Raw genomic sequence first — 57,671 nt, forward strand, 5'->3', positions numbered from 1 at the left:
TCTTTAGGTTGTTTTTCAACTCCGAACCCATTTGACCATAATCATACACGGCACTTAGGCCGTCGTAAATTTCACTCGAAGGGAATACAAACCCGTATTCCTTCGCATGTGATATAATATTCTTGAAAAAGTCGTCTGTTTGCTTACTCATAATCGCAAATATAGATAAAAGAACTTAATCCTTACCCACTAAATCCCGAATCTGCTGCGAAGCATTTTTATTATCTACTTTCTTAATGATATGTTGGATGACACCTTGCTCGTCAATCACAAAAGTAGTACGTGCTGTTCCCATATATTTTCGACCATACATATTTTTCTCTACCCATACACCGTAATCATTTACGATTTTCTGATCTTCGTCAGCTAGCAAATGGAAAGGTAAGTCGAACTTGCTGATAAACTTTTGATGCGATTGTTCGCTGTCAATGCTAACGCCTATTACTTCAAACCCATCGTTAACCAGCGATTGATAATTATCCCGGAAATTACAAGCTTCGGTGGTACATCCGGGCGTGTTGTCTTTTGGGTAAAAATACAGGATAACCTTCTTGCCCTTGAAATCGGATAATTTAATGGTTTCTCCAGATTGGTTCTTTGCGATGATTTCTGGCGCTTTATCGCCTATTTGTGGTGTTGCCATAATAGTTTATCTAATAAATTTTGCTTCGTATACCTGTTCGTTATCTTTCCAGTCCGTCACAACCAATTTAAAGGTATGTTGTCCTTTGGGAAGAGAAGGATCAAAGGTATGCCATAAATGTCTGTTTTTGGGATCATATTCCATCAGTACCCACTTGCCATCTATATATCCGTTAAAAGACTGTATACCCGAAAAGTTGTCCCGAATGGTAAAATCAATTTTAGCTTGTGCACTTACATTTTTTCCGTTGCTCAAATTGCGGGGTGTGATGGTGGGGGCAATTGTATCTACGGCAACGTAGAAACTCCCCAGGTTTCGTGTGTTGACCGTTACCCAGCCGTCTTCAAACTTACCGCCTTCCGACCCATTTTCGACAGAGGCCAGAAGTGCCTTGTTTTCTAAATGCGTCGGTAAGCTGGTTGGCTTAATACGCAAATTATACGTGCTAAATAATGGCGTCAAGTTGTTATGTATGCGGTGGATCAACGAATATCCACCAGTAGGTTGAGGTGCTGTAGCATATTCGAAATCCAAATTTCCATATAGAACACCTTTCGGTATGTTTATCTGGATGTCATCTTTTTCAAAAGCATTCTCTTTGTTATATATAAATAGCTGAACACCCAAGCGTTTTTTTGTGATATTGTTTGCTGATGCCCCGTTTTGTAGTTTAAAGTTCAATTCACTACAATTCCCTGCAATATCTTTTACAACATACTTCGCATCGTATACTTTGTCGTCGGGTAGCGATATAATACCGTCGTTTTTTAATACATTGAATATTTCAATAGGGTTCCCCGGATCTTTGAAGCTTTTTTGAACTTTTGCTTTTGTTTTGCGCCAATGCGGGTAATCAATATAAGCATGTATACCACGAGAGGTATTAAAGTCAAGCTCTTCAAATACAACGGTAGAAATAGCTTTTCCGTCGATAAAAAGTTCGATGGAGTAAACGCCATTCTGAAAACCTCCCGCGCGATGTCTATCTATGCTGTTAATGCCCAATCCGAATTTTCCGCTCACTTTAATAGGCGTATTTTGTGCTAATGTATATACGCCATTTCGGATCGCTTTTATTTGCATAGCCCGTCGTGGTGTATGTTCGTTAAACAAATCATCGTTTAGGTCGTAAACCATGATGTTGTTGATGGTAGGAAGAAAACGGTCGTTGAAACGTAAGCCGAACAACTGTGGGTTAAGCGGACGCTGTGTTTTGGTTTCCCGAATTTCGAAATGAAGATGGGGACCGCCCGACGCACCCGTATTTCCTGCGTTTCCGATGTGTTGTCCTTTTGTGAGTTTAACTGCACCTGGCTCTACAGCAACGTCGACATCGAAGCGTTGTTGCTTATATTGCTCGGCTCGGATAATATTTGTCAGTGCATCGTTGAATCTGTCCATGTGTAGATACACTGTTGTATATCCGTTTGGATGATCGATATAGACGGAGTTTCCGCCCCCACCAATCTGTACACGTACACGGGACACTTGGCCCTCTGCCGCTGCATGCAACGGCAAGCCGATGCGTTGTTGGGTACGGTAGTCATCGCCTGCATGGAAATGTGTCGAGCGAAGTTCGCCGAAGGTACCCGATGCATCCATAGCTATATTGAGCGGGTTACGGAAATATCCCTGCGGGTAATCACGGGAGGTAATGATGTCTTTTTGTTGTGCCTGTACTTGCGTGCTGCTTATGGCAAATCCCAGGCAGATATATAATAATCTGTATTTTTTTATCATATCGGAATCTCTATTTTATCTGGCACCTGAACACAGAGCTATCCTGTATAAAACCTTCAAATTTGTCGCCTACGGCGATGGGACCGACACCCGCGGGTGTTCCTGTATAGATAAGGTCTCCTTTGCGTAGTGTAATATATGTTGAAATGAACACAATCAAGCTATCGATATCGAAAATCATATCTTTTGTATTTCCGGATTGTACGATTTCATCGTTTTTCTTTAAAGAGAAAGCTATATTCTTTAGGTCAGGGAATTCTTCTTTTGGAAAAAGCGGACTGATGACTGCCGAGTGATCAAATGATTTTGCCAACTCCCATGGCAACCCTTTTTCTTTATGGGTAGATTGGATGTCACGGGCAGTGAAGTCAATGCCTAAACCTATAGCATCAATATATTTGTGTGCAAACTTAGGCGACACGTGCTTTCCCTCGTTGCAGATGCGGAACACCAGTTCGACTTCGTAGTGCACGTCCTGAGAGAACTCGGGGTAGTAAAAATCTTTATTGTCCTTTAACAATGCTGTATCCGGTTTCATAAAGATAACCGGGCTGTCGGGTATGGGGTTATTTAACTCTTTCGCGTGATCGATATAATTTCTGCCTACGGCGATGATTTTCATGTATATATTATCGTGTTTGATAACAAACCTAAATAAATTCATTTTTATATGCAATTTAATTGCGGATAATATAAAATGAATTTATTTTGCTCTCCTCTGCCATCAAGGGCTATTTTATAGAGGAAATATAAGAAAATTGTTATAGGGGACAAGCTACCTTCAGCGTTGTCTGCTTGTATATTCTTTATCTATTTATAGGGATTTAACAGGGGGTTAGTAGGGGTATAATAGGGGTTTAACATAGGTATTATCCCTATTATTACCCTATAAATTCCCTATAGAATTGTATTTAAGAGATAATGTGTGTATATTGAGAGCTGAAGGTGTTCAATAATAATAAATAATAGTTGCTAATTATGGCTATACAGAAAGACGGGCCAAACGGGGCTTATATTGGAAAAGTAGGAAGTGTTTACGGTTATGTACTCAATGGTCAGAACATTATCCGGGGAAAGCGGAAACCATCTACGAAAAAGCCAACGGAGGCCATGTTATTAAATCGGGCAAAGATGAAGGTTGCCAGTAGTTTTTCTACCCTGCTGGTTCCTTGCTTACGTTACGGATACAGAGAACTAGCTCCCAAAGGTAGCCGGATAGGCGCCGTACAATTAGCACAATCACATATTTTCAAAGAATGTTTGGAGATTGATGAGGGAGGTAAACCATTCGTCAACCCGGAAAAAGTACGCGTGTTTCGCGGAAACTTGAATCCGCCGACGGACTGCCTGGTTTGGCGGGAAGATGATAGGTTACATTTAAAATGGAGCTATGAAGCCGAGCGAGGTAGTGAAACCTACAGAATTAATATTTTGATTTACGACATTGACCATGAATTCCGATTCCATGTTGCGGAGGAGGATGTACATAAAGGTGAGTACAGTATGTCATGTACGTTATTAGCATATAGAAAGGGGCCGCTACAGGTGTATATGGGGGTTGTTGATGTGTATACGGAGGAGTTGTCGGACTCGGTGTATGTTGGGTTAGTTGAGTAGAATAGCAATTTCCCCTAAAAAAATAAGCCCTTTTCGAAATTGAAAAAGGCTTATTTAAATTGATACGATTTGTTAAATTTTTATACTTCTACAGCGACATCCATTTTAAAATCGTCATCTTTTAAGTGTACAATTTCCATGGCTTTCTCGTAGTTTGTGGATTTCTTCGAAAAGAAATCGTGTTGTGTGGTTTCTGTATTTAATCCATTTAGTACAATCGGATTCACTTGTTTAACTTCAAAAATAGGATCGAAACCTAAATTCATCAATGCTTTATTTCCGTTGTAGCGTACATACTCTTTTACTTCTGCAGTTAAGCCCACAACGGTGTACAATTCTTCGGTATACTTAATCTCGTTTTCATATAGATCGTTCAACAAATTCAAGAAACGTGCTTTCACTTCTTCTTTGTTTGGAAGCTTCGCAAATACTTCCTGTGCAATTAAGCCGACGAACACACCATGGATAGACTCATCTGCAATGATCTTCTTGATGATATCTGCTGAAGCAACCATTTGTCCCTGACCACATAACCAAAGAGGCAAGAAGAACCCTGAATAGAATAAGAAAGATTCTAATAGTACCGATGCCCCAAGCGCCATAAAGAGCTCTTCATCCGACACTTTTTCTTTATCGATAACCCGGTAATATTTATCGATAGTTGCAGCTTTGTATTGCAGGAACTTGTTCTCCTTCACCCAACCAAATACATCGTTGATTTCATTTGTCGTTGATACGGTTGTGAAAATAGTGGAATATGATTTTGCATGTATGGCTTCCATCATACACATATAGGACAATACCGCTTTATTCTGCAAAGAGTCGATATGATCAATGATTTTGGGCATACCCGTGTGGCTTTGGAGCGTATCTAATAACGTAAGCCCGCCTAATGCTTTCTTATAGCATTCTTTCATGTCCCAACTTAATCCTTTCCAGCTGTCGATATCTTTGGAAGGGATATATTCCGTATCGATCCAGAATTGTTTGATATTCTGTTCCCAAAACATTAATACATAATCGTTTTCAGGCGTGTTCCAGTTTACCGCTTTATATTGTTTCATTGTATGTCTATTTTTATTGTTTAAGCTGAACAGGAAATACATTCCTCTACCGTTGATTTACGTGTCCGCGTATAGTACAGCGATTTCAAACCAAGTTTATGCCCATAGATGTAGTATTTTGCTAAATCTCGTGTGGTGTCCTTGGAATTGGTATGGAGAATCGTGGATACACCCTGGTCGATATGACGTTGAATGACCGAGATCAACTTCAATACCTTGAATTGATCCATATCGTATGCCGACTTGAAATAGAAATAGTTGTCGTTTGTCAGGTAAGGCATGGGGTAATAAGTGGTACTGTCTCCATATTCCCGTACTTCAATGATATCTACGACAGGCATAACGGATGCTGTTGCATTCATGATATAGGAAGTAGATTGATTTGGTGCGATAGCCATACGGTACGCATGATAAATACCATGTTCTTGTATCTGCGTTTTTAAGTTTTCCCAATCTTGTCTTGTTGGCACATGAATACCATCAAATAACTCTTTAACCTTATCCGTAGTTGGTACATAATCTTGCGACGTATATTTATCGAAATAGGTGCCATCTGCGTAAGCTGATTTCTCAAAGCCTACAAATGTCTTACCACGCTCTTTGGCAATTTCCATTGACGCTTCCAACGAGTAGTAATTCATCATCATGAAGAACGTATTGGCAAAGTCTAAAGCTTCGGTGGATTCATACATAATAAAGCTTTTTGCCAGATAGCCGTGTAGGTTCATGGCACCTAGTCCTACAGAATGCAATTCTCTGTTGGCTTTCGCGATGGATGGAACCATTTCGATATCGGTTACGTCGGTCACGACCGTCAGGGCACGTGTAGCGGTTTTCACGGCTTCTTTGATGCGCTTGTTATCCATTACGGTTGCGATATTGAGTGATCCGAGGTTACAGGATATACCATAGCGGATAGTATCCTCTTTACCATAGATCTCGATATCCGAAACTTCGGAAACCTGCATGATTTCGGTACACAAGTTAGAGAATTTTACTTGGCCTAAGCCGTTTAACGCATGTGCTCTATTCGCGTTTTCTTTGAAGAAAATATAAGGGTATCCAGACTCCTTCTGGATCTGCGCAATACGTACTAATAAGTGGCGTGCATTGACTTTTTTCTTTTTGACGTTTGGATTGGTGATCAACTCATCATACATCTTGTCCATATCCATGTCGTCCAGATATTTGCCATATTCCTGCATCACGGTATGCGGATAAATAAGGTAGCATGGTTCGTCTTTTTCCGCCATCTCCATAAATTTATCCGGAACAATGATACCGATAGAAAGGGATTTGATACGCACTTTCTCATCGACATTGATTTTTTTACAATCAAGGAATTCTTCGATATCGGCATGGAAGATGTTGAGGTATACTGCTCCCGCACCTGGGCGTTGACCCAGTTGGTTGGCATAGGAGAATGTATCTTCCATGATTTTCATAATAGGAAGGACACCCCCAGCACGGCCATCCACACCTTTGATAGCTTCTCCGCGCGCCCGGATCTTGGAAATGTTAAAGGAAACACCACCACCGATAGAAGATAGTTTCATGGCGGAGTCGACAGCATAGCCGATACCGTTTAGGTTGTCACCAATCTCATCTAAGAAACAAGATACCAATTCGCCGGAGCGTTTTTTTCCGGCGTTCAAGAATGTCGGGGTAGCAGGCTGATATTCTTGATTGATCATGATTTCGGCATACTCGATAGCTTTTTGTATACCTTCTTCTCGAGCAAGGAAAAGTGACACGGCCACCACGCGGTCTTCATAGCGCTCCAAGAATTTTTCTCCAGAGTCATCCCGTAATGCGTAGCTCTGGAAGAACTTAAATGCGGCCATGAACGATTGAAAACGAAATTTCTTGGCATGGACGTAATTGTACACTTGTTCCATTTCTTCGAAGGTGAACCATTCGTAGAAATTGATATAATAATTATGCTCAATTAAGTAATCAATCTTTTCTTTCAACGTATAAAAGAAGACGGTGTTCTTGTTTACGTGTTCCAAGAAATAGGCACGTACGGCTTCTTTATCTTTATGCAAGCTGTACTCCTCATCATGCTTAATCATGATTTCATTATTAAGCAATATCCAATTTTTTGCTACCTCGTTTGCTATCATTGTATTGGTGTTTTATAATTTCAATAAATTGATTGATATCTTCCATGGTGCCAGAGAGCTCGAATTTCATGGCGAGTGGAATATCGTAATCTTCTGATACCTTGTCGGCTGCTAGCCCAAAGTTTCTTCCCCAGTTTCTATTGCCACTGGAGGTCACGGAAAAAATTTTTTCGGCGTGGTTATCCATAAACATCTTCGTTTTGTCCGGCATGCTTCCTATCTTGGTCGTATAGGTGATCAAGTGTCCGGATGCTTGAATCTCCAGATTCTCTTCAATCTTATGCGCTTGCCATCCTGTGATCTGGATAACTTTATTGATAAAGCGCTGGACATTTCCTGTTCTTGAATCGTAATATAGATGAACCATATCTCGCTCCGTTAAGGGTGAAATAATTAAAGGGCTATAGACGCCAACTCCTCGGGTTTGAAACCGATGATGCGTTGCTGTACTTCTTCGTTGTCTAGTACAAGAACCGTTGGAACCGTTCTGATTTTAAACTTAGCAGCTAAATCAGGTTGGTCGAACGGGTTGATAGTTTCGTATGAAATCCCTCTATTGTCTAAGAAGGCGGACACTTGTGCGCATGGCGCACAGTCATTTTTTTCGAATTTAATGATTCTTGCCATGTTGTTGTAAGTTTAAATTTGCGGAGATGTTAACCATCTCCAAGAAGTTAAAACACGAGACTTGAGGCGGGTCTGCATCTCAAGCATAACAAATATCCAACATTTTAATTCCGGGCGGTAATGATACTTTTCCACATGGTTGACAAACGGATAGAATAAACCGCGTTCTATGCTTGTTTTTTTGTATAAAATATTGATTTATAGAATCGGGCGTAAATGTTGATAACTTTAAAATCAACTTTGCAGACGAAAATTTACACAAATTTTCGATAAAAATTATATAGTTAATGTAACTATAAAACTGACTAAATTCTGACGTGTTTTTCGTCTTCTCTGAAACTGAATTAGTTGACAAAATCACCTATCTTATATTTCAAAAATAACTATTATCTTAGTGACCGATAAATAGACAGTTAATGAACCTACATAAATATTTACTATTCCTCTGTTTGGGGCTTTTATTCGCCTGTAAAAAGGAGATAAAGAATCCACCAACTCCTATAACGGAAGAACCGACAGAGCAGGAGCGTCTAAGAGCTAGCATCTATGACTATTTTAATAAGTATTCGTTGTGGACGGAGCAAATTCCTGATCTCGATGAGGAAGGACAGCTGGACTTTGTGAAGGGATATTCTTCCAACACAGCATTGTTGAGCGCTTTGAAGAATATGACACCTCAGTATTCTTTTAAACCTTATCAGACATTAAATATTACTGTTGGAAATCGCTATGATCGTTATTCTTTTTTAGAGGAATCTGAGACGGAGGGCACCATAAACCGTGCCGATGGTTTTCGGATGGATACGAATGATGGTTATGGTCTCAGTTTTGGATGGGGTATACTTACTGCTAACGCGACAATAGCTTACCCTGTTATTTATTTTGTAGAAGGAGGGTCTCCTGCACAAAAAGGAGGCGTAAAACGAGGATCTATTGTTTATGCCATTAATGGTGACGAGGATATTACAGTTCGATATAATGGTAGTAGTCTGAATCAAACTGATGTGCGAAACTTTACGACAAAACTAGAAGCTGCATTGGAAGCAAACTCATTAGATCTAGAAGTAGAAACAGCGGAAGGGGAGGAGAAAAAATATACGCTAGGATATCAAGATGCCTATGACATTGATCCTGTTATTTTAGATTCGGTTTATACTTACCCGGATAAAAATATTGGTTATCTGGCGTATTCGTCTTTTGAAGAAGTGTGGCCTAAGACACACCAAAATTATGAAAAGCTGGAGGATATATTTGATTCTTTTAAGGATGCCCATGTTAAAGATCTTATTTTGGACTTACGATATAATACCGGTGGCTATGTAAGTACTGCCGAATATCTGGCGAATAAAATGGTTAAGGCAACAGATCATGGTAAATTAATGTTCAAATATGTGGTGAACAATTATTTAGCGACATCTCCCCAACATAAAGCCGGTTTCGAGGACGTTTACTTTGAGAACAATAATAACCAACTGGCATTGGAGAACGTTTATGTTCTGGCGACGGAGCAAACAGCGTCGGCTTCTGAACTGCTGATCAGCTCGCTTAAACCCTACCTTAATGTGACCATTATTGCCGAAACAGATAGAACGTATGGAAAACCGGTAGGTTTCTTTCCCGAGGAGATAACGGATGATGTTACTTTGTGGGTTACTTCTTTCAAGACTATTAATGCGGATGGATATACGGATTATTGGAATGGGATGGATGTTGATGAGGATAATATAGATGATTATATCTTCAAAGATTTTGGTGATGCTACCGAGAACATGATTGCCAAAGCATTGGGTTTGGCGGGTATCCCTGCGCCAAGCATGCGCGCCTCTTCTCAAAAAAGTAGTTCTGCCCAACGTGGAGTGAAGGTAGGCCTCATCAACCAACCGAGAGAACGGAATATGCTGAAGACAAAGGATTAGTAGAAGTAGAAAGTGAAATTGGAAATCATAGAGACGTAAGATCTTACGTCTCTACAAAAAATATCTAAACCAAATATTCAAACAACGTCTGATCCTTATTGACTTCAATGAAATCGAACTTATAGGATTTCATCCTTTCGATAAAAGAGATATAATCTTTCGGGTCATTTAGTTCGATACCAATCAATGCCGGACCTCTTTCGCGTTCTGTTTTCTTAATATATTCGAATCGGGTAATATCGTCCTTTGGACCGAGTACTTCCGTTACAAGTAAACGTAAGGCACCTGGACGTTGCGGGAAGCGAACAATAAAGTAATGCTTAAAACCTTCATAGAGCAACGACATTTCTTTAATTTCGCTCATGCGGTCAATGTCGTTATTACCTCCGGAGACGATACAAACGACTTTTTTACCTTTTATTTCTTCTTTGTGAAAATCTAAAGCAGCGATAGACAATGCTCCTGCGGGTTCCGCTACAATAGCGTCTTTATTGTAAAGCTGTAAAATGGTCGTGCAGATTTTACCTTCAGGTATTGGCTTCACGCTATCGAGTAGTTTACTGCTAATTTCGTACGTTAAAGCACCTATTTTTTTCACAGCAGCACCGTCTACAAACTTATTAATATGTTCCAGTTCTATCGGACCATTATTCCGTATGGCGGCAATCATGGATGGCGCTCCTTCCGGTTCTACACCGTATAGTTTTACGTGCGGAGCATATTTTTTCATGTGGTAGCTCAACCCCGACGACAGTCCGCCACCCCCAATAGGGATAATAACGGCGTCTACATTCGGAAGATCTTCCAATATCTCCACGGCGACCGTACCTTGCCCCTCGATGATTTTTTCGTCATCAAAAGGAGGAATGAACGTCATATTGTGTTCTTTCGTGTATTCCAACGCTGCTTTCTGACAATCATCGAAGGTGTCGCCGGTTAATACGATCTCAATGTTGCCATTGCCCCACATTTCGGTTTGTGTAATTTTTTGACGTGGTGTAGGACCTGGCATGAAAATAACACCCTTAATATCTAGTTTTTTACAAGAAAGCGCAACACCTTGCGCGTGGTTGCCCGCACTGGCACAGGTAACGCCGCGGCGTTTTTCTTCTTCGGTGAGACTGACAATTTTATTATACGCACCACGTAGCTTATACGAACGGACGACCTGCAGGTCTTCCCGTTTTAAGTAGACCTCCGCATCATATTTTTCGGAAAGGTGTATGTTATATTGCAAAGGTGTGCGGTTCACAACACCTTTTATGCGTTCCGCCGCTTGCAATGAATCTATGTTTAAGGTCATATTGTTTAAGAATAACTGCCCCAAAAAGCGTCTTTAACGAGTGAAATATCTTTTTTGCCGTTACGGCTATAAATAGAAACAATATCAAATCTGATATCGCCCTGATGGTTGATTCGTTTTAGAAAAACACCGGCTGCTTTAATAAGGTTTTTCTGCTTTTTTACATCAACAAACTGAAAGGGTTCGCCATATGCTGTTGAACTACGACTTTTTACTTCTACAAAAGCCAAGATATCCCCCTCTTTAGCAATGATATCTATTTCCCACCATTTATATCGCCAATTTAATTGTAGAATTTGGTAGCCTTGAGCACGCAGGAATTCTTGTGCTTCCCATTCCCCCTGCTTCCCAAATTCTAAATGTTTGGCCATGTTTTATTTCAACAAAGTATGCAGATCCTCGTCGTTGATGTCTTTTTTTGCATCTGCCATAACGAGGAACTTTTCATAGATTACCGCCAGGTTATCTTTGTCTAGCTGGTAACCCAGACGTTCCAAATGGTGTCTTAATGCATGACGGCCAGAACGAGCAGTCAAGATAATATCAGCTTCTATTAAACCGACATCTTCCGGACGAATAATTTCGTAATTTTCACGATGCTTTAAAAAGCCATCTTGATGTATCCCGGAACTATGTGCAAAGGCATTCTTCCCAACAATAGCCTTGTTTGGTTGCACGGGCATGCGCATCATGGAACTCACTTTACGTGAAATGTGCGTGAACATTTTGCTGTTAATGTTAGAAGTTAAGCCCGGGAATTGACTTGCATGTACTTGCATAATCATGGCAACTTCTTCCAGTGAGGTATTTCCTGCACGTTCACCGATACCATTAATCGTACATTCAACTTGACGAGCTCCGTTTTGAACGGCGGCAATGGAATTGGCTGTCGCTAATCCTAAATCATTGTGGCAATGCGCGGAGATGATAGCCTCATCGATGTTACTTACATTTTCTTTTAAGTACTTGATTTTGGCGCCGTATTGATCTGGCAAGCAATAGCCGTTGGTATCGGGGATATTGACAACGGTGGCTCCCGCTGCAATGACAGCCTCTATCATGCGGGCTAAATAGGCTAAATCTGCCCGACCGGCATCTTCTGCATAAAATTCGACATCTTCTACATAGGATTTAGCATGCTTTACCGCAGCGACGGCACGTTCCAGAATTTCCTCGCGTGTGGAATTGAATTTGTATTGTATATGCATATCCGACGAGCCGATTCCGGTGTGTATACGTGGACGTTTGGCATATTTTAACGCGTCGGCAGCAACATCGATATCGTTTTTATTCGCACGTGTTAACGCACAGATAATAACTTCTTTTGTGGCTTTTGATAGCTCAACAACGGATAGGAAATCACCAGGACTTGAGACAGGAAATCCGGCTTCAATAATATCAACGCCCAATAACTCTAAATCTTTAGCGATTTCTATTTTTTCTGGTGTAGTCAATTGACACCCTGGAACCTGTTCGCCATCGCGGAGCGTTGTATCAAAAATATATAAGTGATTCGGATCGTGTAACATAGTCTTATAATTATCTTATAAATTTAAAAATCTTTTTCCTTATCTCAAACATTCCAATACTTTGGCTCCCATCTCGTTCGTGCCCAATATATGCGTAGCAGGTGTTTCTGCATTGGCGATATCACCTGTTCTCCAACCTGCTTTTAGGGTGTCTGCGACCGCTTCGGTTACGGTTTTGGCTTCTTCCTGTAGACCGAACGCAATATCGAGCATTAAGGCTGCTGATAAGATAGATGCCAACGGGTTGGCTTTGTTCTGTCCTGCAATATCATGTGCAGAGCCGTGAATAGGTTCGAAAAAACCCGTTCCGTCACCAATAGATGCCGAGGCCAACATACCCATAGAACCGGCAATCTGAGAAGCTTCGTCTGTCAGGATATCCCCAAACAGATTGGCTGTTAATACCACATCGAATTTTTTAGGATTCTTCACCAGTTGCATCGCTGCATTGTCGATAAACATATGTTCCGTTTCCACATCCGGATATTCGCGTGCTATTTCCTGGACCACATCACGCCACAAACGGGAAGTCTCCAACACGTTTGCTTTATCGACGGAGCATAATTTTTTGTTACGGGTACGAGCCGCATCGTAAGCTTTACGTGCGATGCGCTCTACTTCGTAGCGGTGGTAGTTCATCAAATCTGAAGCAAAGGTGTTGTCGTCACTACGTGTTTTTTCTCCAAAATACACGTCCCCAGTTAACTCGCGGAAAAAGAGAATATCTGTTCCTTGTAGGATCTCTGGTTTTAGACTAGATGCCTCCAACAATTCATCAAATAATAATATAGGACGGAGGTTGGCGTACAGACCCAACTCTTTGCGTATCTTCAATAAACCTTGTTCGGGCCTTACTTTCGCAGATGGATCGTTGTCGTATTTTGCATGTCCGATAGCACCGAATAAGATAGCGTCTGCTGTTTTGGCTTTTTCTAGGGTTTCATCGGGCAGCGGATTGCCGGTTGCTTCGATAGCCGTATGTCCCATAATAGCTTCATCGAAGCTAAATTCGTGACCATACTTCGCTGCAATTGTTTCTAATACTTGTTTTCCCCATGTCGTTACTTCTTGTCCGATACCATCTCCGGGGATGATTAAAATATTTTTGTTCATTTGTATATAATTATTTTGCCAAAATAAATTTATGTTCGATGCAAGACGGCAATTGCGATTCATAATGACCGACGTAAATTAGCGTATTGCCATGTGCACACAGTTCGTCTACCACTGCATTGAAATGTATGGTTTGTGCGACATCCAACCCCTGACAAGGCTCGTCTAGTATCAGCAGTGGCGGATTTTTGATAATGGTTCTAGCCAAAAGAGCCAAACGCTGTTTTCCTAACGGGAGCGTATGAAGCAATTGGTCTTTATAGGGTAACAAATCAAAAAAATCCAATAGCTGCTCCATACGTTTTTTTTCTTCGTACTTCACATCCATAAACCAACCGATACTATCATAAAAACCCGATGCTACCGTATGCCATACGGTAGCATTGCGGTCAAAATACCAATGCATCTCTGGTGAGATAATACCCACCTTTTCCTTAATATCCCAAATGCTCTCACCTGAGCCGCGTTTAGTTCCAAACAGCCAAATATCTGACGAATAGGCTTGGGGATGATCACCATTCAATAAGCTTAATAAAGTGGATTTCCCCGAACCATTGGGACCTTGCAATAACCACTTTTCACCTGCCTTTACCCTCCAACTTACATTTTTTAACACGACTTTGTCACCATAGCGAACGGATACATTTTTCAGTTCAACCATGGTTTGGCTAGTGGTTTGTGGCTCCTGTTGTAAAAAATAGGGAAGAGGTTTTTTTTCGCGAACATCATCTCTTGAAAAATCCTTCGCCTGCTCCACCACGCTGAGTTGACCGTTTTCGATTTCTGCAAAACGATTGATGCAAGAGGGGAGTTGTACATCGTTCGTGATTAAGATCAACGTTGTTCCCCTACGAGCAATTTCATTGAAAATATCCAAGAGGTTAGCTCTGGATTGTTTGTCGAGTCCTGTAAAGGGTTCGTCAATGATTAAAAGTTGTGGATTAAGCCAAAGTGCCTGTACCAATTGCAGTTTTTTATGCTCGCCACTAGACAGTTCGATTAGCTGTGTATCTTTACAGTTTTCGAAACCCAATGCATGCAAGATAGGCTCAGCATCCGCGTAACGGAGGTCGTTTTTCTGACCAAAGTGGATGAGATCAGCATAAACCGTAAGGGTGTCGTTTTTTTGGAATTTATTATAGCGTTGTTGATAATAAAAGTTACGGTCTCCCTCCAAGTTCGTGAACTGATACCAGTTGGAAACGTAATAAGCACGTGGCGGGCATGTGCTATGTTCATCAAAATGAAAGGTAATCTCTCCTGTTGCTTTTTCTTCTCCTACGATCGCTTTCGCTAAAGAAGTTTTCCCTGTTCCACTTTTTCCACCGATAACCCAATTTTCGCCTGGATATACAGCCCAATTGAAATCTGACAATACCGCCTGACCGGCGTATTGGACATTCAAATGGGCTATATGGACGACAGGATTATGGTGAGTCATCATATTAACGATAAAATGAAAAAGGTCTTATTCTTTCAAATTCTTCGATTTCTGCTGTATGGCTCAAGATGTAGTCGATATCATCATAGCCATTGATTAAACAAGATTTTTTGTACGGGTTGATTTCAAATTCAAAACTAGCTCCCGTGGCGTTAATTATTACGGTTTGCGCCTCTAAGTTTACGGTCAATTCCGAATGGTGATCCGCAAAAACGGCATCGAATATTTTCTCTAAAAATTCATCGGGAACCGTAATGGGCAATACACCATTGTTTAGCGCATTGCCTTTGAAAATATCGGCAAAGAACGAACTGATGACAACATCAAAGCCATAATCCTGGATAGCCCATGCGGCATGTTCGCGGGAAGAACCACAACCAAAGTTTTTGCCGGCTACCAATATTTTTCCGTTGTATGTCGGATTGTTCATCACGAAATCCGCTTTCGGGTTCCCGTCACTATCATAGCGCCAGTCGCGGAATAAATTGTCACCAAATCCTTCTCTTGTCGTTGCTTTCAAAAAGCGTGCAGGGATAATCTGATCAGTGTCGATATTTTCGATGGGTAGTGGTACTACCGTGGATGTTAATTTTTCAAATTTCTTCATTTCAGCCTTCTTAAATTAATTCTCGAATGTCCACAATCTTACCGCTGACAGCAGTAGCAGCAGCTGTCAAGGGGCTGGCAAGCATGGTGCGTGCATTCGGACCCTGCCGGCCTTCAAAATTTCTGTTAGAAGTCGAAACACAATATTTTCCTGCCGGGATTTTATCCTCATTCATACCCAAACAAGCCGAACAACCTGGTTCGCGAAGCACAAAACCTGCTTCCTCAAATATTTTGTCTATACCTTCTTCTTTTGCTTGTGCTTCTACCTGTTTAGAGCCCGGAACAATCCATACCTCTACATGATCTGCTTTTTTCTTGCCTTGTACAAAAGAAGCAACAGCCCGTAAATCCTCAATACGGGAGTTGGTACAGGAGCCGATAAAAACATAGTCTACAGGATGCCCTAATAATGTCTCATTATCACGGAAGCCCATATAATCCAAGGCTTTTTTATAGGACGGGCGTTCTGATTCGGGTTGATCGGTAGTTGCCGGAATGGCATCCGAAATACCAATTCCCATTCCCGGGTTTGTTCCGTAGGTAATCATAGGCTGAATGTCGGCGGCATCAAATTCCAATACCACATCGAATGGTGCGTCTTCATCAGAATACAAAGTTTGCCAATAGGAAAGGGCCTTATCCCAGTCTTCCCCTTTAGGAGCAAACTCCCGACCATGAACATAGTCGAATGTGGTTTGATCCGGAGCGATAAGTCCACCGCGGGCACCCATTTCTATACTCATGTTGCAGACAGTCATCCGACCTTCCATACTTAACGAGCGAATAGCTGAACCGGCAAATTCCACGAAATATCCTGTACCGCCGGCAGCAGTTGTTTTGGAGATGATATATAAGACAATATCCTTCGCACCAACGCCTTTTGCCAACTCACCGTTAACTTCGATTTTCATCGTTTTTGGCTTTTGCTGCAATAAACATTGCGTAGCAAATACCTGCTCTACCTGCGACGTTCCGATTCCGAATGCAATGGCACCAAAAGCCCCGTGTGTAGAAGTATGGCTGTCTCCACATACCATTGTTTTCCCCGGTTGGGTAATGCCCAGTTCCGGACCGATAACGTGCACGATACCTTGATAAGGATGCCCCAAGCCATATAATTCGACACCAAACTCCTTACAGTTCTTGGTCAACATATCCACTTGATAGCGTGAAAGTTCTTCCTGGATTGGAAGATGTTGATTAAGCGTAGGTACGTTATGGTCGGCAGTGGCCACCGTTTGACTCGGACGAAAAACGGGTATTCCTCGTTTCCGCAATCCGTCGAACGCTTGAGGCGACGTTACCTCATGAATCAAATGCGTATCTATATACAAAATATCTGGGAAGCCCTCTTGGCGCTTGACAACGTGCGCATCCCAAATCTTCTCTACTAATGTTTTTCCCATTTCTCTCTTTTTTTGTGATATAGTTACAAAGTTACGAGATAGACCTCTATTCCCGTAACCTTGTAACCCTTTGTCACCTTATAACGCTCTTAAACAGTTTTGATAGCCTTCATCGCTGTCATCGCTTTACGTAATCTAACGCCGACGGTTTCTACAGGATGGTTACGTAAGATCTCGTTAACTTGTACGAGCTGAACATTATCTACAGAGCCGTCTTTACCCTCGTTGAAGTTTTTGCCGACTAAATCCGTGTCTACTTTTTTCATGAAATCAGCCAATAGTGGTTTACATGCCTGATCGAATAAGTAACAGCCATATTCAGCCGTGTCTGAAATGACGCGGTTCATTTCGAATAATTTTTTACGAGCGATCGTGTTTGCAATCAAAGGCGTTTCATGTAATGATTCGTAGTATGCTGATTCCGGCTTAATACCTGCTTCCACCATGGTTTCAAATGCTAATTCTACACCTGCTCTCACGAAAGCAACCATTAATAAATAATTGTCAAAGTATTCCTGTTCGTTAATTTTTACATCACCGGCAGGCGTTTTTTCAAAAGCAGTTTCACCTGTTTCTGCTCTCCACTTTAATAGATTAGCATCTCCGTTTGCCCAATCTTCCATCATGGTTTTACTAAATTCGCCCGACATGATATCGTCTTGGTGTTTTTGGAATAAAGGGCGCATAATGTCTTTTAGTTCTTCCGATATTTGGAAAGCTTTAATTTTTGCAGGGTTTGACAAACGATCCAGCATACCACTTACGCCACCATGTTTTAAAGCTTCTGTGATGACTTCCACACCGTATTGTACTAGTTTGGAAGCGTAACCCGGATCAATGCCTTTCTCCACCATTTTATCAAAAGATAGAATGGAGCCGGTTTGCAACAAACCACAAAGGATCGTCTGTTCGCCCATCAAGTCAGACTTAACTTCGGCTACGAATGAAGACTTTAACACACCTGCGCGGTGTCCACCTGTACCTACACAATATGCTTTTGCATAAGGCCATCCTTTACCTTCCGGATCATTTTCTGGATGTACCGCGATTAAAGTAGGGACACCGAAACCTCTTAAATATTCGGCACGGACTTCAGAACCCGGACATTTAGGTGCTACCATAAGAACGGTAATGTCTTGACGTATCTGCATACCTTCTTCTACGATATTAAAACCGTGTGAATAGGATAGCGCAGCTCCTTGTTTCATCAATGGCTGAACAGCATTGATAACCGATGTATGTTGTTTGTCAGGTGTTAGGTTGATCACTAAATCTGCCGTTGGAATCAATTCTTCGTACGTTCCTACGTTGAAGTTATTGTCTGTGGCATTTTTCCAAGAATCTCTTTTTTGTTCAATAGCTTCTTTACGTAATGCATACGAAACGTCCAATCCGCTATCTCTAAGGTTTAAGCCTTGGTTCAAGCCTTGCGCACCACACCCTACGATTACGATTTTTTTACCTTTTAAAGCGTTAACACCATCTGAAAATTCATTTGAATCCATAAATTCAGCGTGCCCCAATTGGTTTAATTGATCTCTAAGAGGTAATGTGTTGAAATAATTTGCCATTGTTTTGTTATTATAATACGTTGTTTTTGATTGATTTATTTTTTAATTGCTCTCCGTTGGGCTATCGCATAACCGAAATGCGTGTTATCATGGCCTACCGTTGTGACCAAAAGCTCTTCTATACTGTTTATGAGCACGCCGAAAGTGGAAGTGTCAAAAGGAGCGATTTTTTCGAATGTTCCTTTCTGATAATCTTCCTGTATTTTTTGAATAGTAGAAATAGCAAGCTGCTTGAGTTCGGCTACTTCTTCCGCCGAGACAAAGTATTCCGGTTTTGAACCTTTTTTATATGCTTCGATATGCTTGACGAAAGATATATCGGAAGTGATGCCTGTCCGTACATAGCATAGCGTTTGTGTACTCACGACGATGTGCCCGAAGTTCCAGATGATATTGTTGTTAAAACCTTCGGGAATTTGGTTAAGTTCGTCTAAAGTGAGGTCATCCAATAAGCGGATAAAGGCGTTACGGCTATCTATTATAAATTTGAATGTTTCTGTCATTTTTCTTTTCCATTTCTACATAGTAAACACTTTCTCCTGCTGATCGAGATATTCATTTTCCACGATTTCTGGAGCGGGTTCTTCACGTTCAAACTGTTTTATTTTTGTGTGGAAGCCGGCGCTGTCTTTGATGATGGCAATACGGGCACCGCGAACGAATTCGATGAGACCATATTCTCCCAGAGCCGCTGTCAGACGGTCAATTTCTTCCCGACGGCCGGCCGTTTCAAATACGGTATAATCATGCCGGATAACTACAGCAGAGGCGCCGTACTCTCGAAGCAAACGCTCCACAGGGGCTTTTTCTGCAATAATTTCTGTCGGAACTTTGTAAAGGGCTTGTTCTTGCCAAATTAATTCTTCGTCCGTATTGTAATAAGCTTTTAAAACCTCCACCTGCTTTTCAATTTGCCGGCAAAGTTTACGTACCACATCTTCACTCTCGTTAATTAAAATCGTGAAGCGGTGGATACCTTCTACCTCTGATGGCGAGGTGTTCAAGCTTTCTACATTGATTTTTCTTCTGGAAAAGATACCGGAGATACGTCCTATCATACCGATAGAATTCTCTGTGTATAACGTGATAGTATATTCTTGTTTTTCCATTATTTGCATTTTTACTTTAAACGTATTTCCGATACTGATGCGCCTTGTGGGACCATAGGGAAAACATTGTTTTCCTTGCCGACCATAATCTCCAATAAATAAGATCCATCATGATCGAGCATAGCCTTCAATGCTGCGTGTAGATCTTTCCGTTCGGAAATTTTGTTCCCTTCAATATGATAACCTTTTGCCACGGTCACAAAATCCGGACTCGTTATATTGACAAAAGAGTAACGTTTATCGTTAAATAACTGCTGCCATTGGCGTACCATACCTAGAAACTCGTTGTTGAGGATGAGAATTTTGACTTTCGCGCCGAATTGCATGATCGTTCCCAGTTCTTGGATCGTCATCTGGATGCCTCCATCGCCAATGATAGCAACGACATCACGCTCTGGGGTTCCATACCATGCGCCAATAGCTGCAGGTAATCCAAAGCCCATCGTACCCAATCCTCCAGAAGTAACATTCGACTTCGATTTATTAAATCTTGCATAGCGGCAAGTAACCATTTGATGCTGCCCCACATCTGTTACGATAACGGCATCGCCCCCGGTCAATTCATTTAAAACCTTAATCACTTCCCCCATCGTCATGATATCCGATGTCGGGTTCAATTCATCCTGGATGACTTCCTTAACTTCCTTTTTCTCTAATTCGCGGAATTCCGCTAGCCACGCGCTGTGATCACGTTGTTGGAGCAGTTCCGTTAGCATAGGTAGCGTCTCTTTACAATCGCCCCATACAGGTACGGTCGTAGCGACATTTTTGTCGATTTCGGCCGGATCAATATCCAGGTGAATGACTTTTGCTTGCTTGGCATATTTATCCAATCGGCCGGTTACGCGATCGTCAAAGCGCATTCCTACGGCGATCAATACATCACATTCATTGGTCATGACATTGGGCGCATAATTCCCGTGCATACCGAGCATACCAACATGCAATGGATGATCCGTTTCCAATGCACTCAATCCCATGACGGTCGTTGCTGCCGGAAAACCGCCTTTTTCAATGAAGTCTTTGAGATCCTGTTCTGCCTTACCCAAAATGATACCTTGTCCGAACAATACGAACGGTTTCTTCGCTTGATTAATGAGTTCGGCAGCCTTTTCTACATATTCCTTACGCACAATTGGTTTGGGTCTGTAGCTACGAACATGGTCACATTTTTCATAGCCTTTATAATCAAACAGTTGTATTTGTGCGTTTTTAGTAATATCAATTAAAACGGGGCCAGGACGTCCGGTTCGTGCTATATAGAATGCTTTTGCCAATACACTCGGGATCTCCGTAGCATCGGTAACTTGATAGTTCCATTTGGTAACCGGTGTTGTGATATTGATGACGTCCGTTTCCTGGAAAGCATCTGTTCCTAATAACGAAGCAAACACTTGTCCCGTAATACATACGATTGGATTACTGTCGATCATGGCGTCAGCTAATCCAGTCACCAGATTGGTTGCTCCCGGACCACTTGTCGCAAATGCGACACCGACACGTCCAGACGTCCGGGCATAGCCTTGTGCTGCATGGACTCCGCCTTGTTCATGACGGACCAAGATATGGTTTAATCTGTCATTATAATCGTATAAAGCATCGTATATAGGCATAATTGCCCCCCCTGGATAACCAAATAGGGTATCTACTCCTTCTTGAATCAAAGCTTCCAATACGGCCTGTGACCCGCTGATTTGGGTCGTTGTCGCTTTGGACTCTTGTGGCTTTGATCGTGTTTTTTCCAGTGTACTCATTTTTTTACTATTAGAAATATTTGTATCACTACTTTTTATAAATCTGTCACGCAACCTTGTGAAGCATTGGCAACTGTTTTTGCGTATTTATACAATACACCTTTGTTTACTTTTAATGCCGGTTGCTTCCATTTCGCCCTGCGAGAAGTAATCTCTTCATCCGACAGTTTTACATTAATGGTATTGTTTACTGCATCGATTTCAATGATGTCATCGTCCTGGACGAGGCCGATAAGGCCACCTTCGTATGCTTCAGGCGTGATGTGGCCTACGACGAATCCGTGCGTTCCACCGGAGAAACGACCATCGGTAATTAATGCAACAGATTTCCCGAGACCTGCTCCGATAATCAGAGAGGTTGGTTTCAGCATTTCCGGCATACCGGGTGCACCCTTCGGTCCTTCGTTTTTGATGACGATAACATCGCCGGGTTTAACGCGTCCCGAAGCAACGCCTTTTGCCAAATCCTGTTCTCCGTCAAACACCCGAGCTGGGCCATTAAATTTTTCTCCTTCCTTACCAGAAATTTTGGCTACAGAACCTTGTTCTGCCAAGTTTCCGTATAGAATTTGTAAATGGCCTGTTTTTTTAATAGGATTATCCAATGGCTGCACAATATCCTGGTCATAGTCCATAATAGATTTAACATCCGCTAAGTTCTCTGCGATGGTCTTTCCAGTAACGGTTAAACAGTCGCCATGTAATAGACCTTCATCCAATAGATATTTCATGACGGCGGGCGTGCCACCGTATTGTTGTAAATCTTGCATCAAGAATTTGCCCGATGGCTTGAAGTCTGCTAATACAGGCGTTTCATCAGACATGCGTTGGAAATCATCTGCTGTGATATCAACATCTACTGCTTTACCTATCGCTATAAAGTGCAATACTGCATTTGTCGATCCACCCAAAACAACAATCAGACGCATCGCATTTTCGAAAGCTTTGCGCGTCATAATATCGGAGGGTTTGATATCTCTTTCCAAAAGCGTATGCATATATTTTCCCACTTCCAAACATTCTTTCTTTTTCTCTTCCGATACGGCAGGGTTAGAAGAGGAATAGGGTAGGCTCATCCCCAAAGCCTCAATAGCGGATGCCATGGTATTGGCGGTGTACATCCCCCCACATGCACCTGCGCCAGGGCAAGTGTGACGAATAACACCGTCGTAATCCTCATCCGAAATCGTGCCTGCGATTTTTTTGCCCAAAGCTTCGAAAGCGGATACAATATTTAATTCTTCACCTTTATAATAGCCCGGCGCAATCGTGCCTCCGTATACCATAATAGCGGGGCGGTTTAATCTACCCATCGCCATAATGGCGCCCGGCATGTTCTTGTCGCACCCTGGGATAGCGACCACGCCATCATAATATTGACCACCACAGATGGTTTCGATACTGTCTGCAATGACGTCACGTGATACTAACGAATAGCGCATTCCGTCTGTACCGTTGCTCATACCATCGCTTACGCCGATTGTTCCAAATGTAAGCCCGACCAAATCACTGCCCCAAATACCTTGTTTTACCAATTGGGCTAAATCATTCAAGTGCATGTTGCAGGTATTCCCATCATACCCCATACTGGCAATACCGACTTGCGCTTTGTCCATATCAGCGTCCGTAAGCCCAATCCCGTACAGCATAGCTTTTGCTGCAGGTTGTGTTTCATCTTGTGTAAAGATGCGACTGTACTTGTTCATTACACTTTTCGTGTCAGATGATGACTTCATAATTCTCTTCTTCTAAAACTAATTTTTTATATTTCCTTTGAATGGATGCACCGATAGTGTGTTCCCAGTCTTCTTTGTAAATAACGCCGTCTACCTCTTTGATGCCGATGATTTCGGCTGCGGTACCACATAAAAAAGCACTGTCCGCTCCGTGAACGTCTTCGATAGTCAGCTTTTTCTCTATCACATCAATATTCAACTCCTTGCATAGTTCAATGACGGTTTGTCTGGTGATACCCGGAAAAACATGATCCAATGGAGGGGTATATAATTTAAAGTCCTTTTCAATAAAGAGGTTTTCACTGGAGGCCTGTGCGATATACCCATCCTGGCTCAACATGAGCGCTTCATCAAATCCTTGTTTGATGGCATCACTGGAAGCGAGGATAGCATTGATGTATTGCCCTGAGACTTTTGCCTCTATCCGAAATGACTTCGGATTGGGGCGCTGAATCATAGAAGTGCATACGCGGAGAAGGTTTTGCCCTAGATATGGTCCCCATTCCCATGCCGCAATCATAATGTGGGCATCTTTTGCCGAAGTGAGGTGCATATTTGAACCGGAAAACACTAGCGGACGTATATATGCCGCCCGAAGGTTGTTGGTTTCCAATAATGCGTATGTTTTCTCTATTAATGTTTGATTATTCCACTGATAGGGAAGGTTAATAGCTTCACATGAACGTTGTAAACGCTTGAAATGTTCTTCTGCCTTGAAGATTCTCGTGCCATGATGCGTACTGTAAGCTCTCAGCCCTTCGAAAGCCCCATACCCATAATGCAACGATTGGCCGAACAGATCTACTCCGGCATCTGTGGCCTTTACAAAATCTTCGTCCAAATAAATGTAAGTGTCTTGATTATAATACTGCATAGTGTCTCCCTCAATTTCACTATGGTCAAGTTAGCGCTATTAAAAATTCTTTACAATAGCAAAACAAAGTATTTTTAAAAAGTTTATTATTTTAATTTATCTATTTTTATGGAATATTATTTTGATATATTGTTTTATATTAATTTTAAATTTTGAGGTTCATAGACTAAAATTAAAATCGGTATAGTGTTTCAAAATGTTGTCTTTACCAAAAAAGACCAAAATTCTGCTTAAAATGGTAAAAAAGGGTATGAGAGTTGAAAAAAATAGCCCACAGTTTTTAAACCGTGGGCTACATAAATTAAATGTATTTTTAAACTATTATTCTTCCACGATTCCTTCTGCTAAAACAGTAATGTTATTGTCTTTAGCTTCTACAACCCCACCTTTAATGACGAAAACGGTCTGGCCTTGTGCATCTCGAATAATAACTTTTCCATCTTCTAAAGTAGATACGATAGGAGCGTGATCCTGCAAAATTTGAAAAGACCCGGCGCTACCAGGTACCGTTACAGCTGTAGCGTCGCCCTCGTATGCTAATTTATCTGGAGTAATAATCGTTAATCTCATCTTAAACAGCCTCCGCTAACAATTTTTTGCCTTTTTCGATAGCTTCTTCAATGTTACCTACCAAGTTGAATGCAGCTTCTGGATACTCATCTACTTCACCATCAATAATCATATTGAAACCTTTGATCGTATCTTTGATGTCAACAAGTACACCTTTTAAACCGGTAAATTGTTCTGCTACGTGGAATGGCTGTGATAAGAAACGTTGTACACGACGTGCGCGGTGAACGGTCAACTTATCTTCTTCTGATAATTCATCCATACCCAAGATAGCGATGATATCTTGAAGTTCTTTATAACGTTGCAAAATTTCTTTTACGCGTTGTGCCGTGTTATAATGTTCGTCACCCAATACTGCTGGCGTCAAGATGCGAGAAGTTGAATCCAAGGGGTCAACCGCAGGGTAAATACCTAATTCAGCAATTTTACGCGACAATACTGTTGTTGCGTCCAAGTGGGCAAAAGTTGTCGCTGGCGCAGGGTCAGTTAAGTCATCGGCAGGTACGTATACCGCTTGTACTGATGTAATAGACCCGTTTTTAGTAGAGGTAATACGCTCTTGCATTAAACCCATTTCTGTTGCTAAGGTTGGTTGATAACCCACAGCAGATGGCATACGTCCCAAAAGAGCTGATACTTCCGAACCTGCTTGCGTAAAACGGAAGATGTTGTCGATAAAGAAAAGTACGTCACGTCCTTGACCCTGTCCATCTCCGTCGCGGAAGTATTCCGCTACGGTGAGTCCCGATAATGCTACACGAGCACGTGCCCCAGGAGGCTCATTCATCTGACCGAAAACGAATGTACATTTTGAATCTTTAAGCAATTCTTGGTCCACTTTGTCCAAAGGCCATTCGCCCTTTTCCATGCCTTCCATGAAGTGCTCACCATATTTGATAATGCCTGATTCAAGCATTTCCCGCAATAGGTCATTTCCTTCACGCGTACGTTCTCCAACACCTGCAAATACGGAAAGACCACCGTGCCCTTTGGCGATGTTGTTGATCAATTCTTGGATCAATACCGTTTTTCCTACCCCGGCACCACCAAATAATCCAATTTTACCGCCTTTTGCATAAGGTTCTAGCAAGTCGATAACTTTGATACCTGTAAACAATATTTCTGATTCGGTCGATAATTCGTCGAATCGAGGTGGTTCCGCGTGGATAGGGCGTCCGTTTGTTGTGTCCAAATCTTGGATACCATCGATCGCTCCTCCAACGACGTTGAATACACGACCTTTGATTTCTTCGCCAACAGGCATTTTAATCGGAGCACCAGTGTCGAACACTTTCATTCCGCGAACCAAACCTTCGGTTGCATCCATGGCGATAGTACGAACACGATCCTCACCTAAGTGTTGTTGAACTTCCAAAACGATGCGTTGGCCATTGTCTTTCTCAATATACAAGGCGTCGTAAATCTTCGGAAGATTGTCATTGTCGGCGAAGTTGACGTCAACTACTGGGCCGATAATCTGCGCTATTTTACCAATATTGGGCATATTATAGGGACTAAATAATTATTAATCAATTTACAGCAAATGATTTTATACATCCGCATTTTGGAATGCAAAAATAAGCTATATCTTATTAAAAGCAAAACGCTTATTGATAATATTTTATTTTTCTTTTTTTCTCTCAAAAAAAGAAACAAAAAAAGTCGTCGCTTAAAAATTTGATGCGTCCCTCTACCCCGCACCTTTCCCGCATCGAGAATAGTTTTGAAAGGATAGGGTAATACTAAGCATGAGTTTCTACAGATTTCAAAATTTTTGATGCGACCTATAAAGTTAAGGAGAGATAGTGCAATGGTGTATAGTTCAATTGTATTGAGCGGTTAAGCGAGTTGAATATCTTCCGTATATTCATTGCCAAATCGGTCAGTGACGACAATCTTCACTGTTTTAGCATCGGTTTGGGTGTAAAACAAATGATCTGTCCGTCCAGGTTCAACCCAGGCTCTGCGTTCTTTTGGTCGTTCTTTTCCTTTATAAAGGGAAACAGCCAGTTCATCGAAACCTTTGGTTTGCTCTAAGTCACCTTTGGCAACACCGTCGGCAAACCAAATCACTTTCCACGCAGGATCATAATTCCATACATTCACCATGATGCGGTTCATGCCTCCACTGAGTTTTTGGACGCTGCTACGGAATTGGTAATTGCGATCTTTACCGATGGATTTATAAAACCAGTTTACCGATGTTCCATCCACTTCAAAGACCCCATAACCGCGGGGGGTGCCGTCTGTGCAAACCGGTCCTGTCCACCAGGCACCGCAAAGTGTCGCATGGGTATGCTCATATATATTTCCGTTAACATGGTTCGTGTTTCGGTGGGTATGACCGGAAAGAACATGAATCTGTTGAAAGTCCTCAAAAAGAGCATACAGTTCATCACGGTTTTTTACGCTATTGTAGATCGGAATATGCACGCTAATGATTAACACGTGGTCTTTAGGGACGTGCTGCAGATCTTTTTTCAGCCAGGAAAGTTGTTCGGCACTGATGTGACCGTCGTATTGCTTGATGCGGGTGTAACGAATGGTGTCTAATACCACGTAATGTACTTTCCCTCGGTTAAACGAATAATAGGAGGGGCCAAAATGCGCTTTAAATAGTGCTGCGTCATCGGATTCATTAGCGGTCACTTCCTGTTTATCGTGGTTTCCGATCGTCTGAAAGAAGGGGATGCCTACCTTGCCTATCGTTTCTTTGTAATCTTGCCACAACTTTGGTGTGTCCCAAATGGAATCTCCCAAACTGATGCCGTGAAACTTTTCCTTGGGCATGGATGCGAGAAATTGTGCTATGTCCGGAAGCGATTCTTGCCGAAGCTGCCGAACGTCTTCCTTATCCCGTATCTGTGGGTCGCCTAAGGCGAGGAAATAGTGGTGATGATCGTTATAGGTCGTTTTTTCCAACTCAAAATTATACGCCCCACTGTCTGGTAAACGGTAAATAGCCGCGAAACCATGCACGTTTTTTATGTTATAGCCTGATGGATTCGATAAGAAAATATGCTTCGCATTGTGGTGCAGCTGTAAGGTGTATCTTCCCCTTCTGTCGCTTACGGCCACATTGTATCCGTCGGATACAATCGCATTAGCAATATTTTTTCGGCGTGCCCTGATCCGCCCCTTGATTAACTTTCCGCTGTCTTGTGGCGATACAACGGCGAAAGCTTTACCCGAAAGATAAAGTCCGCCAATGAGTAATCCGGATGATTTTAAGAAACTTCTTCTATTCATATTCAGTTAATTTATACTTGTGCTATCTGTGGATCTGTATATCCCAAATGGTTTGTTTCAACTCGTCCGGCGTAGGCCCAAAGAAAATCTGGATAGCCGTTTAAGGTTATTTCAAGGTCATACCAATGTTGACTGGCTTGTAAATCGACGAGTTCTACGTGTCGCTTTCCAGCAGCCACATGTATCTCTCTTATTTCTTGCCCATAGCCTTTGTCCCGTATATATAGCTGTATTGTTTCGTGTGACGTGTTTTCGAGCAATAACTGAATCTTTCCTGTGAAGTTTTTGTCCTGTCGTTCATATCTCAAAGATGGCCATACGGGAACGGACTTATGTTTGTTTTTAAAACGTCGGAAAAAACCATTAGGACCATGTACGTGTAGATCAATTCCTTGGCTTGGGGTATAGGTAAACCTATCGGAGAGGGTGTCACCAGCCTTGACGGCATATTGGCGTATGGTTCCATCCACATATACTGTAAAAGGCGCGCCGGAACTTCTGTCACCAAAAATAGCGTTGTCGACATGCAAGCCCAGGTCAAATGCTTCTCCTGCTATTTTTCCCTCGACGTATAATTCATAAGGTAAAGGGCATGAAGGACGTATTCCGTTCTCTTGTTTGGGCATGAGCGCGACATGATGTGGATGCGCTTTACCTGTTGTTAAATCCGATGCTGTAAGCTGTCCAAAGGTCGGTAGTGCCTTATGTTGTGTTTGGTGGATGTTTTCTAAATAGGAATCGCGGTTTAGGAATGGAAGTTTATCGTTTGCTTTCTCTTGATTGACGCTGCTAAATATAGATGTCAGATCACCACAAATCGTCCGCCGCCAATCGCTGATTTGGTTTGATGCGATAGCACGGTTAAATTTATGGCTCAGGAATTTTTCCAGAAACTGTAAAGTGGACGTATGGTCGAATACCTGTGAACAAACTTTACCTCCTTTGCTCCATGGCGATGCGACTATCAGGGGAACCCGATAGCCTAACCCGATTGGACCTGTGCGGGCTGTTTTTTTACTCCTGCCTTCTGCGAGTTCTTGTTCTGCTGTGATATACTCTATAGCCGGATCTATCCCTGCAGAGCATTTTCCGCTATTGGCCACATAAGGGTTTGGGGGTGTAAAGGGAGGGATATGATCAAAGTAGCCATCATTCTCATCGTATGTCAAAATGAAGATGGTTTTTTGCCAAACCTTGGGGTTTTGGGTGAGGATATCGATAATTTCCGAGATATACCAGGATCCATACCAAGGTGAACTGGGATGGTCCGAATAACGCTGTGCTGGTATTAACCAGGATACCGTAGGTAATTCTCCCCGTTGCACATCTTGCCGAAATTGGTGAAGTATATCGCCTTTTGGAATATCCATTTCCTGTTTTTTGCCTTTATGATCCGTATATTGGAGTTTGTCGAGACGACGATAATCTGGATCATTTTTATTGGTGATAAAAGCCTTTTGATAAAGGTTTTTCTCTCGTTGAGGAAGTTTGTCGAAGTTGGATTGAGACCAGGTTTTTAGCTCTTGTTCGGCATTTTTTAAGACCTTTTTTTTCTGGTCTAGGGCATGCTGCACTTTACTATATTGTTTATCTTCGCGCGGTATTTTTTGTAGCTTTTTTTCAAGATCGGCAATTTCCTTTGGCAATTTATTAGCTTGTATGCTTAGATTTTTGACATAGCGATCGGAAAACTGAACATTGTATTTCTGAAATCGTTCGAGTGGATTACAGCTAAAACTAGCAAGCCAAGAGCGTTCTTCTCCACTAAAACCGCCGCCGCAGCTCACGTCGTTTTGATAAATTTTCCATGGGATTCCGGCATCTTCAAGTAGTTCGGGGAACGTTGGCCATTTTCCCGCGCCAAAAGGTAATTCGTTCCGCATTTCGGCTTTGGCATTTTTGTGCTGTTCTGTTCTTACCGTGCCGGTCCAAAAGAAAAACCGATTGGGCCAGGTACTGGTCATTGCTGAACAAAAATGTTGATCACAAATCGTAAATGCATCGGCCAGCGCATAGTTGAATGGAATATCCTGCCTATTGTAATACCCCATTGTCAGCGGCATATTGGAATAATCTTTTCCCACTCGTTTGGCTTCGATCCAACCGTCGTAATGGCCTGCATTAAAGGCATCTACTTGGCTATGTCTGGAATGAGGTACCGCACCCATCCACGTCGATTTGGAATCCATTAGATTTAGCCGAAATGGAGCATAGGTATTGCCTTGTTTATCGGGTTGGAACCAAACCGGATTTCCATTGGGAAGTCGTATATACCTAGGGTCGTTAAAACCCCTTACGCCTTGTAGTGCACCAAATCCATGATCAAAGGATCGATTTTCTTGCATCAAGATAACGACATGTTCCGCATCCATAAATGTACTTCCAGGTATCGGTTCAATGGCTAGGGCCCGCTGTATTGCAGCTGGAATAGTGTGTTCGATTCCCGCCATTCCTGTAAGCAATAATGCCTTTTTTAGAAAATCTCTTCGTTGATTGTTCATCGTATTTCGGTTTAATTTCTTGTTTGCCCTGTATTATATATTATACCAGCCCGTTTTGCTAATATCAGAAAGTATTTCGTTTTTTTTCGTTTTATAACGGTTTTTTTACGTTATAAGGTTTTGTGCAGCAGAGAACATAAAAAAATAGAGGCGTTAAAACCAACGCCTCTATTTTTATGATTACAATGTGCTATTTTATTTTTCCCACCAGACTCTAGATAATGGAGAATCTCCATGCTCTAGTTTATCGGATGCGATTCGGTAATTTTCCGGATTGGTTATCGATAACCTGTCGTGGTACATAAACCGTTTTGGCATTTCGCCACCGTGGAGCATATACTCTGTTTTTGGAAGAACAGGGTATCCTGTTCTACGGTGCTCAAACCACTGTTGGTAATCACACATGTACAATGCAAGATATTTTTGATTCATGATCCGCTCCAACGTTCCGTTAAAAGATGTTAACGGATTTTCAAAGTAAGCTTCACCAGGAGACGGTATGCCAATCCATTGGGTAATGCCTGCTATGGTTCCTTTTTTATAGGCTTCTTCGGCGTTATTCAAATCTCCGAAGTGAAGATATACTTCACTTTTGATAAATTCGACTTCGGCATAAGGCATGATAATTTCATGGACAACCGTTCCGAGTGATTCCGGTATCATCAGATCCGGGTTGGGGATGCTGGGGGTGAATGGAAAAGTGGCTGCCGGGGCGTGGGCTGCCGGAATGCCTTTATACCCAAGATCTTCTTTTTCAGGGACAGAAAGCGCCCTACTCATAAAGAAAGGTCGTCTCGGGTCTTCGTAATCATTCAGCATGTTTACAAAAAACTCAGCTTTTGTAATCGTAAGCGTATAATCCTGTCGTCTGTTCCAAGCATAATTAAAAGGACTCAGACCACTAATCTTTAGTATGGCGGCGTCAGCATTGCTTTCGAAAACAGGGTATTTGTCTGGAGCTTCGATAATTTCCTTTAATCGATCGTAGCTGTTCATTTCTGTTCTTTTACTTGTGCGTAAAAGTAAGCGCATCAATAAGGAGTTATTGAACTTTCTCCATTTTTCTTTTGTAGTAATATTCTCATTGTTGTCTCCGCTGTTACCAAACAATATGTCGTTATTCGACATTTCACTCTCGGTAGTGGCGTAAATATCGTTAGCCTCTTCCAAGCCATCAATGAGTGCTCGGTATATCGTTTCTTGTTCATCAAATATTGGGGTAGAGATTCCATCATCCAATTGGATGGCTTCGCTGAAAGGAACATCCCCAAAAGCATCCGTGAGCATGCCTATACTGTAAGCTTGAAGTGTTTTGGCAACGGCGAGGTATACCGGTTGGTCGGTATTAATGGCAGCCTCTTCCATTTCTCTGATGCTGCGGAGCCAAGTGTATCCCTTGTTCCATGTGCCGTTTCCCGCTGTCGGTGTAATATCGTAGCGGTGGACTCCTGTTGCGGTTGCCGGGTAGGGGAAGCCAACCTGCATAAGCTGCCAGGTGAAGTCGTAGTTCCGGTTACTGCTGAACGTACCCATATCGTAAAGTAATGGGTTCATTAAGGCGTTTGGCACAACGACATCTATATTGTTGGGGTCTACATTCATGTCTTCAAAGTGGCTACAAGAGGACATCATAAATACGGTACTTAGGGTTGCCGGAAGAATATAGGTGTTAAAAATACTTTTCATGATCTTTTTGTTAAATGCTATGCCTTTATATGTTATAGCGTTAAATTCAGATTAAAACCAAATGTACGGGGTGTCGGAAGCTGTCCCATTTCCACTCCGGGCATAATAGTGGCCCCGTTAAGCGCAGCAGTCTCCGGATCAAATATAGGGAACTTCGATATCAGCAAAAGATCCCGACCGTAAAGCGCAACAGATAACCCTGACAAACGCATGCGCTCGGTAACTTCGCGCGGAAAAGTATACTGGAGACGAACCTCACGTAGCTTTAGATACGAAGCGTCCAAGCTATTGGTTTCTATATTGGCTCTACGGTAATAGTCTCCATAATAGGACTGTACCGGAACCTGAGTGGTATTGGGCGAGTAGCTGCCATCCGCATTTTGGATAACACCATCGCCTATTATATATCCTTCATCACGACCTGGTAACGTATGTTTTAGCTTTCCCTGTTCTGTCATTTTATGGTGTGTCTGCGAGTATACGATACCGCCATATTGCCCGTCAACTAAAACGCTAAGCATGTAGTTTTTGTAACGAAACTCGTTATGAAAGCCACCGCGCCATGCTGGATAGGCGTTCCCGATATATTTCATCGGAGATCTAACAGAATGCCCAGATGAGGCATCAAAAATAACTTGACCATCTTCATTTCTGACCAAACCAGCACCCCAAATGTCGCCGGTTGTACCTCCTTCGACCGCGACTATAGATGCGGTTCCGCTCGTCATAATAATCTGTTGCTGGCCTTCGATTTCATCACTTAGTTCTAATATCTTGTTGTTGTTCTTTGCCCAAGTAATAGTCGGTGTCCAGCTGAAATCACCGCGCACGGGATGACCAGTTAGCATAATTTCAACTCCGTCATTCCGGATCTTTCCGCCGTTTATAAAAGCGTAGCTATAGCCAGTAGTGATATCTACAGGCACGCGTAATACTTGATTGTTTGTCGTGTTATAATAATAATTCACGTCTGCCGTCAAGCGGTTGTTGAACAGAGAAAAGTTGATTCCCGATTCAAAAGAGTTGGAAGTTTCTGGTTTTAGCTCGGCGTTATTTCTCGTACTCGGAGGCGTAACCGATCCGGGGAATACACTTTGCGTATATACTTTGTAAAGTTGATATGGATCGGTGTCATTTCCTACTTGCGCATAAGACAGTCGGAGTTTTGCGAAAGACACCGCTTTGGGCAACGTGAAAATATCGGACAAAATAAAGCTTGAACTAATAGAGGGATAAAAATAGGAATTGTTGCCTTTGGGAAGGGTAGACGTCCAGTCGTTTCTGGCGGTAAGGTCAACAAATATCTTGTCGTCGAAAGAGAAGTTGGCTAATCCATATAGACCGTTCACTTGCTTTTCCAGTTTGTTGTGTTGCACATATAAATTGTTTAATGCATTGGAGAGCTTGAATATGTTCGGCAACATTAATCCGTCTGCCGTAACACTTTTCGAGCGGCCTTCTTCTTTCCTTATATTTCCTCCGGCACCAAGTGTCATCTTAATCCTGTCGCTCAGTTGCTCGTTGTAATTGACTAAGAAGTCGGTATTATGTTCCATCCACATCGCATCTTGTTCTTTATACATACCTTGTGGATATTGCGCCGTACTCCACGGGCGTTTATTATCCCGGAAGTCCTGTCGGTAGTTCAGCCCTGAGCGGATCATGGCATCCCATTTGTCATTGAATTGATAATTCAATTGCACGTTCCCCTCAATATTATGGTTTTTTAAACCGTTGGTCATCTCATTGGCAATAATGAAAGGGTTATCGATAAAAGAACTAAACGGATGTATCTGCTGGATATATTCCTGTCCGGCCTGCCATCTTGGGCGGTAAACATCGAGATCGATATTTGGGTTTTGGAAGATCATAAAATAGGAAATCGACTGGTTATTATACCCTGTTGCCGGTAGGTTGTCACTGGTTTTATTCGTGTACGATATTCTGGAAGAGACGGAGAGTTTATCGGTTACTTCAAACCGGTTGTTGGCAGATACAACGATACGTTCAAAACCTGTATTCGGCATAATCCACTCATTTTTTGTGTGTCCTAAAGAGAATCTTCCGGTATATTTATCTGTCCCGGCCTCTATAGCGAGACTGTTCATGAAAGTAGAACCCGTTCGCCAAAAATCCTTGACGTTGTTTTTGTATGGAACCCACGGAAGTCGGGTAGCCGACTGTTCGCCGGTTGCCGGATCGTATTGAAAATAGGATTGCCCGGCAAACTTTGGACCGAACGCACTTGATGTCGCACCGTTGTGGGTTCCGTCCTCTGAGTCCTGGTATGAATAATACAGCTCGCCGTCCGCATTTCGCTGATTGGCACCCTGTCCATATTCATGCTGGAAATCTGGCCAACGTAAAACGTCGTTAATGCTGCTGTTTGAGTTGAAACTGATGCCCAGTCCCTTTTTTGTTGTTCCGGATTTAGTCGTTACAATCAATGCTCCATTGGCGGCACGGCTTCCGTATAATGCAGTTGCAGCGGCTCCTTTTAGTACCGAGATGGATTCGATATCATCGGGGTTTAAGTCGCTTAGGCCATTGCCGAAATCAATGGGAACGTCGGCACCGCCTACACCATACGCGTCGTTTACGCCCGAACTCAATTTTCCGTTAACCATGGGGATACCGTCGATGACGATCATCGCCTCGTTATTCCCCGATAGCGAACGGTCGCCTCTCAAGTTAATGCGCGTAGAATTTATCGGACCTGAACTTGCCTGGGTCAGGTTCAAACCTGCTACTTTTCCTTTCAATCCGTCGCTCCAATTGTTACTGACAGCATTCGTCAATTCATCTCCTTTGACCGTCGATATGGCATATCCTAAGCCTTTGGCTTCTCTTTCAATTCCGAGTGCTGTTACGACAACTTCTTCTACTTCTCGCGAACTGGTGGCTAACTGTATCGTACGTGTCCCTCCATTATTAATCTGTTCGGTGTGCGCATTATACCCAATTAATGCGAAAGTAACATTCGCCCCCCGGCTTACTTGAATAGAAAAAGCACCCGATTCGTTGGTTGCGCCTAATGATTTTCCTTGGCTGGAAATAGTTACCCCCGATAAGGGCAAGTTAGTTTCTTGGTCGCGAACCGTTCCCTGAACTGTCATTTGTTCCTGGTTTTGTTGGCTGATGTGCGTTCGTTCAGTATTATTTGCTTCCGCTGATACAAACGGAGCGAATAATAGGAACGCAGATAGCTGTAGCATACAACCTCTCTTGGAAATTATATGAAAGCGTTTTCCTCTTTCGTAGCGTAAAGTCCTCATCATATTGTTGTTTTAATAATTTATCTTGATCAGCGTATTAAATATTTTTGTTTACCGCGTTTATTATCGTTGTTTATTGTATATCAATATTTAGCTAGAAAAATAGGTAGCTCCTCGTACAATATTAAAAACAAAAAGTTGTTTACACAAACAAAACGTAAATAAATAACAGAAAATCGCATCAAAACGAAAGTTTTTGATGGTATTGCGAAACAATAAAGTAACATAGTTTGCCAAAGTGTGTTATAACGCTGTTGCAATACTAGGAATGACGTGTTAGGGTAATGTTAAGGAAAGGTTATTAAAATATAAAAAGTCGAGCCACTCCTTTAGGAGTGGCTCGACTAGGGAAAAACGACTTGAAATATGGTTTTTTTTACGAACCCCGCTTCATCTGCTCGTCGAGCAACTGACGTTTTAGCTGCTGCTCTTTTTCCAGTGATTTCTTGCGTAATGCTTGCAGTTCTTCCTGCAATTGCTCTGAAGTTTTCTTATGCTCGTTTGTGTCCACTTTTGCTTTTCTGAAGGAAGCTAATGTTACTAAGAATGCCAAAACGAAGACGATAATAATGCTCCACACCATGGTGTGATAGGATCCTTTTGAAAAATCAATACCGAGAAAAGAAATGCTATTCGTTTTATGTTGTTCAGCTTGCAATGCGGCATCCAATGTGGTGACGGAATCTTGGAGGGCACTGATGGTACCTGTCGATGACGAAGAATTTGCCTTGAGTGAGGCAATCTCTTTTTGGTAGCGGGAGATAGAATCCAATACATTTGCCCTTACAATGTCCAGGTTTGTTCTCCGAATGAGTTTAAAATCAACATTCTGCGACCGGGACATATTGCTGAGATTGTTGAATTGTTCATTCAACGTTCCCTCTTGGATAGCAAATGGCAACATCCGTTTATTTTGTCCGAAAAGAGTGGTTGAAGATACGATAAAAGCGAAAAACAAGAGTTTTTTAAACATAATTTTTGAAATAACTAAAAATATATTGCTTCCTTTAATGGAAAGCTAAAGTTGGAAAATAAATAAGGGATTTGCAAAAAAAATAAACAATTATACTTCAGGAAAAGATTAATATTAACGTATTTACTGTAGTATGTTCGCTTCTTTTATCTGTAACGTTCATGTTGTGATAGGTTTAGATGATAACATTGTGTAATAATAAGATAATTATACAGAGGAAAAATAGCGATTTTAATTGTTGTTTTGAATAACCAATATAAACGTGCGTTAGCGTTTAGGGTTTTAAGGGAAAAGAAGAAGATGAAAGTTTTTTTTACGTATATTTTAGTGTTTTGCTTATATGGATTGGCAGGTCTGGCGGATTTAATTGCTGGGCCTGTCCGTATCCTCTATGCGGAAGATGCTGTGGCGAATGAACAACGTCTACAGTATGCGGTCGATAAAATGGTAGCAGCGACAGGACAGCCATCATCGGTGTTCCGTTTTGCAAAAACGCCATTGAAAAAAGATGATCTTGTACTGGGTGTACTAGGGACAACAGAACGTTGGGAAAAGTTTGTGCCTGCAACGCTGTTAGAAAGCCTAAAAAGCCAAGAATCATTCCTTATATATAGAAAAGATAATAAATCACCGTTGATTATTGTTGGAAAAGACGAAACGGGGCTGCTATATGGATGTGAAGAAGCATCAAAGAAAGCGTTTTACGATAATAATCCGGTTTCCTATACCGATGCGCCGGAGATGGTGCTTCGTGGTACGGCTATCGGTTTGCAGAAAACGGAATATCTACCAGGCCGTGATGTATACGAATATCCTTATACCGAAGACTTGTTTCCATGGTTCTATGATAAAGAACTTTGGATACAATATTTAGATATGATGCTCGAAAACCGATACAATAGTTTGTATCTATGGAACGGACATCCCTTTTCCTCTCTGGTGAAACTAAAGGATTATCCTTACGCCTTGGAGGTTGATGATGCAACGTTTGCAAAGAATGAAGAAATCTACCGTTTCTTAACCGAAGAAGCAAATAAACGTGGGATTTGGGTTATTCAAATGTTTTACAATATTCTATTGCCCAAGCCTTTTGCGGATAAGCATGGTCTGAAAACCCAAGAAAGAAACCGGATCATCACACCACTGATCGAGGATTATACCCGTAAATCCATTGCCGCATTTGTGGAGAAATATCCCAATGTGGGCTTGTTGGTCACACTGGGAGAAGCGATGGAAGGTGTAGGGCAGGACGACATTGACTGGTTTACAAAAACGATAATTCCGGGTGTAAAAGATGGTCTGCGTGCTATAAACAGTGCTTTAGAACCGCCTATTATCTTAAGAGCGCATGATACAGACGCACCCGCGGTGATGGAAGCTGCATTGCCGATCTATAAGAACTTATATACGGCGGCTAAATTTAACGGAGAGGCACTGACCACGTACGAAACGCGTGGGAAATGGGCTGAATTACATCAGACCCTAGGAAGTATCGGTACCGTGCATATACAGAACGTACATATTCTGGCGAATCTCGAGCCGTTTCGTTATGCCGCACCCGATTTTATACAGAAATCGGTGAAATCGATGCATGATATCCATTTTTCTAATGGTCTTCATCTATATCCGCAGGCTTCCTATTGGGATTGGCCTTACACAGCAGACAAGACGGAGAGACGCTTGCTGCAAGTGGAACGCGATTGGATGTGGTACAAAGCTTGGGCACGCTACGCATGGAAAGCTAACCGTTCGGAAAGCGAAGAAAAAGCTTACTGGGCGTCTACGTTGAGTGGATATTATGGTCTCTCCGAGGCGGAAGCCGCAAATTTGCTAATAGCATTAGACGAAGTCGGCGAAATATCGCCTAAAATACTTCGGCGTTTCGGTATTACCGACGGTAATCGGCAGACGTCCTCCTTAGGGATGCTGATGACACAATTGATCAATCCGTATCGCTACGGTCTCTTTACCTTACTTTACGAATCAGAAGCACCCGAAGGCGAAATGATTATCGACTATGCCGAAAAGCAATTTAAAGGCGAGCAGCACATCGGCGAAACACCTATGCGTGTTGCTGACGAGATTGTTGCACATGCCGCCAAAGCGGTACAGGCCATACAAGGCATACAGCAGGCCGCCAATAAAAATAAAGAGGAGTTTCAGCGTTTGTTAAATGATGTTTACATCCATCAAGCAATGGCCGAACATTACAGCTTCAAAGTAAAAGCGGCGATTCAATTATTGGAATACAAGTATACGGAGAATGTGGAGTCACTTCGGAAAGCGTTGCCCGACTTCGAAAGAAGTGTCGATGCCTATAAAAAGTTGACGGATTTGACGGCGGATACCTATTTGTATGCGAATAGCATGCAAACCAAGCAACGGAAAATTCCGATGCGGGGTGTAGATGCTACCTTTAAACACTGGACAGAAATGTTGCCTGTCTTTGAAACCGAACTGAAAAATTTTCAACAGGCGATCGATTCGATAGCATTAGCAGCAGGTAAACCCAAAAAAGAACGTAAATTACTTCGGGAGAAGGAAGTTCATGTAAAAGCAGATGTGCAATATGCCGAATTAAAGAAAGGTGCCAAATTGCATTTGGATCAAGAACTAGTGGTAACACACTTGGCAAACGAGCTGGAAGGGATGAAAGCTGTGATGATTAATTCGGAAGAGCAGAAGCTGCATGGTACCATATTGCCGTTTGAAAGTGATCAAAATGTGAAAGTTTTGGTGGGATATTTTAATAATACAGACAAAGTATTTGCTCCTAAACCTGTATTGGAGATAGATGCGTCTGCGAATGATTATGGGCAGGCGGAAGCGAAAGTGCGAAACGCCTTGCGCATACAATATATGCCCATGTTGGATATCCATACCTATTCCTTTCCTAAAGGGAAGAATGAACTGAAAATACCAAAAGGAGAGGCATTGATTCTGGGTTTTATAGCAGATGACGAGCTTCAGCACGCTTATAACGCCGATGTAGACAACCAGGGTGACGATATGGACGACCTTTTTGGTTATTATGAGGAAACTAAACTGTAATTAAATAGCGATGAAAAGAAATATACTTGCAGGTATGCTGCTGTTCCTCTTGCCGGGCGCGCTCGCGGCTCAGGAAGATTTGAATTTGAAGCTCGATACCTATGTCCATAAATTTAATAGCCAGGATAACGAAGCGGTTATCAATAAGATTGATAACAAAAGCTCTGCGGCATGGATGAAAGAAAACATTCCATTATTTGCTTGTCCAGACAGTGCTATCGAAGAGACATATTATTTCCGGTGGTGGTCTTTTAGAAAGCACATCAAGGAAACCCCAGACGGAACGATAGTAACGGAGTTCATCGAACCGGTATCCCACGCTGGAAAATACAATTCCATCAGTTGTGCACTAGGACATCATATATACGAGGGCAGATGGCTGCGGAACAGCGATTTTCTGAAAGAGTATGCTGACTTTTTTATCTACCATGCGGATGAAGGAGAGAAAAGACCGCGGTTCCACCAATTTAGTTCTTGGGTGCCCGATGCGCTATTGGCGTATTATATGGTAGATAATGACAGGGAATATTTGACGAGCCGGTTGAACGATTTAGATAAAGACTATCGTAAATGGGAAGAGGAGCGACAGTTGGATAACGGACTGTTTTGGCAGCATGATGTGAAAGATGGTATGGAAGAATCCGTGTCCGGCGGGCGTCATGTAGAAAACATGCGACCTACCATTAACAGTTATATGTATGCCAATGCGCGCGCCTTGTCCACTATTGCCCAAATGGCAGGCAATGATAGCCTGGCACGAAACTACGATGTAAAAGCCGAGCGCATGCAGACACTTTTGTTGGATTCCCTGTGGGATGAGAAAGATAGCTTTTTTAAGACCCGGTTAGCATCAGGCGAGCTACATGCGGCGAGGGAGGCAATAGGCTTTATTCCTTGGGGTTTTCATGCGGTACCCGATCAACGCTCGTACGCAGAAGCTTGGACGCAAGTGATCGATACGGCCGGATTCAAGGCGCCTTGGGGATTGACAACCGCAGAACGCAGGGAACCTACTTTCCGGACACGTGGAACCGGCCATAGTTGTGAATGGGATGGTGCGATATGGCCATTCGCCAGTAGTCAGACCCTACGGGGTATGGCGAACTTTCTCGCCGATTACAAACATCAAAATGCCATCACGAAGGCTGATTTTTATGAAGCAGTACAGCAGTACGCTGCATCGCATGTGATGGATGGCAAAGCATACATCGGCGAATATCAAGATGAAGTTACCGGATTTTGGCTGAAAGGAGACAACCCGCGTAGTAAATTCTATAACCATTCCACGTTTGCTGATGTTATTATTCAAGATCTCGTTGGCTTTAAGCCACAACTTGACAACAGTTTTGAATTAAAACCTCTTATCCCACAAGAACAATGGGCTTTTTTTACCTTGCAGGGCGTGCCTTATAAAAATAAAACCGTCGATATCTATTGGGATGTCGATGGAACGAAATATGGCAAAGGGAAAGGTCTGACCGTATTTGCAGACGGCCAGCGTGTCGCACAATCTAAAAAATTAAAATCGATAAAAGTTAAGTTGAAATGATAAAGAAAGGAATTATTGTATTATGGCTGTTTGTAGCGGCAATGGGAATATCGGCACAAGCGCAACAGTTTTATAACGTATTGGATTACGGCGGGAGTAACGACAGTACAGGATTGAATACGGATGCGATTGGCAAAGCCATTGATGCCGCCGCAAGTAGGGGGGGCGGGACCGTTTACTTCCCTGCGGGAAAGTATATTACTGGACCGATACATTTTAAAAGCAACATCACCCTTTTTATCGACGCCGGTGCGGAGTTGCATTTCAGTGACGACTTTGATCATTATTTACCCATGGTGGAATCGCGCTGGGAAGGTACGGAAGTAACCAACTTCTCTCCGTTGATTTATGGAACAGATCTTGAAAACATTGCTATTGTCGGTCGTGGACTGATTGATGGACATGGAAAAAAATGGTGGGGATATTCGGAGGTGACCATCCGCGAGCAAAAAGAAGGCGAACAAACAAAATGGCAAAAGGAATTCAAACGGTTGAACAAAGACGTGCTAGCTCCCGATCTACCGGGTTGGGTTGAGCGCGGTTTCTTGCGCCCGCCTTTCATCCAGTTTCTGCGGTGCAAAAACGTGCAAATTAAGGATATAAAAATACAAAACTCTCCTTTCTGGACCGTGAATCCACAGTATTGTGATAACATAACCATAGATGGGGTTACCTTAGAAAACCCGCCTTCGCCAAATACGGACGGTATTAATCCGGAATCCTGTCGCAATGTGCATATTGCCAACTGTCATATTTCGGTAGGAGACGATTGTATTACCATCAAATCTGGGAAAGATCGTTCCGGCCGTAAGGTCAATGTTCCTGCAGAGAACTATACCATTACGAATTGTACGATGTTAAGTGGACACGGTGGTGTCGTAATTGGAAGTGAAATGTCAGGCGGGGTGAAGAATATCGTCATTTCCAATTGTATCTTCGACGGAACTGACCGGGGCATCCGCTTAAAAACAGCTCGAGGCCGTGGTGGTGTTGTCGAAAATATTCGTGTAAGCAATATCGTGATGCGTAATATTCGCGATCAAGCGATTGTAATGGATACACAATATGCGAAAACAGATCCAGAACCAGTTAGTGAACGCACGCCTCAATTCAAGAATATTCACATCAGCAATATGAGTGGAACCACCAACCGGGTGAGCCGAATACGGGGACTCGACGAGATGCCTATAGAAAATATTAGCTTTAACAACATCAGTATGCAGGCGAAGTCCGGCTTTGAAATAGAAAATGCGAAGAAGATATTGTTTAACAATGTGCAGGTGGATGTGGAAAATGAACCATTCATTCAGGCAAAGAATGTTGAGGTGTTGAATCTAACTGGGATCCAAAACAATACGCCAAAGAAAGACCGTCCGATGTTAGTGTTTGAGGGTGTATCCGATGCCAATATCCAGCAGAATTTTCCTAGTGCCGGTACAAATACCTTTTTGGAACTTATAGGAGATGATAATAAAGACATCTTTATACACAGCAATAATCTTAAAAATGTGCAACAGACTGTAACAGGTAATACGGCATCCGCTGTCGTAACCAACAACGTTGACGTACAAAAGAAATAGTACTATGCGCTTAACGTTTTTCTTTCTTTCTCTTTATATAACAGGTGCCGTAGCGGTGCAGGGGCAGAACAGACTTTGGTATGATGAGCCTGCTCGCGAATGGGAAGAAGCCTTACCTATTGGGAACGGCAAAATGGGCGCCATGATTTTCGGTGGTGATACGGTGGAAGAGGTGCAATTTAATGAAGAAACACTTTGGACAGGTGAGCCGCGGAATTATAATAAGAAAGGGGCGTACCGGTATCTGGATACCATCCGGCTCCTGTTAGAACAAGGAAAGCAAGGCGAAGCGGAAGAACTCGCGATGAACGAGTTTATGGGTATGAAGAGCGAGACCGAAGACAACGGCCCTTGGTTGGAACGTGTAGCTGCGGAGCGAAAGAAAAAGGATGGCGCATATACATACGATTTTGATGATGCCAGTTGGTCTAAAATTCCGGTGCCCTCGTACGAAGGCTGGGAAGAAGTGGGTTTGGAAGGAGTGGACGGAGCTGCTTGGTTTCGGACCACTTTCGAGCTCACGAGCGAAGACCTAAAAAGTGATTGGGAACTCGATCTAAACCGGGTTCGGCAGTATGATTATACCTATGTCAATGGTCACTTGGTCGGTCATGAACAGGGAGACGGGACAAAGCGTTTGTACACCGTTCCAAAAGAAACCCTTCGGGAAGGAACAAATGTAATCGCTGTGCAGGTGATTAACCTAGCAGGAAAAGGCGGGATTTCCGGATACAAAGATACAAGCATCCCGATTGGCCTTAAGAATCCCGCAGGGAAGTTTATCTCCATTGTGGGCGAATGGAAGTACTGGATGCAAGATTCGGACGCGCCCAAAGTAGGGGCATTCCAAGCGTCCTATCAGCCATTTGGAAGTTTGAAGTTCCGATTTCCAGCCGGAGATACCCAAGAATATGAGCGCAGTTTAGATTTAGAGACGGGTTTAGCCGAAGTACAATATAAAAGGGCAGGCGTACAGTTTACGCGGACTTATTTCGCCAGTTATCCCGATAATATGATCGGTATCCGCCTAACGGCCGATAAACCCGGGCAGATTTCTTTTGGTTTGGCGATGGAAACAAAACATGAAAAACATCGTATCTGGAAGGTGGATGAACAAACACTGGCCATGACCATTCATGTCAAAGGAGGTGCGTTGGAAGGGACATCGTTTCTAACCGTCAAGTTGGACGGTGGGACGATTGAAGAAAAAGACGGCCAAATGCACGTACAAGGGGCCAACACGGCCGATGTATATCTGACGGGTGCGACCAATTACCGAGACTATAAAACACTTGCTCCGGAGTATATCGCCCCGGCTCAAGCACATCATCACCAGATAAAGCAAAAGACCTTTTCAAAGTTGCTCGAAGCCCATCAGCAAGATTATAGTAAGTTGTTTAGCCGGTTCAGCATAGACTTAGGTGGAGAGGCGCAATGCAGTGTCCCGACCGATGAAAGGCTGAGGCGTTTTGAATCGGCAGCAGATCCTGACTTGATAGCCCTGTATATACAATTTGGACGATATCTACAGATTGCAAGCGCACGCGAGGGCACGCATCCGGCGAATCTCCAAGGCATATGGAACCCTTGGTTAGAACCATCTTGGGGAAGTAAATACACGACCAATATCAATCTCGAGATGAATTACTGGGCGACCGAAATGCTCAACTTACCGGAGTTGCACCATTCGCTGTTTCAGATGATTCGAGAGTTGAGTGAGGCCGGGACCGAAACAGCGCGTGAATATTACGATGCTCGCGGCTGGGTGTTGCACCACAATACGGATGTTTGGCGTGGAACAGCTCCAATCAATAATTCCAATCACGGGATATGGCCGACGGGCGGCGCTTGGTTGGTCACCCATCTTTGGGAGCATTACCTGTTTAATCAAGACCCTAACATTATTGCGGAGTATTATGATGTCATCAAGGGCGCGACGCTTTTCTTTAAAGATGTCTTGGTAAAGGATGAGCAAACAGGCTGGTTGGTCAGTACGCCTTCTAACTCCCCGGAATATGGTGGATTGGTGAAAGGGCCAACCATGGATCATCAAATTATACGAGCGCTGTTTGGCGTCTTTTCGGAATCAGCGAAGCTGCTCGGAAAAGATACGGCACTACGCGACTCGATACAAACGATGTTACCGCAGATTGCACCGAATCAAATCGGTCAATATGGGCAGCTGCAAGAATGGATGGAAGATATCGATGATCCCGAGAATAAGCATCGACATGTGTCACATTTGTGGGGCTTACATCCAGGGAACGAAATTAACACGGACGATGCCCCAGAGTTAGTAGAAGCCGCCAAGCAGTCCTTGTTGATGCGCGGTGATGATGGTACAGGATGGAGTTTAGCCTGGAAAATAAATTTCTGGGCCCGGTTGAAGGATGCACAACATACGTATACCATGATTAAAATGTTGTTGCGTCCGGCAGGTAAAGCCGGAGGGTCCTACCCGAACCTGTTCGATGCGCATCCGCCGTTTCAGATCGATGGGAATTTCGGAGGCGCAGCCGGGATAGGAGAAATGTTGTTGCAAAGCCATACCAGTTTTGTTGATATTCTGCCTGCACTACCCGAAGAGCTTTCTAAAGGGAAGGTTCGCGGTTTTAAAGCACGCGGTAACTTTGAGATTGATCTGACTTGGGAAAATCATCAGTTAACCAAAGTTTCCGTACTATCGCGCGCAGGTAAACCTCTTAAACTTAGATACAACGGACAAGTTGTGGAGATTCCTACCAAAAAGAATAAAACGTACACTTTCGATACAGCACTTAACCTCTTAAAATAAAATAATGCGTAAAATCGTTTCCGGTATTTCTTTTTTCCTTATTTTTTTTACTACTGTTTTTGCACAAGAACCACGTCAGACGTTAGCTCTCGATGAAGGCTGGCAAACGATCATGGATGAGCGTGACTCTTCCCGTTACCAAGGTTTTGAGCAAGCATCTTTTGTAGAAGCAGGAGATTGGAAATCGGTAGATGTTCCACATAACTGGGATCAATACGGCGGATATCGGCGCTTACTTCGCGGAAACCAATTCGGACACGCGTGGTATCGTAAAGAATTTACTGTTGAGCAGAAACCAGAGGGAAAACGTTTTTATGTTTTTTTTGAAGGTGTAGGATCGTATGCTACGGTGTGGCTGAATGGACAGCAAGTAGGGTACCATGCTGGAGGCCGCACAACTTTTACGTTGGATGTAACGGATGCGATTTATGCGGATGGACGCCCCAATCTATTGGCCGTACGTGCCGATCACCCTACATTGATTCGGGATTTACCGTGGGTAGATGGTGGAGGCTCGGCCGAACGAGGGTTTTCCGAAGGCTCGCAGCCGATGGGAATTTTTCGACCAGTCAGCCTCATCGTCAAAAATGAGGTGAACATTGCCCCTTTCGGTGTACATTATTGGAATGATGAAACGGCGGATGAAACCGGCGCGGACATCCAGCAGACGGTAGAGATACAAAACGCCTCAGCTAAAGCTCGCCGACTAACGATCGTGACACATATACGCGATGCAAACGGTAAAAAAGTGCAGAGCAGCAAAGACATGCAGCAGATAGATCCACAGACTACCAACACCTTTAAATTGTCGGCTCTGCATGTTGCCAAGCCAATTTTATGGAGCACTGAGCATCCGTATTTGTATACTATCGAGACCATTGTTCAAGAAGGAAGACGGGTTCTCGACCGGGTGGAAACGCGTTATGGGATACGCTCGATACGATGGCCGAAAGGCTTGAAACCCATAGGGACCAATCAGCTACTTGTAAACGGGAAGCCGGTGTTTATCCACGGGATTGCGGAATATGAGCATAAATTGGGCGGTTCGCACGCCTTTACCGCTGAAGAAATCGCTGCGCGTGTCCGCGATATGAAAGCGCTGGGCTTTAATTCTTTCCGGGATGCACACCAACCGCATAACCTCCGTTATCAGCAGTTTTGGGATCAAAATGGCATCTTGCTTTGGACGCAGATGGCGGCTCATATCTGGTTCGACAACGAAGCGTTTCGGACGAATTTCAAAAACCTCTTGCGCGATTGGGTAAAAGAACGGAGAAATAGTCCCTCTGTTTTCCTTTGGGGTATCGAAAACGAAAGCACGTTACCGGAAGATTTTGCCAGAGAATGTATGGAGATCATCCGTTCACTTGACCCTACAGCCTCTATTCAACGTTTGGTGACCACCTGTAATGGCGGAGACGGTACGGATTGGGATGTGCCGCAAAACTGGACAGGAACTTATGGAGGAGATCACCACACCTACGGAGAAGATTTAAAACGCCAACTCTTGATAGGAGAATATGGTGCATGGCGTACCTTGGAGTTGCACACCGAGCCTCCCTATCTCCCAAATCATCCGGTCTATAGTGAAGCACGTTTCACCGAGATTCTCGAGACGAAATTACGCTTAGCCGACTCTGTAAAAGATGAAGCGATCGGACATTACCAGTGGCTGTGGAACTCCCACGATAATCCGGGGCGAATTCAAGGAGGCGAGGGTCTTCGTGATCTGGATAAAATTGGTCCGGTTAATTATAAAGGGTTGCTGACGCCTTGGGGTGAACCTACGGATGCCTATTATATGTACCGGGCGCATTATAGCGATAAAAAGAACGATCCCATGGTACACATCGCATCCCATACTTGGCCTAACCGCTGGTTGGAACCGGGGGTGAAAGATGCGATTCGTATCTTCTCCAACTGTGAAGAAGTGGAGCTCTTCAATGATCTGGAAAATGTTTCCTTAGGCGTGCAAAAGTACCCGGGATTCGGCAGGCCATTTGAGTTTAATGGCGTCGATGTTCAATATAATGTACTTTACGCAGAAGGAAGGAACGGTGGCAAGACAGTGGTTCGGGATACCATTATCCTGTTCAACATGCCGCAGAGCCCGAATTTTGAAAAGATGCGTGACGTATCATCGACTTTATTGAAAGGAGATGCGGATGCCCATTACCTGTATCGCGTGAACAGTGGCGGGCCGGCCTATACCGATGTATTTGATCAGGATTGGCTTGCAGATCAGCTCTACACAATGGAAGCAGGCTGGGGATCGATATCCTGGGCGGATAACTTTGATGATATCTCCTCGACTTTCGCTAGCCAAAGACGCATCTTCGACCCCATTAAAGGGGTAGCTGATTGGTCTTTGTTCCAAACGTTTCGGTATGGTCTGGATCAACTGGCTTATCGTTTTGACGTACCCGACGGAACGTATCATGTGGAACTTTATTTTGCGGAACCTTGGGTTGGTGGGGCCGGACTGAAAGACGGTACCGCGATGCGTCTTTTTGATGTAGCGATCAATGGTATTGTACAAGAAAAGGATCTCGATATATGGAAAGAAGTAGGACACGACAGTGCGTTAAAACGTGTCTATGAAGTAAAGGTACAAGGTGGACAATTGAAGGTTCATTTTCCGCATGTCGCAGCTGGACAGGCCGTTATTCAGGCGATTGCGATCGCTTCTTCGGGTGAAGCACAGTCCGAAAACGAGAAGAAATTCACCCACTTTAATGTAGAGGTTGAAGCTGGGACAAGTCCGGAAATAGAACGTTGGATGGATATCGGGCAGACCTACGACACGGTGCAGCAGCTGTCTTTTCACAAATTGCCGGGCTACCTTTATGGAGCAGACTATTTCGCAAGAAGCGGGAGTAGAGAAGATTTGTCCCTAGCTTTCCGTCACTCTACGAATTTCTATCTTCTAACAAATGAAGAGCCAGCAGGTTACGAATTTATGGGAGACTCTGTCATGAATAATAAAGGAACCCATTACCAGATATACCGTAAAGTATTAGATGCAGGTGAGATTGTACAGGTGCCCAAAGAGACCGTGGCGGACTTGGTGGTGTTCCAGCAACAGAGCGGCTTGCAGCCCGCGTTCGATTTGAAGGAATCGGTTAGTTACAAGGCAAATGAAGCGTCAAACTACGAGAATATGCGAAAAATAAACTTCCAAAAAAACGATCGCTTGCAGTATACCGACAATGATGGCTGGATGGAGTTTGAAATAAAAGTAGGCGTCGCAGATGTATACGCTTTGATGTTAAAATACCATAACGCGTCCCAGGAAACACGAGAAGCGACTATTGAACTGCTTACGATGGACGATGTCGTATTGAAACCGGCACAAAAAGTACGCTTAGAACCTACACGAGAAGGTAAATGGAATTATATCGATACCGATACGGGAACAATGATTAATGCCGGAACATATCGTGTTCGGGTAACGTCAATTGACGCGAAGGGTATTTATATTGATACGGTTGACATAAAGTAGTTTTTATTATACTTTTTTACGGGGAAAAAGTACGAATCAGTTCCTGTTAAGATACCTCTTCTTATACTCTAATGGAGTCAATCCCATCACCTTTTTGAAATGGCGATAAAAGTTCGATACGTTGTTAAAACCACATTCGAAGCAGATTACCTCCGTTGGCATCTTGTTTTCCACCAATAGCCGGCAGGCATGGCTGATGCGGATTTCGACTAAGAAATCATAATATGTCTTCCGGGTCATCATTTTAAAATATCGGCAAAAAGACGTGATACTGAGATTGGCGATATTGGCGACTTCCTCTAAAGTGATATCGTTTTTGTAGTGTGTATGGGTATAGTTGAAGATATTGTTCAAGCGAATGTTATCAGCCTCGTTGGACTGATGGAATGTTGTTTGGGTTTTGACGATAGCTTCACATTCGTCGCTTTCTGCCAATGTTTTTATGATGTGTAATAGCGATATTACCTTGCCTAGACCTGTTTCGTTCACACAATCGTGCATCAAGTCAGCAACCCTCCGTTTGGTTTCACCTTTAACGATTAACCCGCTTTTAGCCCGTTCAAACAACTTAGGTATCAGATACGATTCTGGTAGTTGGAGTAATGTTTTACCTAAACAGTCGGGGAGAAATTGTAATACGATAGCTTCAATATTATAGTCGGGATTGTTTTGGAAATACTCATCTTTACAACGCCAAGCGTGCGACAACTTTTCGCCTACTAAAATAATTTCGTCCGCCGCAAATTGACTGATATTATCCCCTATAAAACGAATGCCCTCACCACGGATGGTGTAGTGTAGCTCCAGTTCAGCATGATAGTGCCATACATTCCCGAAATTGGGCATGATGTCATGACGAGCAGAAAATGAGCTTTCTAATTCTGCCGGAAGTTTCCGATATAAAGGTTTCATATTATTGACCCAATAATTTATAACGTTAACATATAAATTATGTACGATTATCGTTTCACTTTTCGAATATAGTGTTTTTGTTTCTTTTTTTATGACAATATGCTATAATGAAAAGAGATTGTTACAAGCCGTTTCATTTTATATCCAGTTTGAGCATACTGACAATAACTATTTTTTTTGAATTGATTCACAGGAAAATACGGAAACCTAAATCAGTGTTATTTGCAACTTCAAGATGTTGTATCATGTGAAATTTGATGGCGACGACAAAATTGCTGTTGAAAGATCAAAGCTTACTGATAAAATAGACATGATAATATATTATAGTAATTGGATAAATTAACACATTATTAACAGTGCAATATTATGTTATTTTGATCTTGCGAATAGTTGTACTTTCAGCATTTGCGAAATAAATTAATGTTAATCAATTGTTTTTTAGGTTTTTGTTGATGGGGGACGTGACAATTGAGGACATCTGTTCGATATCTTCTGTTGCTCAATGAAATTTTTCATTTATGTACGTTTTTAACAACTGATTTATCAATAAAATGTTAAAAAATAATATAATCATTTGGATATATGAAAGTTAAGATGAAATGGTTTGCAGGGATACTATTTCTATTTTTCGTCGGAAAAGGATTCGCACAAACGGAAGAAGAAAAATATCTTCAGGTCATTACAGAACGTTCGGATAAGATTGTAGCGACGTTAGGTATCACCGATTCGGCAAAATATGATCAGGTGCGCGACGTATTGGTTACGCAATACGCTACTTTAAATACGCACCATGAGAATCGGGCGGCAGAGATTAAAAACCTCAAAGACAAATTTGGCGGGCAGAAAGAAGTGCTCGAAGAGAAGCGGACACAATACGAGGCTAGAGAAGATGCCAAGCTTCGGAAGATACATACGACTTTCGTGGAAGCGTTAGCTAATTATTTACAGCCTGAACAAATAGAGAAAGTCAAAGACGGGATGACTTATGGCGTACTACCGTTGACATACGGCGCCTACCAGGACATGATACCAACGCTCACGGACGAACAGAAAGCTAAAATTCTTGCCTATCTCACGGAGGCACGTGAACTAGCCATGGATGCCCCAGGATCGAGAGAAAAACACGGTGTCTTTGGGAAATATAAAGGACGTATCAATAACTATCTTTCTGCGGAAGGGTACAACCTAAAAGAAGAAGGCGATAGATGGGAAGAGCGCCGGGCGCAAAAGAAAACAAGCGCTAATACAGTATCAAATTAAGAGAGAAATAACACGTAGACAGAATCAGATAAACCATGAAGAGTCAATTTTTATTACTTTGCCCTTTACTTGCTATAGCCCCGTTACAAATGGTGATAGCAGCAGAATCATTTCATGATGTAACAGTGCATTCGGAGCTATTTGTGAACGTGACGGGAAAGGTACTGGATCTAGAAGGAAATCCGGTGATAGGAGCTACCGTAACGATAAAAGGAACAACAACGGGAACCAAAACGGACGTAGACGGTGTATTTAGAATTAACTTACCACAGGGTGATGAGGTATTAGTTATCAGTTATGTGGGGTTTAAAACGCAAGAGTTCCCGGTGAATAATCAAACGAATCTAGAGATAACATTAGAAGCTGCTGATGCCTTGGATGAGGTGGTGGTGGTTGGATATGGTACACAGAAGAAAGAACACCTAACAGGAGCGATTCAAACGATCAAATCAGAAGAGATTGAAGATCTGCCATCGACAAATATTGGTGCGGCATTGTCTGGACGCCTGCTGGGCGTCGATGTTAGCGGGGGTATCAGCCGTCCCGGTGTACCTGCCACTATCAATATTCGGGGAGCATCTACCGTGTCCAAAGATGGAGGAACGGATCAACCATTGTACGTGATTGATGGCGTTATTCAGGTTACCTCACAGGGAACGCCGGACAACAGCTTATTTAATACCTTGGTACCCTCTGAAATCGAGTCATTAACGTTTGTTAAAGATGCCGCTGCTGCAGTTTATGGTTCGAGAGGAGCAAACGGAGTTGTTATTGTGACCACAAAGCGAGGGAAATCTGGAGAGCCTAGAATTAGTTATTCCGGTTCAATAGCGTTCAACGATGAGGCCTATCGCCCGAAGATGATGAGCGCTTATGAGTTTGGGCGGTATATGAATATTATGAACGGTCCATACGGCGAAGGTGCTCCACTGGAGGAGAATAGTTACTTCTCCGACGATGAGCTGGAACACTTTAAGACCATTAACCACGATTGGCTGGAAGCAGCCTGGAAGCCTTCATACCTTACCCAACACTCCTTGAATGCGAGCGGAGGAACGGATAAAGCAACCTATTTTGCCAATGTTTCTTATCTGGAGCAAAACGGAAATCTCGCCACGGTAGACTATTCTCGGTGGAATTTCCGTGCTGGTTCTGATGTGCAGGTCTCGCAGCGCCTTAAAGCCGGTATACAGGTTTCCGGAAACTATGAGAATAACATCAAGACCTTCAACAAGATTTCAGGAGAAAACGACAATAACGACTATAAGACACTAATCACTACACCGCGCTATGTGCCGATGTATGTAAATGGATATCCCGTTCGAGGTCCGGGCGCAAACGACCTTTCACAATATCACTTCTTTGAATTGGATCGTTATAATAATATTTCGGACGGGAAGACGCAGGGCATGACAGTCAATGTATTTGCAGAGTATGACGTTCCTTATATTGAAGGGTTGAATGCTCGGGTAAGTTATGGACGTAATTTCTCCAGCAGCAATACACAGCGTGTCGGTACGCGGTACGATTTATATGAATTTGACATGTTGGGACAAAATAGGCATATCTATGACGGTGCGGAGATGTCGGGCTCGGTGAGCGTCAGAAATGATGACCGGATTTCCTACATCAATACCAATGGGCGTTCGGAACAGTACAACTTCAACTTGAATTATAGCCGGAAATTTGGTTTGCATGATATCAGCGGTCTCTTTAGTATTGAGCGGGCAGAATCAGAGTCTTCGCAACAAAATGTCATGAAAGACCAGCCCATACCGATCAACAACGGACAGTTTAATGAAGCTTTTGGCGCCATAGATGGCTCTACAGCTGCTTATGAATCCGGTTCGTTGGGTTATATCGGTCGGGTGAACTATGCCTACGATGATAAATATTTAGCAGAGATATTATATCGCTCGGATGCATCAACACGTTTCGCGCCGGAAAACTATTGGGGTAACTTCTATTCGACTTCATTCGGATGGGTGCTTTCCCGGGAGGATTTTTTTAACGTAGAATGGGTGGACTTCTTAAAATTCCGTTATTCCTATGGTAAGCTCGGCACGGACGACACGCGTGCCTGGAACTGGCGTCAACGGTATACGTTCCAACAGGGAAAAGGAACAGTTTTCGGGGGGAACGGCGAAGGGACGATGGGGATGCGGATGGAAGCCTCGCCAAATAGACATGCAAGATGGAGTGACCACTATAAACAAAACTTCGGTATCGATGCGGAGTTTATGAACAATCGTTTATCATTAGGATTTGACGGATACTTCAATCAGGGGCGTAACTTGTTGATGGAATCGACGTCCAATATCCCCGTGACGGTGGGCGGAACCATCGCCTCTGAAAATATGGGTTCGATAAACACCTTTGGGGTAGAGCTGGCTGTAGGATGGAACGATAGGATTGGCGAACATTTCCGTTATGGCGCTAATGTCCGTTTTGGATGGAGTGATAACCGCGTGATTAAGGGTAACTTCAACCCACAGGAAATGTTATTTCCTTGGAATCCACAGGAAGGACGCTCTAGCGACAACGGAATGTGGGGACTGGATTATCTCGGCATGTTCCGCAATCAGTCAGAGATTGATGCTTATGTCGCCGAATATAATATTCAGGAAGTGTACGGTGTACAAGCTGAAAACTTGCAGCCGGGTATGCTCTATTACCGCGATGTAAGAGGACCTTTACAGGCGGATGGTACCTTTGCAGCTCCCGATGGTATTATCGATGATAACGACCAGATTCAGTTGGCCAAAAGAAAGAATAACCTATATAACTTAGGAACGACGATTAATCTAGGCTATAAAAACTTTAGTTTTTCCATGGTTATCGCCGGATCTTTTGGTGGGTGGTCTGAATATGATTCCAACGCCCGCAGTAAGTTGCATAACGATATCAACCGGGTATTCGAGAGCAAACCAGCTTTCTGGGGAGATATCTATGACCCTATCTTGAATCCTACGGGAAGATACCCCAATCCGCACTGGGAAGAGATTAGTTTAGATCCCGCTTCTACATTTTGGCAGGTGCCGGCATTTCGTATGAATATCCGTAGTGCAAATATTGGATATACCCTGCCGAAGCGCTTTACAGAATATGCGAAGATCCAGAATGCACGCCTATTCTTATCAGCGATGAATCCGCTGACGCTGTACAATCCTTTTGATTATCGGGATGCAACAGCGGCGTATGATGTATACCCTAATCTAAGAACCTATTCGTTTGGTGTCAATGTAACCTTTTAAAGATTTGATGTATGACAGCTATATTAAAAAAATATAATACTAAACTTTTTGCCGTAGTGGGCGTAACGCTATTGGTAGGATGTAAAACAGATTTTCTGGAGGAAAAGCGTGACCTCACGGGAATGAACGAAGAGGTGTTTCAGAATGAAAGTACGGCGACCGCCTATGTGGATTTTATCTATGGGATGTTTTTGCCTGGAAACAATAGTAGCAATTCTCTTCTCTGGGAGCGCGCGGTCAATGGAGATAATTTTTCCAAGACAACCGATGAACTTGCCGGACAAACAGATTTCAATCGGGAATGGACTAATATCGCCTATCACCAACCTCACGCCCTGAATTACTTTGGAAACCGGATGAGTTCTTCCATTGCGAATAACACGTGGACGAGAATTCGGCAGATAAATCTTTTCCTCGATCAAGTAGACGAACACACTTTGCAGGAAGACTTTGTTAGCAAACTGAAAGGACAGTTGTATTTCTGGCGCGCCTGGCAATATTTCGATTTGGTGCGATTGTACGGCGGTGTTCCGTTGGTGTTGACAGCGCAAAACCCAGTGGCAACAGATGGCTCGGAATTGGCTATTCCACGGAGTAGCTCTTCAGAGACAATCGAACAGGTACTGGCAGATCTTGACCAAGCGATCGAGATGTTGCCTGGTCAATGGGATGATGCCGGTTCCAATTGGGGACGTATTACCAGTGGTGCGGCGGCGGCCCTCAAAGGGCGCGTATTGCTTACCTGGGCAAGCCCTTTGTTTAACCGAAACGATGACCAGACCCGTTGGCAAGCCGCTTACGATGCCAATCTGGAAGCAAAGGAACTGCTCGAAGCGAATGGTTTCGGGCTTTATAGAACTGGAAACCTGGAAAATGCCGAAGCTTGGGGCAATATGTGGTTTCAAGAAGTCGGGAATCCCGAAGCCGTTATGGTTTATGGGTTTAACAATAGTATGGCGGAGAACACCCGTAAAAACAACCATTGGGAACATGCTGCTCGCTCGCAGGAAAGCGGTGGTAATGGCGCTATCTCGCCAACAAAGCAAATGGTGGAAGCCTTTCCAATGAAAGACGGGAAATTTCCGGGCGAATCGAGTTACGAATACGACGAACAGAAATTTTATAAGAACAGAGACCCACGATTCTATAAGACATTTGTATACAATGGTGCCAGATGGCCCTATCGGGAAAATCCCGATTTTGTACAATGGACGTACCGTTGGTATGGCGAAAATGGCGATATAAACGGAAATCCCAATCAAACGACAGAGACCCGAGGAGCAAATGGAAGCGGGATCTATTTATCGAAAGCGACCAATCCGGAAGCGTCGAATGACGATTTGTTTCGGATAAATGGTATGGACGTGATGGAGATCCGCTTTGCCGAAGTGGTTTTGAACCTCGCGGAAGCAGCCATTGGTATCAACCAATTGGGCGAAGCGTCTACGTTGATCCAATCGATACGCGAGCGTGCCGGTGTTGAAAACCTCGACGGTTCCTATGGATTGGGCAACATAACGGGCAGAGATCAATATTTCAAAGCAGTCTTAGACGAACGGCGGGTGGAATTTGCCTATGAAGGAAGACGCTTCTGGGATATGCGCCGTTGGATGCTGTTCGACGCGGATAGTGAGACCGCGATTCGGTTGGGTATGCAAGACCAAGCGCTGAACGGAAAGAGGAGGACAGGTTATTTCATCGTTGCCAAAAATGAAAATAACGGACGTTATCAAGGCAATGCGGATCCATTTTTCACTTCGGACGGTTCCGCGCCTATTATCGACCGGGAGCCGGACAGCTACCCGAATGGTATCGAAACATTTGAAGAATATGTAGATTATCTATATGATAATTACTTTGAAGTTGTCGAAAAAGACGATTTAGATCCTACCAATCCGGCGGATTGGGTATTCCGGTGGTATAACGAGTATTATTTCTTCGGATTGAACCAAGAAATTATGAATGCCTCCCCTTACCTCGAACAGACCAAAGGTTGGGACGGGCTAAACGGAGCAGGTACATTCGATCCGTTGCAATAAGGCTTTAGAGAAAAAAAACGTAAACTACAAGGCCCTGTGGCTTCAGTTTGCTAGAAAACACCCCACTCTTTTTAGCGTGGGGTGTTTTCGTTAGCAAGAATTGCTAGTTAATAATGGTTATAAAACAGATAAAATCGTATAAAATTGGCTTTGTCGACTTCCGTAATTTTGATAGGTAAACCTATACGATTTGATTTATAATTTATGAAAAGAGGACTTTTAACATTCTTGGTGCTAGGAAGCTTGTCGCTCGTGCATGGGCAAGTGGATGCCGAATATCAAAAGGTTGCGATGGAGCGCGCCGAAAAAATTATGGCGGAAGTAGAACCCGCGTTAGCCATCGCCACAAGGAATAATGTCCGAGATTTAGTGGCGAACCAATATATTGCGCTGAATAGTATTCACGCAGAGCGAGATCGTCAATTGGAGAAAGAAGGAGCAAATAATGAACGGATCTTAACCCATGCCGATTCCGTAGTAGCAGCGCAACATGATAAATACGTTACCGCACTGCAGGATTTGCTTACAGCAGAACAGGTTGAGTCCATAAAAAATGGAATGACCTATTACACGGTCCCCAAGACATATAACAATTATCTCTTAATGCTACCTTTTGCAACGGAGGAAGAGCAGGCAATGATCCATGAAAACCTCATAGAAGCGCGTGAGCATGCTATGGATGGAGGTTCTGCAAAGGAAAAACACGCGTGGTTTAATAAGTATAAAGGACGTATTGCCAATGCATTGGCTAGTAAAGGATACAATCTAAAAGAAGAAGGCGAAAGATGGGCTGAACGGAGAGATTTAAAATCGTCCGCAACCTTTATTACGGCATCAAGCAGAATAATGCAGAAATTCGCGTTGTCGGATGAATGGCAAGCGGAACAGGTCAGAAACTTATTAGCTTTTCATTACCAAAAAATGGATGCGATTTATGCCCATAAAAAAAAGCAAACAACCGAGATGGATCAAGCGTCGCTCGGCGATGCTGAAAAGGAGAAGCGTGCGGTTAAGATTTGGGAGGAGAGTAAAAGTGCGTTGGATATGCAACGAGATAAGTTATTCAAGAAACTAGATCCGTTGTTGAGCGATGAGCAAATTGAATTGGTTAAAAATGAAATGACGCATAACGGTTTTCAAAAAGAGCTAACCCGTTTTGAAGAGTTGCTGCCAGATTTGAACGAAGAAGAAAAGGTGGTGATAATCGAATATTTAAAAGAAGCGCGCGAAAATGCATTGAATGTACAGACAAATAAAGAACGTAACCAGTGGTTTGCTAAATATCGAGGCCGTGCTAA

At 42.9% G+C, this 57,671-nt stretch carries 40 protein-coding genes (2 of these 40 only partly in view); 11 read left to right on the top strand and 29 right to left on the bottom strand.

Annotation, left to right across the window (positions count from 1 at the left end; all coding sequences use genetic code 11):
- The 4 genes in view from FXV77_RS01280 to FXV77_RS01295 are tightly spaced (at most 24 nt apart) and all read right to left on the bottom strand, a layout consistent with a single transcriptional unit that may run on beyond the window.
- Positions 1-151, bottom strand: the beginning of a protein-coding gene (locus FXV77_RS01280) for a glycine--tRNA ligase (protein WP_148917409.1). 1,319 nt of this gene lie to the left of the window's left edge; only the first 151 of its 1,470 coding nucleotides appear in the window; its start codon is at positions 149-151; its stop codon lies off the left edge, out of view.
- A 24-nt stretch (positions 152-175) separates the two neighbouring features.
- Entirely contained in the window at positions 176-643 is a 468-nt protein-coding gene (bcp, locus tag FXV77_RS01285; protein ID WP_148917410.1) for a thioredoxin-dependent thiol peroxidase, read from the bottom strand.
- A gap of 6 nt (positions 644-649) precedes the next feature.
- Entirely contained in the window at positions 650-2,383 is a 1,734-nt protein-coding gene (locus FXV77_RS01290) for a M23 family metallopeptidase (RefSeq protein WP_148917411.1), read from the bottom strand.
- Positions 2,384-2,393: 10 nt separating this feature from the next.
- On the bottom strand, positions 2,394-3,005 hold the full coding sequence (locus tag FXV77_RS01295) for a fumarylacetoacetate hydrolase family protein (RefSeq protein WP_148917927.1): 612 nt from the start codon (positions 3,003-3,005) through the stop codon (positions 2,394-2,396).
- 356 nt (positions 3,006-3,361) lie between these two features.
- Between FXV77_RS01295 and FXV77_RS01300 the strand changes: the two genes are divergently transcribed.
- Positions 3,362-4,000: a hypothetical protein gene (locus tag FXV77_RS01300; protein WP_148917412.1), complete on the top strand. Its 639-nt coding sequence runs from the start codon at positions 3,362-3,364 to the stop codon at positions 3,998-4,000.
- Positions 4,001-4,080: 80 nt separating this feature from the next.
- Here the strand turns inward: FXV77_RS01300 and nrdF are convergent, their stop codons facing one another.
- The 4 genes from nrdF to FXV77_RS01320 are packed head-to-tail and all read right to left on the bottom strand — an operon-like array spanning position 4,081 to position 7,817.
- Positions 4,081-5,064, bottom strand: a complete 984-nt coding sequence (gene nrdF, locus FXV77_RS01305; RefSeq protein WP_148917413.1) for a class 1b ribonucleoside-diphosphate reductase subunit beta — start codon at positions 5,062-5,064, stop codon at positions 4,081-4,083.
- A 20-nt stretch (positions 5,065-5,084) separates the two neighbouring features.
- Positions 5,085-7,190, bottom strand: a complete 2,106-nt coding sequence (gene nrdE, locus FXV77_RS01310; protein ID WP_148917414.1) for a class 1b ribonucleoside-diphosphate reductase subunit alpha — start codon at positions 7,188-7,190, stop codon at positions 5,085-5,087.
- Positions 7,150-7,557 (bottom strand): class Ib ribonucleoside-diphosphate reductase assembly flavoprotein NrdI, encoded by a 408-nt coding sequence (gene nrdI / locus FXV77_RS01315; protein WP_148917415.1) that lies wholly within the window; start codon positions 7,555-7,557, stop codon positions 7,150-7,152. Before nrdI ends, nrdE begins: the two co-directional genes overlap by 41 nt.
- A 26-nt stretch (positions 7,558-7,583) precedes the next feature.
- Positions 7,584-7,817, bottom strand: coding sequence for a glutaredoxin family protein (locus tag FXV77_RS01320; protein ID WP_148917416.1), 234 nt, complete (start codon positions 7,815-7,817; stop codon positions 7,584-7,586).
- A gap of 416 nt (positions 7,818-8,233) precedes the next feature.
- Between FXV77_RS01320 and FXV77_RS01325 the strand changes: the two genes are divergently transcribed.
- Positions 8,234-9,733, top strand: a complete 1,500-nt coding sequence (locus FXV77_RS01325) for a S41 family peptidase (RefSeq protein WP_148917417.1) — start codon at positions 8,234-8,236, stop codon at positions 9,731-9,733.
- A 64-nt stretch (positions 9,734-9,797) separates the two neighbouring features.
- On the opposite strand, the gene ilvA is transcribed toward FXV77_RS01325, so the two are convergent.
- The 20 genes from ilvA to FXV77_RS01425 form a co-directional block, all read right to left on the bottom strand.
- The gene (gene ilvA, locus FXV77_RS01330) at positions 9,798-11,036 is read right to left on the bottom strand and encodes a threonine ammonia-lyase IlvA (protein WP_148917418.1); all 1,239 of its coding nucleotides are present in this window, start codon (positions 11,034-11,036) and stop codon (positions 9,798-9,800) included.
- Positions 11,037-11,041: 5 nt separating this feature from the next.
- Positions 11,042-11,407, bottom strand: a complete 366-nt coding sequence (locus tag FXV77_RS01335) for a YraN family protein (protein ID WP_148917419.1) — start codon at positions 11,405-11,407, stop codon at positions 11,042-11,044.
- 3 nt (positions 11,408-11,410) lie between these two features.
- Positions 11,411-12,565, bottom strand: coding sequence for a 2-isopropylmalate synthase (locus FXV77_RS01340; protein ID WP_148917420.1), 1,155 nt, complete (start codon positions 12,563-12,565; stop codon positions 11,411-11,413).
- Positions 12,566-12,604: 39 nt separating this feature from the next.
- Positions 12,605-13,678 (bottom strand): 3-isopropylmalate dehydrogenase, encoded by a 1,074-nt coding sequence (gene leuB / locus FXV77_RS01345; protein ID WP_148917421.1) that lies wholly within the window; start codon positions 13,676-13,678, stop codon positions 12,605-12,607.
- 10 nt (positions 13,679-13,688) lie between these two features.
- Positions 13,689-15,122 carry an ATP-binding cassette domain-containing protein gene (locus tag FXV77_RS01350; RefSeq protein ID WP_148917422.1) on the bottom strand — a complete coding sequence of 478 codons (1,434 nt, stop codon included), beginning with the start codon at positions 15,120-15,122 and terminating at the stop codon, positions 13,689-13,691.
- Between the two features lies 1 nt (position 15,123).
- Positions 15,124-15,726, bottom strand: coding sequence for a 3-isopropylmalate dehydratase small subunit (gene leuD, locus FXV77_RS01355; RefSeq protein WP_148917423.1), 603 nt, complete (start codon positions 15,724-15,726; stop codon positions 15,124-15,126).
- A 10-nt stretch (positions 15,727-15,736) separates the two neighbouring features.
- Positions 15,737-17,134, bottom strand: coding sequence for a 3-isopropylmalate dehydratase large subunit (gene leuC, locus FXV77_RS01360; RefSeq protein ID WP_148917424.1), 1,398 nt, complete (start codon positions 17,132-17,134; stop codon positions 15,737-15,739).
- 89 nt (positions 17,135-17,223) lie between these two features.
- Positions 17,224-18,705: a ketol-acid reductoisomerase gene (ilvC, locus tag FXV77_RS01365; RefSeq protein WP_148917425.1), complete on the bottom strand. Its 1,482-nt coding sequence runs from the start codon at positions 18,703-18,705 to the stop codon at positions 17,224-17,226.
- A gap of 35 nt (positions 18,706-18,740) precedes the next feature.
- The gene (locus FXV77_RS01370; RefSeq protein WP_148917426.1) at positions 18,741-19,208 is read right to left on the bottom strand and encodes a DinB family protein; all 468 of its coding nucleotides are present in this window, start codon (positions 19,206-19,208) and stop codon (positions 18,741-18,743) included.
- Between the two features lie 15 nt (positions 19,209-19,223).
- The gene (gene ilvN, locus FXV77_RS01375; protein ID WP_148917427.1) at positions 19,224-19,814 is read right to left on the bottom strand and encodes an acetolactate synthase small subunit; all 591 of its coding nucleotides are present in this window, start codon (positions 19,812-19,814) and stop codon (positions 19,224-19,226) included.
- Between the two features lie 11 nt (positions 19,815-19,825).
- Positions 19,826-21,568 (bottom strand): biosynthetic-type acetolactate synthase large subunit, encoded by a 1,743-nt coding sequence (gene ilvB, locus FXV77_RS01380; protein WP_148917428.1) that lies wholly within the window; start codon positions 21,566-21,568, stop codon positions 19,826-19,828.
- Positions 21,569-21,603: 35 nt separating this feature from the next.
- Positions 21,604-23,304, bottom strand: coding sequence for a dihydroxy-acid dehydratase (ilvD, locus tag FXV77_RS01385; RefSeq protein ID WP_148917429.1), 1,701 nt, complete (start codon positions 23,302-23,304; stop codon positions 21,604-21,606).
- Positions 23,288-24,178: a branched-chain amino acid transaminase gene (locus FXV77_RS01390; protein ID WP_148917430.1), complete on the bottom strand. Its 891-nt coding sequence runs from the start codon at positions 24,176-24,178 to the stop codon at positions 23,288-23,290. The genes ilvD and FXV77_RS01390 overlap by 17 nt, the downstream gene beginning before the upstream one ends.
- 321 nt (positions 24,179-24,499) lie before the next feature.
- Complete coding sequence (gene atpC, locus FXV77_RS01395) at positions 24,500-24,748, bottom strand: ATP synthase F1 subunit epsilon (RefSeq protein ID WP_148917431.1); 249 nt, start codon at positions 24,746-24,748, stop codon at positions 24,500-24,502.
- Between the two features lies 1 nt (position 24,749).
- Positions 24,750-26,252, bottom strand: a complete 1,503-nt coding sequence (gene atpD / locus FXV77_RS01400) for a F0F1 ATP synthase subunit beta (RefSeq protein ID WP_148917432.1) — start codon at positions 26,250-26,252, stop codon at positions 24,750-24,752.
- A 335-nt stretch (positions 26,253-26,587) separates the two neighbouring features.
- Positions 26,588-27,997: a calcineurin-like phosphoesterase C-terminal domain-containing protein gene (locus tag FXV77_RS01405; protein ID WP_148917433.1), complete on the bottom strand. Its 1,410-nt coding sequence runs from the start codon at positions 27,995-27,997 to the stop codon at positions 26,588-26,590.
- Positions 27,998-28,008: 11 nt separating this feature from the next.
- Positions 28,009-30,498 (bottom strand): phosphocholine-specific phospholipase C, encoded by a 2,490-nt coding sequence (locus FXV77_RS01410; RefSeq protein WP_148917434.1) that lies wholly within the window; start codon positions 30,496-30,498, stop codon positions 28,009-28,011.
- 195 nt (positions 30,499-30,693) lie between these two features.
- Positions 30,694-32,184 carry a SusD/RagB family nutrient-binding outer membrane lipoprotein gene (locus FXV77_RS01415; protein ID WP_148917435.1) on the bottom strand — a complete coding sequence of 497 codons (1,491 nt, stop codon included), beginning with the start codon at positions 32,182-32,184 and terminating at the stop codon, positions 30,694-30,696.
- A 32-nt stretch (positions 32,185-32,216) separates the two neighbouring features.
- Positions 32,217-35,462 (bottom strand): SusC/RagA family TonB-linked outer membrane protein, encoded by a 3,246-nt coding sequence (locus tag FXV77_RS01420; RefSeq protein ID WP_246162145.1) that lies wholly within the window; start codon positions 35,460-35,462, stop codon positions 32,217-32,219.
- 373 nt (positions 35,463-35,835) lie between these two features.
- Positions 35,836-36,432 carry a hypothetical protein gene (locus tag FXV77_RS01425; protein WP_148917436.1) on the bottom strand — a complete coding sequence of 199 codons (597 nt, stop codon included), beginning with the start codon at positions 36,430-36,432 and terminating at the stop codon, positions 35,836-35,838.
- A gap of 300 nt (positions 36,433-36,732) precedes the next feature.
- On the opposite strand from FXV77_RS01425, the gene FXV77_RS01430 reads away from it, so the two are divergent.
- Genes FXV77_RS01430 through FXV77_RS01450 form a run of 5 tightly spaced genes read left to right on the top strand, consistent with a single transcriptional unit; the run spans position 36,733 to position 48,908 of the window.
- Complete coding sequence (locus FXV77_RS01430; RefSeq protein WP_148917437.1) at positions 36,733-39,483, top strand: alpha-d-galacturonidase; 2,751 nt, start codon at positions 36,733-36,735, stop codon at positions 39,481-39,483.
- A gap of 10 nt (positions 39,484-39,493) precedes the next feature.
- Positions 39,494-41,032, top strand: coding sequence for an MGH1-like glycoside hydrolase domain-containing protein (locus FXV77_RS01435; protein ID WP_148917438.1), 1,539 nt, complete (start codon positions 39,494-39,496; stop codon positions 41,030-41,032).
- On the top strand, positions 41,029-42,612 hold the full coding sequence (locus FXV77_RS01440; RefSeq protein ID WP_148917439.1) for a glycoside hydrolase family 28 protein: 1,584 nt from the start codon (positions 41,029-41,031) through the stop codon (positions 42,610-42,612). The genes FXV77_RS01435 and FXV77_RS01440 overlap by 4 nt, the downstream gene beginning before the upstream one ends.
- Positions 42,613-42,616: 4 nt before the next feature.
- Positions 42,617-45,406, top strand: a complete 2,790-nt coding sequence (locus FXV77_RS01445; RefSeq protein ID WP_148917440.1) for a glycoside hydrolase family 95 protein — start codon at positions 42,617-42,619, stop codon at positions 45,404-45,406.
- 4 nt (positions 45,407-45,410) lie between these two features.
- Entirely contained in the window at positions 45,411-48,908 is a 3,498-nt protein-coding gene (locus FXV77_RS01450) for a malectin domain-containing carbohydrate-binding protein (RefSeq protein WP_148917441.1), read from the top strand.
- Positions 48,909-48,944: 36 nt separating this feature from the next.
- Here FXV77_RS01450 and FXV77_RS01455 read toward each other — a convergent pair whose 3' ends face one another.
- Positions 48,945-49,820, bottom strand: a complete 876-nt coding sequence (locus tag FXV77_RS01455; RefSeq protein WP_148917442.1) for an AraC family transcriptional regulator — start codon at positions 49,818-49,820, stop codon at positions 48,945-48,947.
- A gap of 582 nt (positions 49,821-50,402) precedes the next feature.
- Between FXV77_RS01455 and FXV77_RS01460 the strand changes: the two genes are divergently transcribed.
- The 4 genes from FXV77_RS01460 to FXV77_RS01475 all read left to right on the top strand — a co-directional run.
- A complete protein-coding gene (locus FXV77_RS01460; protein WP_246162147.1) occupies positions 50,403-51,080 on the top strand; it encodes a DUF3826 domain-containing protein in 678 nt (225 codons plus the stop codon).
- Positions 51,081-51,115: 35 nt separating this feature from the next.
- Positions 51,116-54,334, top strand: a complete 3,219-nt coding sequence (locus FXV77_RS01465; protein ID WP_148917443.1) for a SusC/RagA family TonB-linked outer membrane protein — start codon at positions 51,116-51,118, stop codon at positions 54,332-54,334.
- Positions 54,335-54,345: 11 nt separating this feature from the next.
- Positions 54,346-56,373, top strand: a complete 2,028-nt coding sequence (locus FXV77_RS01470; RefSeq protein ID WP_148917444.1) for a RagB/SusD family nutrient uptake outer membrane protein — start codon at positions 54,346-54,348, stop codon at positions 56,371-56,373.
- 204 nt (positions 56,374-56,577) lie between these two features.
- Positions 56,578-57,671, top strand: partial view of a DUF3826 domain-containing protein gene (locus FXV77_RS01475; protein ID WP_148917445.1) — the 5' portion only. 82 nt of this gene lie beyond the right edge of the window; 1,094 of the gene's 1,176 nt are visible here — the first part of the coding sequence; it begins with the start codon at positions 56,578-56,580; the stop codon falls past the right edge of the window.

It is taken from the genome of Sphingobacterium phlebotomi, from assembly GCF_008180195.1.
In the GTDB taxonomy this organism is placed as follows: Bacteria; Bacteroidota; Bacteroidia; order Sphingobacteriales; family Sphingobacteriaceae; genus Sphingobacterium; species Sphingobacterium phlebotomi.

Coding starts and splice junctions, on each gene's coding strand:
- FXV77_RS01325 (WP_148917417.1), top strand. CDS start 8,234: ATGAACCTACATAAATATTTACTATTCCTCTGTTTGGGGCTTTTATTC.
- nrdI (WP_148917415.1), bottom strand. CDS start 7,557: ATGGTTCATCTATATTACGATTCAAGAACAGGAAATGTCCAGCGCTTT.
- FXV77_RS01425 (WP_148917436.1), bottom strand. CDS start 36,432: ATGTTTAAAAAACTCTTGTTTTTCGCTTTTATCGTATCTTCAACCACT.
- FXV77_RS01450 (WP_148917441.1), top strand. CDS start 45,411: ATGCGTAAAATCGTTTCCGGTATTTCTTTTTTCCTTATTTTTTTTACT.
- atpC (WP_148917431.1), bottom strand. CDS start 24,748: ATGAGATTAACGATTATTACTCCAGATAAATTAGCATACGAGGGCGAC.
- ilvC (WP_148917425.1), bottom strand. CDS start 18,705: ATGGCAAATTATTTCAACACATTACCTCTTAGAGATCAATTAAACCAA.
- FXV77_RS01295 (WP_148917927.1), bottom strand. CDS start 3,005: ATGAAAATCATCGCCGTAGGCAGAAATTATATCGATCACGCGAAAGAG.
- FXV77_RS01455 (WP_148917442.1), bottom strand. CDS start 49,820: ATGAAACCTTTATATCGGAAACTTCCGGCAGAATTAGAAAGCTCATTT.
- FXV77_RS01405 (WP_148917433.1), bottom strand. CDS start 27,997: ATGAATAGAAGAAGTTTCTTAAAATCATCCGGATTACTCATTGGCGGA.
- ilvA (WP_148917418.1), bottom strand. CDS start 11,036: ATGACCTTAAACATAGATTCATTGCAAGCGGCGGAACGCATAAAAGGT.
- FXV77_RS01445 (WP_148917440.1), top strand. CDS start 42,617: ATGCGCTTAACGTTTTTCTTTCTTTCTCTTTATATAACAGGTGCCGTA.
- FXV77_RS01320 (WP_148917416.1), bottom strand. CDS start 7,817: ATGGCAAGAATCATTAAATTCGAAAAAAATGACTGTGCGCCATGCGCA.
- FXV77_RS01410 (WP_148917434.1), bottom strand. CDS start 30,498: ATGAACAATCAACGAAGAGATTTTCTAAAAAAGGCATTATTGCTTACA.
- FXV77_RS01290 (WP_148917411.1), bottom strand. CDS start 2,383: ATGATAAAAAAATACAGATTATTATATATCTGCCTGGGATTTGCCATA.
- FXV77_RS01435 (WP_148917438.1), top strand. CDS start 39,494: ATGAAAAGAAATATACTTGCAGGTATGCTGCTGTTCCTCTTGCCGGGC.
- FXV77_RS01390 (WP_148917430.1), bottom strand. CDS start 24,178: ATGCAGTATTATAATCAAGACACTTACATTTATTTGGACGAAGATTTT.
- FXV77_RS01470 (WP_148917444.1), top strand. CDS start 54,346: ATGACAGCTATATTAAAAAAATATAATACTAAACTTTTTGCCGTAGTG.
- FXV77_RS01370 (WP_148917426.1), bottom strand. CDS start 19,208: ATGACAGAAACATTCAAATTTATAATAGATAGCCGTAACGCCTTTATC.
- nrdF (WP_148917413.1), bottom strand. CDS start 5,064: ATGAAACAATATAAAGCGGTAAACTGGAACACGCCTGAAAACGATTAT.
- FXV77_RS01335 (WP_148917419.1), bottom strand. CDS start 11,407: ATGGCCAAACATTTAGAATTTGGGAAGCAGGGGGAATGGGAAGCACAA.
- bcp (WP_148917410.1), bottom strand. CDS start 643: ATGGCAACACCACAAATAGGCGATAAAGCGCCAGAAATCATCGCAAAG.
- leuD (WP_148917423.1), bottom strand. CDS start 15,726: ATGAAGAAATTTGAAAAATTAACATCCACGGTAGTACCACTACCCATC.
- FXV77_RS01430 (WP_148917437.1), top strand. CDS start 36,733: ATGAAAGTTTTTTTTACGTATATTTTAGTGTTTTGCTTATATGGATTG.
- atpD (WP_148917432.1), bottom strand. CDS start 26,252: ATGCCCAATATTGGTAAAATAGCGCAGATTATCGGCCCAGTAGTTGAC.
- FXV77_RS01420 (WP_246162145.1), bottom strand. CDS start 35,462: ATGATGAGGACTTTACGCTACGAAAGAGGAAAACGCTTTCATATAATT.
- FXV77_RS01340 (WP_148917420.1), bottom strand. CDS start 12,565: ATGTTACACGATCCGAATCACTTATATATTTTTGATACAACGCTCCGC.
- leuB (WP_148917421.1), bottom strand. CDS start 13,678: ATGAACAAAAATATTTTAATCATCCCCGGAGATGGTATCGGACAAGAA.
- ilvB (WP_148917428.1), bottom strand. CDS start 21,568: ATGAGTACACTGGAAAAAACACGATCAAAGCCACAAGAGTCCAAAGCG.
- nrdE (WP_148917414.1), bottom strand. CDS start 7,190: ATGATAGCAAACGAGGTAGCAAAAAATTGGATATTGCTTAATAATGAA.
- FXV77_RS01460 (WP_246162147.1), top strand. CDS start 50,403: ATGAAAGTTAAGATGAAATGGTTTGCAGGGATACTATTTCTATTTTTC.
- FXV77_RS01440 (WP_148917439.1), top strand. CDS start 41,029: ATGATAAAGAAAGGAATTATTGTATTATGGCTGTTTGTAGCGGCAATG.
- ilvD (WP_148917429.1), bottom strand. CDS start 23,304: ATGAAGTCATCATCTGACACGAAAAGTGTAATGAACAAGTACAGTCGC.
- FXV77_RS01350 (WP_148917422.1), bottom strand. CDS start 15,122: ATGATGACTCACCATAATCCTGTCGTCCATATAGCCCATTTGAATGTC.
- FXV77_RS01300 (WP_148917412.1), top strand. CDS start 3,362: ATGGCTATACAGAAAGACGGGCCAAACGGGGCTTATATTGGAAAAGTA.
- ilvN (WP_148917427.1), bottom strand. CDS start 19,814: ATGGAAAAACAAGAATATACTATCACGTTATACACAGAGAATTCTATC.
- FXV77_RS01415 (WP_148917435.1), bottom strand. CDS start 32,184: ATGAAAAGTATTTTTAACACCTATATTCTTCCGGCAACCCTAAGTACC.
- leuC (WP_148917424.1), bottom strand. CDS start 17,134: ATGGGAAAAACATTAGTAGAGAAGATTTGGGATGCGCACGTTGTCAAG.
- FXV77_RS01465 (WP_148917443.1), top strand. CDS start 51,116: ATGAAGAGTCAATTTTTATTACTTTGCCCTTTACTTGCTATAGCCCCG.